The 51,720-nt window shown below is 65.1% G+C and carries 47 protein-coding genes and 1 pseudogene (1 of these 48 running past the window's edge); 19 read left to right on the top strand and 29 right to left on the bottom strand.

Translation table 11 applies throughout. The annotated features are described in order from the left end of the window. The 3 genes from E8M83_RS25775 to E8M83_RS25765 all read right to left on the bottom strand — a co-directional run. The coding region (locus E8M83_RS25775) for a dihydroxy-acid dehydratase (protein WP_170976926.1) at positions 1-973 on the bottom strand (973 nt) is incomplete at its 3' end. Further along, a complete protein-coding gene (locus tag E8M83_RS25770; protein ID WP_137176202.1) occupies positions 970-1,785 on the bottom strand; it encodes an SDR family NAD(P)-dependent oxidoreductase in 816 nt (271 codons plus the stop codon). The genes E8M83_RS25770 and E8M83_RS25775, both read right to left, overlap by 4 nt. A gap of 157 nt (positions 1,786-1,942) precedes the next feature. Continuing rightward, positions 1,943-3,046 (bottom strand): LacI family DNA-binding transcriptional regulator, encoded by a 1,104-nt coding sequence (locus E8M83_RS25765; RefSeq protein ID WP_137176201.1) that lies wholly within the window; start codon positions 3,044-3,046, stop codon positions 1,943-1,945. 287 nt (positions 3,047-3,333) lie between these two features. Between E8M83_RS25765 and E8M83_RS25760 the strand changes: the two genes are divergently transcribed. Further along, positions 3,334-5,322 (top strand): U32 family peptidase, encoded by a 1,989-nt coding sequence (locus E8M83_RS25760; RefSeq protein WP_137176200.1) that lies wholly within the window; start codon positions 3,334-3,336, stop codon positions 5,320-5,322. Between the two features lie 179 nt (positions 5,323-5,501). After that, positions 5,502-6,239 carry an SDR family oxidoreductase gene (locus E8M83_RS25755; protein WP_137176199.1) on the top strand — a complete coding sequence of 246 codons (738 nt, stop codon included), beginning with the start codon at positions 5,502-5,504 and terminating at the stop codon, positions 6,237-6,239. Position 6,240: 1 nt separating this feature from the next. On the opposite strand, the pseudogene E8M83_RS25750 reads toward E8M83_RS25755, so the two are convergent. The 15 genes and pseudogenes from E8M83_RS25750 to mltG all read right to left on the bottom strand — a co-directional run bounded on the left by E8M83_RS25750 (position 6,241) and on the right by mltG (position 19,175). Beyond that, positions 6,241-6,939: pseudogene (locus tag E8M83_RS25750) on the bottom strand (glutathione binding-like protein). Between the two features lie 96 nt (positions 6,940-7,035). Continuing rightward, a complete protein-coding gene (gene wrbA, locus E8M83_RS25745) occupies positions 7,036-7,635 on the bottom strand; it encodes an NAD(P)H:quinone oxidoreductase (protein ID WP_137176198.1) in 600 nt (199 codons plus the stop codon). 140 nt (positions 7,636-7,775) lie between these two features. Continuing rightward, positions 7,776-8,675: a lipid A hydroxylase LpxO gene (gene lpxO / locus E8M83_RS25740; protein WP_137176197.1), complete on the bottom strand. Its 900-nt coding sequence runs from the start codon at positions 8,673-8,675 to the stop codon at positions 7,776-7,778. A gap of 191 nt (positions 8,676-8,866) precedes the next feature. Next, positions 8,867-9,094, bottom strand: coding sequence for a DUF6139 family protein (locus E8M83_RS25735; RefSeq protein WP_137176196.1), 228 nt, complete (start codon positions 9,092-9,094; stop codon positions 8,867-8,869). A 141-nt stretch (positions 9,095-9,235) separates the two neighbouring features. Continuing rightward, entirely contained in the window at positions 9,236-9,436 is a 201-nt protein-coding gene (locus E8M83_RS25730) for a hypothetical protein (protein ID WP_123070334.1), read from the bottom strand. A gap of 149 nt (positions 9,437-9,585) precedes the next feature. Next, positions 9,586-10,521: a methyltransferase domain-containing protein gene (locus E8M83_RS25725; RefSeq protein ID WP_137176195.1), complete on the bottom strand. Its 936-nt coding sequence runs from the start codon at positions 10,519-10,521 to the stop codon at positions 9,586-9,588. A 107-nt stretch (positions 10,522-10,628) separates the two neighbouring features. Then, on the bottom strand, positions 10,629-11,291 hold the full coding sequence (locus E8M83_RS25720; protein WP_137176194.1) for an ankyrin repeat domain-containing protein: 663 nt from the start codon (positions 11,289-11,291) through the stop codon (positions 10,629-10,631). 4 nt (positions 11,292-11,295) lie between these two features. Continuing rightward, the gene (locus tag E8M83_RS25715) at positions 11,296-12,078 is read right to left on the bottom strand and encodes a TatD family hydrolase (protein ID WP_137176193.1); all 783 of its coding nucleotides are present in this window, start codon (positions 12,076-12,078) and stop codon (positions 11,296-11,298) included. 135 nt (positions 12,079-12,213) lie between these two features. Then, positions 12,214-12,804: a DUF2442 domain-containing protein gene (locus tag E8M83_RS25710; RefSeq protein WP_137176192.1), complete on the bottom strand. Its 591-nt coding sequence runs from the start codon at positions 12,802-12,804 to the stop codon at positions 12,214-12,216. Positions 12,805-13,166: 362 nt separating this feature from the next. Then, positions 13,167-13,688, bottom strand: a complete 522-nt coding sequence (locus tag E8M83_RS25705; RefSeq protein WP_137176191.1) for a GNAT family N-acetyltransferase — start codon at positions 13,686-13,688, stop codon at positions 13,167-13,169. A 27-nt stretch (positions 13,689-13,715) separates the two neighbouring features. Further along, the gene (locus E8M83_RS25700; protein ID WP_137176190.1) at positions 13,716-14,093 is read right to left on the bottom strand and encodes a PilZ domain-containing protein; all 378 of its coding nucleotides are present in this window, start codon (positions 14,091-14,093) and stop codon (positions 13,716-13,718) included. 10 nt (positions 14,094-14,103) lie between these two features. Next, a complete protein-coding gene (locus E8M83_RS25695) occupies positions 14,104-15,120 on the bottom strand; it encodes a DNA polymerase III subunit delta' (protein WP_137176209.1) in 1,017 nt (338 codons plus the stop codon). Positions 15,121-15,223: 103 nt separating this feature from the next. Continuing rightward, positions 15,224-17,215: a hypothetical protein gene (locus E8M83_RS25690; RefSeq protein WP_137176189.1), complete on the bottom strand. Its 1,992-nt coding sequence runs from the start codon at positions 17,213-17,215 to the stop codon at positions 15,224-15,226. 313 nt (positions 17,216-17,528) lie between these two features. Next, positions 17,529-18,137 (bottom strand): dTMP kinase, encoded by a 609-nt coding sequence (gene tmk / locus E8M83_RS25685; protein ID WP_137176188.1) that lies wholly within the window; start codon positions 18,135-18,137, stop codon positions 17,529-17,531. A gap of 18 nt (positions 18,138-18,155) precedes the next feature. Then, positions 18,156-19,175, bottom strand: coding sequence for an endolytic transglycosylase MltG (mltG, locus tag E8M83_RS25680; protein WP_170976925.1), 1,020 nt, complete (start codon positions 19,173-19,175; stop codon positions 18,156-18,158). Positions 19,176-19,300: 125 nt separating this feature from the next. Here mltG and E8M83_RS25675 point away from each other — a divergent pair, with 125 nt between their 5' ends. Genes E8M83_RS25675 through E8M83_RS25665 form a run of 3 tightly spaced genes read left to right on the top strand, consistent with a single transcriptional unit; the run spans position 19,301 to position 21,404 of the window. Continuing rightward, complete coding sequence (locus tag E8M83_RS25675) at positions 19,301-20,359, top strand: folate-binding protein YgfZ (RefSeq protein ID WP_137176187.1); 1,059 nt, start codon at positions 19,301-19,303, stop codon at positions 20,357-20,359. Between the two features lie 2 nt (positions 20,360-20,361). Next, positions 20,362-20,652: a DUF4936 family protein gene (locus E8M83_RS25670; protein ID WP_137176186.1), complete on the top strand. Its 291-nt coding sequence runs from the start codon at positions 20,362-20,364 to the stop codon at positions 20,650-20,652. Next, positions 20,643-21,404: an NRDE family protein gene (locus tag E8M83_RS25665; RefSeq protein ID WP_137176185.1), complete on the top strand. Its 762-nt coding sequence runs from the start codon at positions 20,643-20,645 to the stop codon at positions 21,402-21,404. The genes E8M83_RS25670 and E8M83_RS25665 overlap by 10 nt, the downstream gene beginning before the upstream one ends. 125 nt (positions 21,405-21,529) lie before the next feature. On the opposite strand, the gene E8M83_RS25660 is transcribed toward E8M83_RS25665, so the two are convergent. The 3 genes from E8M83_RS25660 to E8M83_RS25650 are packed head-to-tail and all read right to left on the bottom strand — an operon-like array spanning position 21,530 to position 23,568. Then, on the bottom strand, positions 21,530-22,435 hold the full coding sequence (locus E8M83_RS25660; RefSeq protein WP_137176184.1) for an SDR family oxidoreductase: 906 nt from the start codon (positions 22,433-22,435) through the stop codon (positions 21,530-21,532). An 18-nt stretch (positions 22,436-22,453) separates the two neighbouring features. After that, entirely contained in the window at positions 22,454-23,236 is a 783-nt protein-coding gene (locus E8M83_RS25655; protein WP_137176183.1) for an SDR family oxidoreductase, read from the bottom strand. A 14-nt stretch (positions 23,237-23,250) separates the two neighbouring features. Continuing rightward, entirely contained in the window at positions 23,251-23,568 is a 318-nt protein-coding gene (locus E8M83_RS25650; RefSeq protein WP_137176182.1) for a Dabb family protein, read from the bottom strand. A gap of 140 nt (positions 23,569-23,708) precedes the next feature. On the opposite strand from E8M83_RS25650, the gene E8M83_RS25645 reads away from it, so the two are divergent. Continuing rightward, positions 23,709-24,275, top strand: a complete 567-nt coding sequence (locus E8M83_RS25645; RefSeq protein ID WP_137176181.1) for a GNAT family N-acetyltransferase — start codon at positions 23,709-23,711, stop codon at positions 24,273-24,275. Positions 24,276-24,526: 251 nt separating this feature from the next. Beyond that, positions 24,527-26,227 (top strand): MFS transporter, encoded by a 1,701-nt coding sequence (locus E8M83_RS25640; RefSeq protein WP_137176180.1) that lies wholly within the window; start codon positions 24,527-24,529, stop codon positions 26,225-26,227. Between the two features lie 101 nt (positions 26,228-26,328). On the opposite strand, the gene E8M83_RS25635 is transcribed toward E8M83_RS25640, so the two are convergent. The 4 genes from E8M83_RS25635 to E8M83_RS25620 all read right to left on the bottom strand — a co-directional run bounded on the left by E8M83_RS25635 (position 26,329) and on the right by E8M83_RS25620 (position 31,321). Beyond that, positions 26,329-28,419, bottom strand: a complete 2,091-nt coding sequence (locus E8M83_RS25635) for a 3-hydroxyacyl-CoA dehydrogenase NAD-binding domain-containing protein (protein ID WP_137176179.1) — start codon at positions 28,417-28,419, stop codon at positions 26,329-26,331. Between the two features lie 94 nt (positions 28,420-28,513). Continuing rightward, the gene (locus E8M83_RS25630; protein ID WP_137176178.1) at positions 28,514-28,711 is read right to left on the bottom strand and encodes a YqaE/Pmp3 family membrane protein; all 198 of its coding nucleotides are present in this window, start codon (positions 28,709-28,711) and stop codon (positions 28,514-28,516) included. Positions 28,712-28,786: 75 nt separating this feature from the next. Continuing rightward, a complete protein-coding gene (locus tag E8M83_RS25625) occupies positions 28,787-29,602 on the bottom strand; it encodes a DUF817 domain-containing protein (RefSeq protein WP_229491931.1) in 816 nt (271 codons plus the stop codon). Positions 29,603-29,668: 66 nt separating this feature from the next. After that, positions 29,669-31,321, bottom strand: a complete 1,653-nt coding sequence (locus E8M83_RS25620; RefSeq protein WP_137176176.1) for a 3-(methylthio)propionyl-CoA ligase — start codon at positions 31,319-31,321, stop codon at positions 29,669-29,671. Between the two features lie 219 nt (positions 31,322-31,540). Between E8M83_RS25620 and E8M83_RS25615 the strand changes: the two genes are divergently transcribed. The 7 genes from E8M83_RS25615 to E8M83_RS25585 all read left to right on the top strand — a co-directional run bounded on the left by E8M83_RS25615 (position 31,541) and on the right by E8M83_RS25585 (position 36,656). Beyond that, positions 31,541-33,004 (top strand): YdiU family protein, encoded by a 1,464-nt coding sequence (locus tag E8M83_RS25615; RefSeq protein WP_137176175.1) that lies wholly within the window; start codon positions 31,541-31,543, stop codon positions 33,002-33,004. Positions 33,005-33,052: 48 nt separating this feature from the next. Then, positions 33,053-33,448, top strand: coding sequence for a peptide-methionine (R)-S-oxide reductase MsrB (gene msrB, locus E8M83_RS25610; protein ID WP_137176174.1), 396 nt, complete (start codon positions 33,053-33,055; stop codon positions 33,446-33,448). Positions 33,449-33,458: 10 nt separating this feature from the next. After that, positions 33,459-34,094 carry a septation protein A gene (locus E8M83_RS25605; RefSeq protein ID WP_137176173.1) on the top strand — a complete coding sequence of 212 codons (636 nt, stop codon included), beginning with the start codon at positions 33,459-33,461 and terminating at the stop codon, positions 34,092-34,094. After that, positions 34,091-34,396: a BolA family transcriptional regulator gene (locus E8M83_RS25600; RefSeq protein ID WP_137176172.1), complete on the top strand. Its 306-nt coding sequence runs from the start codon at positions 34,091-34,093 to the stop codon at positions 34,394-34,396. The genes E8M83_RS25605 and E8M83_RS25600 overlap by 4 nt, the downstream gene beginning before the upstream one ends. A gap of 79 nt (positions 34,397-34,475) precedes the next feature. Further along, positions 34,476-35,255 carry a peptidyl-prolyl cis-trans isomerase gene (locus E8M83_RS25595; RefSeq protein ID WP_137176171.1) on the top strand — a complete coding sequence of 260 codons (780 nt, stop codon included), beginning with the start codon at positions 34,476-34,478 and terminating at the stop codon, positions 35,253-35,255. An 82-nt stretch (positions 35,256-35,337) separates the two neighbouring features. Then, positions 35,338-36,114: a peptidyl-prolyl cis-trans isomerase gene (locus E8M83_RS25590; RefSeq protein WP_137176170.1), complete on the top strand. Its 777-nt coding sequence runs from the start codon at positions 35,338-35,340 to the stop codon at positions 36,112-36,114. 65 nt (positions 36,115-36,179) lie between these two features. Further along, on the top strand, positions 36,180-36,656 hold the full coding sequence (locus E8M83_RS25585) for a GNAT family N-acetyltransferase (RefSeq protein ID WP_137176169.1): 477 nt from the start codon (positions 36,180-36,182) through the stop codon (positions 36,654-36,656). A 45-nt stretch (positions 36,657-36,701) separates the two neighbouring features. On the opposite strand, the gene purL is transcribed toward E8M83_RS25585, so the two are convergent. Beyond that, a complete protein-coding gene (gene purL / locus E8M83_RS25580; protein ID WP_137176168.1) occupies positions 36,702-40,721 on the bottom strand; it encodes a phosphoribosylformylglycinamidine synthase in 4,020 nt (1,339 codons plus the stop codon). Between the two features lie 213 nt (positions 40,722-40,934). On the opposite strand from purL, the gene E8M83_RS25575 reads away from it, so the two are divergent. After that, positions 40,935-42,566: a tetratricopeptide repeat-containing response regulator gene (locus tag E8M83_RS25575; RefSeq protein WP_137176167.1), complete on the top strand. Its 1,632-nt coding sequence runs from the start codon at positions 40,935-40,937 to the stop codon at positions 42,564-42,566. A gap of 76 nt (positions 42,567-42,642) precedes the next feature. Further along, positions 42,643-42,936, top strand: a complete 294-nt coding sequence (locus tag E8M83_RS25570) for a hypothetical protein (protein WP_229491927.1) — start codon at positions 42,643-42,645, stop codon at positions 42,934-42,936. A gap of 22 nt (positions 42,937-42,958) precedes the next feature. On the opposite strand, the gene E8M83_RS25565 is transcribed toward E8M83_RS25570, so the two are convergent. Continuing rightward, positions 42,959-46,564, bottom strand: coding sequence for a hydantoinase B/oxoprolinase family protein (locus E8M83_RS25565; RefSeq protein WP_137176207.1), 3,606 nt, complete (start codon positions 46,562-46,564; stop codon positions 42,959-42,961). A gap of 112 nt (positions 46,565-46,676) precedes the next feature. Here E8M83_RS25565 and E8M83_RS25560 point away from each other — a divergent pair, with 112 nt between their 5' ends. After that, entirely contained in the window at positions 46,677-48,176 is a 1,500-nt protein-coding gene (locus E8M83_RS25560; protein WP_137176166.1) for an NAD(P)H-hydrate dehydratase, read from the top strand. 4 nt (positions 48,177-48,180) lie between these two features. On the opposite strand, the gene E8M83_RS25555 is transcribed toward E8M83_RS25560, so the two are convergent. Further along, on the bottom strand, positions 48,181-48,909 hold the full coding sequence (locus tag E8M83_RS25555; protein WP_229491926.1) for an ABC transporter ATP-binding protein: 729 nt from the start codon (positions 48,907-48,909) through the stop codon (positions 48,181-48,183). Between E8M83_RS25555 and E8M83_RS25550 the strand changes: the two genes are divergently transcribed. After that, the gene (locus E8M83_RS25550) at positions 48,908-49,537 is read left to right on the top strand and encodes an arylesterase (RefSeq protein ID WP_137176165.1); all 630 of its coding nucleotides are present in this window, start codon (positions 48,908-48,910) and stop codon (positions 49,535-49,537) included. The genes E8M83_RS25555 and E8M83_RS25550 overlap by 2 nt on opposite strands. Positions 49,538-49,555: 18 nt before the next feature. Continuing rightward, positions 49,556-50,611 (top strand): tRNA 2-selenouridine(34) synthase MnmH, encoded by a 1,056-nt coding sequence (gene mnmH / locus E8M83_RS25545; RefSeq protein ID WP_137176164.1) that lies wholly within the window; start codon positions 49,556-49,558, stop codon positions 50,609-50,611. A 66-nt stretch (positions 50,612-50,677) separates the two neighbouring features. Here mnmH and E8M83_RS25540 read toward each other — a convergent pair whose 3' ends face one another. Continuing rightward, positions 50,678-51,720, bottom strand: partial view of a SurA N-terminal domain-containing protein gene (locus E8M83_RS25540; RefSeq protein WP_137176163.1) — the 3' portion only. It continues 877 nt past the right edge of the window; only the last 1,043 of its 1,920 coding nucleotides appear in the window; its start codon lies beyond the right edge, outside the window — the gene reads right to left on this strand; the stop codon is at positions 50,678-50,680.

Genomic DNA, 51,720 nt, shown 5'->3' with positions numbered 1-51,720 from the left:
GGAAGCGCTCGCCCAGGTATTTACCGGCCGGCTGCATGTTCAGCAGCAGCGGCACCTGGTAGCCGTATTCCATCCAGTCCTCGGGCGTGATGTCGACCCCGGCATGGCGCGCCATCGCCACGATGTGCGGCTGGGCGTTGCTCGAGCCGCCGATGGCGGCATTGACCACGATCGCGTCCAGGAAGGCTTCGCGCGTCAGGATGCTCGATGGGCGGATATCCTCTTTGGCCAGCTCCACGATGCGGCGGCCCGTCTCATACGCCATCTGGCCGCGCTCGCGGTATGGTGCGGGAATGGCCGAGCAGCCGGTCAGCGACATGCCCAGCGCTTCGGCCACCGCGTTCATCGTCGACGCGGTGCCCATGGTGTTGCAGTGACCGGCGGACGGCGCCGAGGCGGTGGCGATGTCGACGAACTTCTTTTCGTCGATGCTGCCCGCCGCCAGCTGGCGGCGGGCCTTCCAGATCGCGGCGCCAGAACCGACCAGTTCACCTTCGAACCAGCCGTCGAGCATCGGCCCGCCCGACAGCACGATGGCGGGAATGTCGACCGTCGACACGGCCATCAGCTGGGCCGGCACGGTCTTGTCGCAGCCGGTGGTGAGCACGACGGCGTCGATCGGATAGCCGTGCAGGATCTCGACCAGGCCCAGATAGGCCAGGTTGCGGTCCAGCGCCGCGGTCGGGCGGCGGCAGTTTTCGAAGATCGGGTGCAGCGGGAATTCCATCGGGATGCCACCGGCGTCGCGGATGCCGTCGCGCACGCGCTTGGCCAGCTCCAGGTGGACGCGGTTGCACGGCGCGATATCGCTGCCGCTCTGGGCGATGCCGATGATCGGCTTGCCGCAGCGCAGCTCCTCGGGCGTGATCCCGTAGTTCATGAAGCGCTCGAGGTAGAGCGCGGTCATGTCGATGCGCTCGGGATTGTCGAACCAGTCCTGCGACCGGAACCGGCGTGGAGGATGCCCGCTCATGCGCCGTACCAACCCGCGTCGACGAAGTATTCGCGGCCGCTGCAGCGGCGCGCATTGTTCGAGGCCAGGAACAGCGACAGCGCCGCCACGTCCCACATCCCGACCCGCTCCGGCAGGCACTGGCCGGCCAGGATGCGCGCTTCTTCGGCCGGCGAATGCCACAAGGTGTCCTGGCGCGGCGTGCGCACCGCTCCGGGCACCACGGTGTTGACACGAATATTATCGGGCCCGAGGTCGCGCGCCAGCGCGCGGCTGAGGCCCTCGATCGCAGCCTTCGCCGTCAGGTACAGCGGCATGCCGTTCGACGCCAGGTGCCAGGAAATCGAGCCGAAGTTCAGGATCACGCCGGCCTTCTGGCGCCGCATGCCGCGCACCGCGGCCTGGGCGCAGAAGAACTGATGGCGCAGGTTGACCGCCATGCGCTCGTCCCAGTAGGCCGGCGTTACGCCGTCGATGCCGTGGCGGTCGTCGTTGGCGGCGTTATTCAGGAGGATGTCGATGCCGCCGGCCTCCTGCTCGATGGCGGCGAAGCTTGCCGCCAGCGCATCGAGGTCGGTCAGGTCACAGTGCACGAAACGGGGAACGTGGACAGATCCAGCCTGCGTCGCCACCAGCGCCTGCGCGGCGGCATCGGCGATATCGAGGAACCAGACCCGCGCGCCCTGGCCGGCAAATGCCGCCACCAGTTCGCTACCGATCCCGGAGCCGCCGCCGGTGATGACGACCCGCTTGTCGCGCAGGTCCGGATAGCTTGCATAGACCGGCAACGCGCGCTCGCGCTCGGCCGGCGTAGGGTCGGCATGTGCCGTCATGGTCGTCTCCAGATTATTCTGAATATTATGAAGCCCCAACATTCCCTTAACAGAACTGTTAGCGCAATCATCCCAGTCTAATCGGCCCCTTGGAGCGTTGTCAACGAATTAGTGAAATGGTTTTCATCGGGCTGGCGCCCCCGGCCGTGCCGGCGGTTCAGCGTGCTTTCGCGACCGCCGGCAGGCGCGCCGGAGGACGGGTGCGCGGAGCGGCGTCGGACTGGCGCCGCACCAGTTCGAAGTCCATGCGCGTCTGCTCAGGCTCGGCCGGTTCGTTCTCGCGCTGCGCGCGCACGCGCCGCACCAGGGCCTGTACCGCTTCGCGCGCCATGCCGGCGATCGGCTGGCGCACGGTGGTCAGCTCGGGCCAGATCGTGGTGGCCAGGGCGGTGTCGTCGAAACCGGTGACCGTCAGGTCGCCCGGCACGTCCAGCCCGAGGCGGTGCGCGACCGCCACCGTGGCGGCGGCCATGTCGTCGTTGCTGGCGAAGATCGCCGTCGGCCGGTCGGCCAGCGCCAGCAGCTGTTCCGCCGCATCCAGGCCCGAGCGGTAGGTGAACATGCCCTGCACCACCAGCTCTTCGGAGGCGTCGGCGCCCTTCTCGGCGATCGCCTTGCGGTAGCCGTCAAGACGGCGCGCGCTGGCGGTCTGGTTCGGATGGCCGACCACGAAGCCGATGCGCTGGTGGCCCAGCGCGATCAGGTGACGCGTCATGTAGTGGGCGGCCTGGTAGTCGTCGATGCTGACCGCCCCGACGCCGGGCGCCGGCGAACCGCAGGCCACCACCACCGCCGGAATGCCGGCATTGGCCACGCATTCGAGCACGGCCACGCTATCGCACAGCGGCGGCGGCAGGATCACGCCATCCAGGCCATTATTGATCAGGCGCTGGGTATGCTCGATCTCGTGGTTGCCGGCCTCGCACTTTTCGACGAACAGCTGGACATTGTTCAGGCCCGACTGGTTGAGCAGGCCGACCAGGAATTCACTCAGGTAGGCCGCGCTCGGATTGCTGTACAGGAACCCGACACGGATCGGCTTGGAGCCGGCCAGGTTGCGCGCCTCCTGGTTTGGCGTGTAATTGAGCGCAGCGACCGCCTCGGCCACCTTGCGCCGGGTGCTCTCGCGCACCAGGCTCTTGCCATTCATGACGCGGGACACCGTCATCGCGGACACGCCGGCGAGCTTGGCCACGTCCACCATGGTGGGCTTGCCCTGCTCCATCGATTCTCGGACGGCCTCGATGCTCGCTTTACTCATGTCGAATATTTCTTTTAGAAGTTAGTAATATCGCGGAATGTTAGCACGAATAGCGTTATGTCATCGGCCCTGCCCTCGGGAAAAGGCCAGGTAGCGGCACACCGCCTGAGAACTGGCTACTGCTCAACAGTTTGCGCTAACATCCGCATCCCCCACAAGCTGCATTCAATGAATCGCTCCTGCCTTGGTGCAATATCAGGATGGTCGAGTGCCCTTGGCGCCACATCCGACATGACGGGACCCCGCCATCTCGCTATAATTTCGTCCTTCGCCCCAAAGGAAACACCATGTCACTGCTTGCCCACGAGCTCGAATTGCTCTCGCCCGCCAAGACCGCCGAAATCGGCCGCGAGGCAATCCTCCACGGCGCCGACGCCGTGTACATCGGCGGTCCGGCCTTCGGTGCGCGGCATAACGCCAGCAATCCGCTGGAAGACATCGCCGCCCTGGTGCAATTCGCCCACGGCTACCGCGCGCGCATCTTCGTGACCATGAACACCATCATGCACGACAGCGAACTCGAACTCGCGCGCAAGCAGATCTGGCAGCTGTACGAAGCCGGCGTCGACGCCCTGATCATCCAGGACATGGGCCTGCTCGAGCTCGACCTGCCGCCGATCCAGCTGCATGCCAGCACCCAGTGCGATATCCGCGGCTTTGAAAAGGCGAAATTCCTGGGCGACGTCGGCTTCTCGCAACTGGTGCTGGCGCGTGAACTCACGGTCGAGCAGATCCGCAAGATCCACGCCGCGGTCGATACCCCGCTCGAGTATTTCGTACACGGCGCCCTGTGCGTGGCTTTTTCGGGCCAGTGCTATATCTCGCACGCCGATACCGGCCGCTCGGCCAACCGCGGCGACTGCTCGCAGGCCTGCCGCCTGCCCTATACGCTCAGCGACGGCCAGGGCCGGGTGGTGGCCTTCGACAAGCACCTGCTGTCGATGAAGGACAACGACCAGAGCCGCAACCTGGAAGCGCTGGTCGACGCCGGCATCCGCTCGTTCAAGATCGAGGGCCGCTACAAGGACATGGGCTACGTCAAGAACATCACCGCCCACTACCGCCTGCTGCTGGACGAACTGCTCGAGCGCCGCCCCGAATTCACGCGCGCCGCCAGCGGCCGCACCCGCGTGATGTTTACGCCCGACGTCGACAAGAATTTCCACCGCGGCCACACCGAATACTTCGCCCAGGGTCGCCTGACCGACATCGGCGCCTTCGACTCGCCGAAATACGTGGGCGTGGAACTGGGCATCGTGGCGCGCCTGAACGGCGACAGCTTCGACATCGTCACCACCATGCCGATGGCCAATGGCGATGGCCTGAACTACATGAACAAGCGCACCACCTGCGGCATCCAGGCCAACCGCGCCGAGAAGCTGGGCGATGAGCCCGACGGCCAGCGCTGGCGCGTGTACCCCAACGAGCCGATGCCGACCCTGGCCGGCCTCAAGGTCGGCACCGTCATCCACCGCAACCGCGACCACCAGTGGGAAGCGACGCTGAATAAAAAATCGGCCGAGCGCAAGGTAGCGGTCGACCTGATCCTCAGCGAAGTGGCGGGCGGCCTGCGCCTGGATGTCGTCGACGAGGATGGCATTGCCTCCGGCGCCGAAGCCATGATCGAACTGCAGGCAGCCCAGCAAGCGGCGCAGGCCGAGGCCTCGCTGCGCGCCAGCCTGGCCAAGCTGGGCAACACGATGTTCGAGGCCGGCCACATCGCCCTGTCGCTGAGCCAGCCCTGGTTCGTGCCGAACGGCGTCATCAACGCGCTGCGCCGCGACGCCATCGCCGCCCACGAAGCCGCGCGCCTGGCGGCCTGGGATCGGCCGCAGCGCAAGGCCGCGGTGGAGCCGCCGGCTGTGTACCCTGACGCCCAGCTGAGCTACCTGGCCAACGTCTATAACGAAAAAGCGCGCGCCTTCTATCACAAGCACGGCGTGCAGCTGATCGACGCGGCCTACGAGGCGCACGAAGAAGCCGGCGAAGTGTCGCTGATGATCACCAAGCACTGCCTGCGCTTCTCGTTCAACCTGTGCCCGAAACAGGCCAAGGGTGTGCAGGGCGTGCAGGGCCAGGTGAAGGCCGAGCCGATGACCCTGGTCAGCGGCGACGAGAAATACACGCTGCGCTTCGACTGCAAGCCCTGCGAGATGCACGTGGTCGGCGCCATGAAATCGAATATCCTCAAGTCGCCGCCGCCGTCGAACGTCGAATATACGCCGCTGACCTTCCACCGCCAGCGCCCGCGCGACAAGGCGACGTCGCCGGCGTAACCGGCATCTTTCGAGGCGGCTGTCTGCCGCCTTCGACCAGCACGGCTCCTGCGGGCGCCGCGCTTGCACCTGGCTCATATCCGGACGATTGTGCAATCCACGCCGACTTTTCGGCATGGGCGGCGAAGGAATCCGCGTCCATACTGGCTCCACTGTCCAACCACACAAGGGAGTCCACCATGAAAGACCAACTGTCCAAAGTCGTCCTGATCACCGGCGCCAGCAGCGGCATCGGCGAAGCCACCGCCCGCCATCTGGCTGCGCTCGGCCATCGCGTGGTGCTGGGCGCCCGCCGTACCGAGCGGCTGGTGGCGCTGGCGAGCGAGATCCGCGAAACCGGCGGCGTGGCCGACGTCGCCCAGCTCGATGTGACGAGCCTGGAAAGCATGCAGGAATTCGTCGCCTTCGCCGTCGAGCGTCATGGCCAGGTCGATGTGCTGGTCAATAACGCGGGCGTGATGCCGCTGTCGAAGCTCGAGGCGCTCAAGATCGACGAGTGGAACCGCATGATCGACGTGAACATCCGCGGCGTGCTGCACGGTATTGCCACTGTGCTGCCGGGCATGCAGGCGCGGCGCAGCGGCCAGTTCATCAATATCGCCTCGATCGGCGCCTATGCGGTCAGCCCGACGGCGGCAGTGTACTGCGCGACCAAGTTCGCGGTGGCCGCCATCACCGAAGGCCTGCGCCAGGAAGTGGGCGGCGACATCCGCGTCACCCTGGTCTCGCCGGGCGTGGTGGAATCGGAACTGGCCGAGTCGATCTCGGACGGCCTGGCGCGCGACACGATGCGCGAGTTCCGCAAGGTCGCGATCAAGCCCGAGGCGATCGCGCGCGCCATCGCCTTCGCGACCGAACAGCCGGCCGACGTCGACGTCAGCGAAATGATCGTGCGGCCGACCGCCAGCCCGTATTGATTCAGGCCGGGATCTTCAGGCCTTTTTGCACCGACGGCCGCGCCAGGAATTTTTCCAGCGTGGCCGTGATATGCGTGAAGTCGGTAGCACCAACCAGCTCGCTCGCCTCGTAGAAGGTCAGCAGGTTATTCACCCATGGCAAGATCGCGATGTCGGCAATCGTGAATTCCTCGCCCGCGATCCAGGCATTGCGTCCGAGCTGGGCGTCGATCACGCCGAGCAGGCGCCGCGCCTCGGCCACGTAGCGGTCGCGCGGGCGCTTGTCTTCGTAATCCTTGCCGGCGAATTTGGTGAAGAAACCGACTTGCCCGAACATCGGCCCCACGCCGCCGATCTAGAACATCAGCCACTGGATCGCGTGGTAGCGCGCGGCAGGATCGGCCGGCAGCAGCTTGCCGGTCTTGTCGGCGAGATAGACCAGGATGGCGCCGGACTCGAACAGGGCCAGCGGCTTGCCTCCCGGCCCGTTCGGATCGAGGATGGCGGGAATCTTGTTGTTCGGGTTCAGCGACAGGAAGGCCGGCGAGTTCTGCTCGTCCTTCGAGAAATCGACCTTGTGGACCTCGTAGGGCAAGCCGATCTCTTCGAGCATGATCGGGATCTTGACGCCGTTCGGCGTCGGCAGCGAGTACAGCTGCAGCCGGTCAGGATGCCGGGCAGGCCATTTTTCGGTGATGGGAAATGCGGACAAGTCAGGCATATCGCGGGCACCTCGTCGAATGAACAGGATGCCTACGATATCAAAGAATCACGGCCGGCGCTTGGCGCCGGCCGCCGCGGATTCTCGGCCGAACAATCAGCCGAACAGCTTGTTTGCCGTCTTGGCGATCAGCTCGCCCTGATGGCGAGCGCCGCCCAGGTCTTTCTCGCTCGGCTGGCGCTGGCCCTGGCCGCCGGCGATGGTCGACGCGCCATACGGGCTGCCGCCGACGATTTCGTCCAGGGTCATCTGTTCCTGGTAGCTGTACGGCAGGCCGACGATGGTCATGCCGAAGTGCAGCAGGTTGGTGATGATCGAGAACAGCGTCGCTTCCTGGCCGCCGTGCTGGGTGGCGGTCGAGGTGAAGGCGCCGCCCACCTTGCCGTTGAGCGCGCCACGGGCCCACAGGCCGCCGGTCTGGTCGAGGAAGGCCGCCATCTGGCCCGGCATGCGGCCGTAGCGGGTCGGCGCGCCGACGATGATGGCGTCGTAATGTTCGAGCTCGGCCGGGGTGGCGACCGGCGCGGCCTGGTCCAGCTTGAAGTGGGCGCCCTTGGCGACTTCTTCCGGGACGGTTTCAGGGACGCGCTTGACGTCGACCGTGGCGCCCGCGCTGCGCGCGCCTTCGGCGACGGCGTTCGCCATCGTCTCGATGTGGCCATACGACGAGTAATATAGTACCAATACCTTTGCCATCGACTTTTCTCCAGTGATTACATCAGAACGGCCATTGTAGCCACAATGCCCGAATGCCCGTTGTCGGGAACCACATGGATTGTGCGGGCTCTGCCGCCCGCGCGCATTAGGACTTAGGGCCTATAAGAATAGTCCTTCAGTCAGATCCAGACGATGAAGGCGATCAGGGCAATTACCAGCGCCACGCGGGTGATGTTGTAGGCGGTCTTGTTCCAGGCCTTGAAGCGGCGGCGATACTGGCCGGCGTAGAAGGAAATACGGAACAGCTTGCTCACCAGGCCCACCTGGTCGCCGGTCTCGTTGGGCGAAGCGGCGGCGGTCATGACGGTGCGGCCGAACCAGCGGTTGAAGGCGCCCATCCAGCGGAAGCGCATCGGACGCTCGACGTCGCAGAACAGGATGATACGGTCGCTCTCGCTCCCGTTGATCGCCCAATGGATGAAGGTTTCGTCGAACACGACGCCCTGGCCGTCGCGCCAGCTGTGACGCTCACCATCGACGTCGATGAAGCAGCGGTCGTCGTTCGGCGTGGCCAGGCCCAGGTGGTAGCGCATCGAGCCGGCGAACGGGTCGCGGTGCGGGTTCAGCTTGCCACCTGGCGGCAGCTCGGCGAACATCGCGGCCTTGACCGAGGGGATCGATTGCAGCAGCGCATAGGTTTGCGGGCACAGGCGCTCGGCCGACGGGTGGCTGGCGTCATACCACTTGAGGTAGAAGCGCTTCCAGCCGTTCTTGAAGAAGGAGTTGAAACCGGCATCGTCGTTCTGCTCGGCGGCCTTGATCTTCTTGAGCGCCAGCAAGTTCTCGGCTTCGGCGCGGATGACCGGCCAGTTCTCTTGCAGGCGCGCCAGTTCGGGGAACTCGCTCACCGGAATGAAGGGCGTGTTCGGCACCTTCGAGAACTTGTGCATGAAAATATTGATCGGCGCCATGAACGACGAGTGGTCGAAAATCTGGCGGCGCAGCGGCAGGCGCACGCGCCCGCGAAAATGGATGTGCAGGATAGACAGAATATAGAAACCCACCAGCACCCACTTCATCGCATCCTCCATCGCAGCCATGCAAGCGGCTGACTACCTTGATCAAGGACGCAGGATACCACATCGGCTACCCGGCCGTGGAGGCCTGCCGACTTCTGGAAGAGCAAGGGATACAGTGCGTTTTTCGGCGCCGGCGCCGGGCTGGACTGCCCCCTTGCCGGCCGTGGCGGGCAATGCCCGCCAGGAAAATGTCAGTGCAGGACCGACGTCATCGCATACCCTTTTTCGGCGATCTGGCCGCTGAGGTTATCGATGTCGAAATCCGCGATCTGGTCGGCGTTGTCGTCGACTTCGAAGGCACGGGCCTCGATCTCCCAATCGGTATTGGTGGCTTCTTCGGGAATGTTCTTGGCTTCGGGCACGGCCAGGTACGAGAACTTGCCGTCGTGTTCGGCTCTGCGGTAAATATCCAGGCGCATAGTCATTTTCCTCTATTCAATGCGCGCTTTCCGGATGAAAGCGCGCAGCTCCACAGTAGAAGATCGCGTGGCCATCGTCTGTTATTTGCCGAACATTCTGCTGAATGGCCCGGGCAACCCAGGCAAGCCCAGCCAAGCAACCTAGCGCGCCGGATTATGGCCGAGCACGCGCGCAGGCAACATGACGATCGCGCGCAGCAGGTTGAATACGGCATCGACCCCGATGCCCAGCAGACGAAATGGCAGCAACAGCAGCCACACCACAGGATACAGCACCAGGGCGAGGAGCGCGATTGGCCAGCACAGGAACAGCAGCACCAGCCATACCAGGAAACTCAGCATTGTCTTTCTCCATGAAGAAACATTGGCATCGTCAATGTATGCCGAAAGACATGGCCGGGCCAGCGGCGTGCGATAAACGGGGGAAAAGGCGGTCCGAACGGTCGCCCGAATGGATGAGCGGACCTGGCGGTCCGCCCTTCAATGGAGCATCAGGCGAAGGTCGCCGCTTCCTGGATGGCAGGGGCGTGGGCCGCTTCGTCCTGTTGCGCGACCACCTCGCACTGGATCGAGGCTTGCAGCGACGGGATCGAACCGCCGGCCCGGTAGGCGAAGGAAATGCGCAGCAGGTCGCCGGCTTTCACGTCGATCGGACGGTACAGCGGCAGGGTCATGTAGTGGTTGAGCCAGTCGATCGTGGTCGCCTGCTCCTGCACGATGGCCAGCACGTTCTTGGTCACGAAGCGCATCGCATTCAGGGTGCCGCCCTGCTCGACCAGCACCGAACCCTCCCAGGCGATCAGGCTGTCGACCGGCTGGCTGAAATCGAGGATGCTGTACACGGCGGGCTGGGCCAGCTCGACCGTGCCCGGCTGGACCACGCCGGTTTCCTGGAACTGCACGATCGGGGCATGAAAGCCGTCGAAATCGTACTCTTGCTGCAGCGGCTGGGCCGCCATGATCACGGCTTCGGGCATGAACAGCGGCAGCGGGCCGCCGAACCTGGCCAGGTAGCGGCGCTTGAACGATTCGATCACCTCGACCTGTTTTTCGCGCAGCATGCCGACGTGGATCATCTCGCAGATCACGACGTCCACCGGCTCCGGCGGCAGGTAGTCGAAGGCGTCGGCATGAACCACCTCGACCTTCTCGCCGTTCGGATTCATCGCCAGGAAGCGGCGCGCCTCGGTCACCATGTCCGGGTTGAACTCGACGCAATACACTTTCGAGGCGTTCTGGGCCGCAAAGAAGGACAACACACCGGTGCCGCCACCCAATTCAAGGACTTTCGCGCCGGGGAACACCGAATAATGGATGGCGTTCTTGAAGCTGTGCATCCGGTTCTGGTCCATCAGCATATTGTGATGGTAATGGACTGGAATGAACTGCCCCAGATAGCAGCTTTCAATTTCGCGTTCGTTGAGCATGGATATCCTTGTTTATTCGGTGGTCGTTTGACCGTGAAAGCATTATGGATACACTTGCCCGTGCGCAATTGGTCGAGCTGAGAGCGTTTTACCGCCCAATTCGCCGTTCATTGGGTCAATTCACCGGCCAGCTTGTCGCGCCCCGCCTGCTTGGCGATCTGGGCCGCCGTCAATCCCTCGGCATTCTTGAGTCCGGTCTTGGCGCCGCGCGCGAGCAGCAGGCGCGCCGTGCCGTCCTTTCCTTCGCGCGCCGCCAGCATCAGCGGGGTGTAGGCGCCGCTCTGGCGCGGCGACAGCGTATCGAGCATGGCGCCGCGCTCGACCAGCAGTTGCGCGATCTTGTCGTGGCCACCGGCTGCGGCGTAATGCAGCGCGGTCCAGCCGGGCTGGTTCACCTTGGCGCCCTTGTCCAGCAGCGCCCGCACGACCTCTTCATCGCCCTTGAAGGCGGCCATCATCAGGGCGGTATTGCCATTGACGGCCTGGCGCTCGAGGTCGGTGCCCGGGTGGCGCAGCAGTTCACGCACCACGTCGCGCGCGCCTTCGCGGATGGCCAGCACCAGGGCCGGCTCGCCGCCCAGCGGGTTCAGTTCGTTGGCATTGACGACCGCACCGACCATCTTGCGCACGGTGTTGGCGTCGTCCATCTGCACTGCGCGGAAGAAGGAACTCACCTGCTGCTCGGTCGGCGGCGGCGGGGCGGCATGGGCGCCGGCGCTGGATATTGCGGCAAACAACAGGCTGGTGGCAAGCAGGCGGCGAATCGGCACGGGGTCAGCTCCTGGCGGTCTGGAACAGGTTGAAGAAATTCTCGCTCGTTTGCGCCGCGACGTCGCGCAGCGACACGCCCTTGAGCGTGGCGATATATTCGGCCACATGGGCCACATAGCCCGGCTCGTTCATCCTGCCGCGGAACGGCACCGGCGCCAGGTAGGGCGAATCGGTCTCGATCAGCATGCGCTCGAGCGGCACGGCTTGCGCCACTGCCTGCAATTCCTTGGCGCTCTTGAAGGTGACGATGCCCGAGAACGAAATATAGAAGCCCTGGGCCATGGCGGCCTCGGCCACTGCCAGCGATTCGGTGAAGCAGTGCATGACGCCGGCGACGCCGCCCGCATCGGTACCGGCGCCCTCTTCCTTCATGAGGCGGATCGTGTCTTCGCTGGCGGCGCGGGTATGGATGATCAGCGGCTTGCGGGTCTCGCGCGAGGCGCGGATATGGACGCGGAAGCGCTCGCGCTGCCATTCGAGGTCGCCTTCCAGGCGGTAGTAATCCAGGCCGGTCTCGCCGATGGCGACGATCTTCGGGTGATCGGCCAGCTCGACCAGTTGCTGCACGGTCGGCTCCGGCGTGTCTTCATAGTCGGGATGGACGCCGACCGAGGCAAAGATATGGGGATGCTGCTCGGCCAGGGCGAGCACTTGCGGAAAATCGGGCAGGTCGACCGAGACGCACAGCGCGTGCGTCACCTTGTTCTCGGCCATCTTGGCCAGGATCTCGGGCATGCGGGCTGCCAGCTCCGGGAAATTGATATGGCAATGGGAATCGATAAACATCTTGCCATTGTAAGGCCAGGGGGCGGGGAGCGCCACGCCGGGCGCCATGCCCGAGCGTTGTCATCACCCACAGCAATGACGTGCAAGCAAAAACACACGACCTCGGCGAACCCACCGATTCAGCCCGAGACCGCGTTAAACACGGAAATAGGTGATCGCCGAATCACCGCCATTCTCGTCGATGTGTTCCTTTCGAATGTCCTTCACGCCTAACGCGGCATGCCTCAACGCCTCCTCGCTGACACCTAGCGCCTTGGTCCAATATTGTATCTCCCACGTCTCATGCAAATTAACGTAGACTCGGTCGACAGATGACCGGCTCGCGCCAAGGCGCCGAATTCCTTTAAGGTAGGTGACTTTCGGCGGCGCTGCTGCGACTACAGCGTTTGCAAGACTCTTGGGAAGTGCACTCGCCGCCACCAATCCAGCGATCGCGATATCGAGATCGCTCTCCTCAAGGCAAAGCGCAGTTCCGCCAAATCCAAGAGTCAATCGGGCAAGCTCACTGCCTGAGAGCGGGGCGAGCTCGGGATAGTTAGCAATTGGAAGCAGGACAGCAGTCGAGTCGCTAAACTCCAGCGCAATAGACCTACTGTCAGGAATATATCGCACGTTTGTCGCATGTGGTTCGCACTGCGCCCTTAAATTCCCTTTTTCGATCGCACGCTCTCTGACGGCGTCTGTCACTGCGGAACCTTCTCGCTTGCGGGAACGTATCGTCTTCATAACTCGATCTCCAGTGGGTCCTGATCATCCGAGAGCTTTAAGATCGTCGAATAACTACTTTCGTCGAAAGTTGCCGACTCTATCGTAGGCATCTTGCCTGTGCTGAATCTACCATCGACCACTTCAATCTTGTCGTGATCCCAGTACTTGTTAGTAACACAGATGTCTTTGATGACGCGCCACCATAAAACACGTGCCTTGCGTAAATTTTCCGGATCCTCAACTACCTGACGAAACGCTCTAGCACACTCGTCTTAACATTGCCATGGACTTCATCAAGCGTGACGCTGTCGTGCTAAAAGCTGAATTCAAAGGTGCACTTCCATTCCGGGCCGTCTACGTGCGCCGCATTCAGTTTACTGTCAATCCACAACGCGCTTGCCAAGAATGATCAGATCGCGCTCAATCCCATCCAGGTTGGCCACCCGCGGGAAATTCGCCCAGGTCTCGAAGCCATACTTACCGAACAGCGCCAAGCTCGGCTGGTTATGCCCGAAGATAAACCCCAGCAAGGTATGCACCTTGACCTCGGGCGCAAACGCGATCGCCAGCTCCAGGCAGTAGCGCCCCAGCCCCTTGCCGCGCGCACTTTCGGCGATATAGATCGACACCTCGGCCGTGCCCGAATAAGCCGGGCGGCCATAGAAATTCGAGTACGACAGCCAGCCCAGCACCTCGGGAGCGTCGCTCTTGTCGTCGGAGTCGTGGATCACCCACAGCGGCCGGCGTTCCGGCGCGTGGTCGTTGAACCAGCCCACCCGCGATTCGACCGTCACCGGTTCGGTATCGGCGGTCACTTCGCGCGAAGCGATGGTGGAGTTGTAGATGTCGACGATGACCGGCAGGTCGTCGCGTCGGGCCAGGCGATGGATGTAGGATGGCATGCAGCTTGATGAAATGAGGCAGGTGATTTACAAGGTGTGGGTCGCGCGCGACGAGCGCAGCGCCGCGCCGAGGATTTCTTCGATGCGGGCCTTGGCGCGCTGGCCGGCCTCGTCGGCCGGGAAATGCACGCCGATACCTTGCGCCTTGTTATTATTGGCGCCGCTCGGGGTGATCCAGGCCACGGTGCCGGCGATCGGGTATTTATTGGGGTCTTCCATCAGTGCCAGGATCAGGTAGATCTCGTCGCCGATCTTGTAGGGCTTGTTGGTGGGCACGAACATGCCGCCGTTCTTCAGGAACGGCATATAGGCCGCATACAGCGCCGCCTTTTCCTTGATCGCCAGCGACAGCACCGAAGGCCGCGGGGCCTGGGCTGCGTTCGTCTCTGGCTGGCTGGCGCTCATCGGCTTCCTTTCATGTGCAGCACGCAGTGTACTCAAGCAGCATATCTTCGACAAACAATTTTGCCGACAAAGGATGATCCGCCACAGCGCGTCGCTCGTTCACCGCCTTGATGGCGCGCAGCAGGCTGGCTGCGGGAGCACGGCCGGCGAGCGCCGCGAGCTCCTTCTGGTAACGCGGATAGTAGCGGATACTGCCCGACAACTTGTACGAAAAGACATCGTACAGCCAGCGCTGGGTCCAGGACACCACGGCCGGCAGCTCGGCCTTGGCCAGCTTCTCGGCGGTGCGCAGCGCGCCATCCGGCGCCGGCCGCGACAGGAACTGCAGCAGCGCATCCATCTCGTCGCGGCTGCCGTTGCCCGACTCGGCCAGGGCCGCCAGCGGCGCCCCGCCCTGCTCGCGCAACCAGCTGTCGGCGTCCGGCACACCCTGTTCCTTGAGCCAGGCCAGGGCCGCGTCGTGCGACGGCGTCGGCAGCGCGAACTTGCGGCAGCGCGACAGGATCGTCGGCAACAGGCGATCGAGACTATTGGAAGACAGCAGGAATACGGTGCCGGGCGGCGGTTCCTCGAGCGTCTTGAGCAGCGCGTTCGAGGCCGGCATGTTCAGCGCCTCGGCCGGATACAGCACCACCACCCGCAAGCCCTGGCGGTGGGTCGAGATGTTCATGAAGTCCGACAGATTGCGGATCTGCTCGATCTTGATCTCTTTCGATGGCGCCCTGGTCGACTTCGACTTGCGCTCGCCATCGCCCTCTTCGCCGTCGGCCGGCGGCTCGTCTTCCAGCGCTTCGGGCCGTACGCGGCGGTAATCGGGATGGTTGTGCTGGACGAACCAGCCGCACGACGCGCAGGCCGCGCAGGCGTGGCCGTCGGGACGCGGGCTCTCGCACAGCAAGGCCTGGGCAAAGGCTTCGATAAAGTCGGCCTTGCCGGTACCTGCCGGGCCATGGAACAGGATCGCGTGCGGCATGCGCTCGCGCATCTGCTGAAGCTGCGTCCATGCGGCTTGCTGCCACGGGTACATCGTCACCAACCAATCCTCCAGAACTTCGCGCGCGCGCGCCGATGCGCTCGCCAGGCTCGGCGAGATGGGGATTGTAAACCAAATCGCGGCGCCGTCGGCACGGCTAGACCGAGACGGTCTCCTTGCGCGCCGGCTGGCCCAGCCCCCAGTAGGGATCGCCCTGCGCATCGCGGTGCCGCTGCCAGTCGCGCAAGGTGCGCACGGTCACCGAATAACGGATGTAGCGATGCCAGACGAAAGCGAGGTCGAACAGGATGATGCCGAGCCACCACAGGCCGATGAACATGCCGAAGGCGGCCAGCACCTGCATCGTGTGACCGCCGGCGATCGGCGCGGCCGGCCCGCTGGCGGCCAGGACGATGCACGCCGCAAGCGCGGCGGCGACCAGCCAGCTGCGGCTGGCCCCGAAACGGCATAGCGGGGCGAACCACGCCAGCAGCGACAGCAGCGCGCCCAGTCCCAGCGGCAACCACCTCAGGTAATCGGGGTCGCGCCACGCCGCCGGCATCCAGTAGCCGATCCGCTGGCTCAGGTCCTGCACCAGCCGCGCCTCCATCCACCACGACGCCAGCCCGGCCGCGATGCCGCACGCCAGCAGCGCCACCATCCAGCGCCGGTCGTGGCGTACCAGTTGCGGCATCCGCACGGCGAAGGTGAGCACGAACAGGCCGCATGCGGGCGCCAGCGCCTCTATAAAGCGCGCCAGGCCCGGCCAGGCGCCGGGCGCGAGGGCCCAGGCCAGCATCATCAAGGCCATATAGTGCAGCGCGAAGGCGAACAGGTAGGGGATGAACTTGGCGGCACCCTCGTGGAAGCGCCGGCTGGCCGGCGGCGGCACCATGTCGGTGCGCTCGGCCGGTTCCATCACGGCGTCGATGAAGTGGGTGAACACGGCGTCGTCGTTCCAGTAGTCGACGTGCGCCTTGCCGGGCAGCCAGGAGCGGCTATAGCCGTGATCGTCGTTCACCGAGTGGAACTCGAAGGCGCGGCAGCCGGTGCGCTCGAGCAGGCGGCGCGTTTCGTCGAGCCGGAAGCCCACCGGGTCGCCGTAGTCGTAATAATTCTTCCATTTGATCTGGCGCGCCAGTTGCGTTATGCGCTGGCGATCGGCGCACGGCGCGATCGCGACGCGGCCGCACTCGATCTCGGTAAAGAAACTGAAATCCCACAGCTCGGGCCAGAGCGCGATGTGCTTGTCGATCGGGGCGCCGATCGTCATCAAGCCCCGCACATGTTCCACCCATCCGCCATGCTGGGCCGGCCCCTTGCCATCCGGGTCGGCCAGCTGCGTGGCCGACAGGGCCTGCAGCAGCGCCAGCAGGGTGACGACCGAACCTTCGCTGTGCGCCACCAGGTAGATCTCGGGCTTGCTGCCAGGCTGGCCCGGGAACGCGGCGACGATCTCGTTGAGGATCGCATGGAAGCGGTACAGGATCAGGTTGCGGTACTGCGGAAACTCGGTCACCGTCTGCACGTCGCCCAGGTGGTCGCGCAGGATCCCCGCAACCGAGTGACGCAGCGGCAAGACCTTGCCGGCGCGGGCCACGACCCACTCGAGCACCCCGATGCCCTCGATAATCGTATCGATCGCGTCCGCGCCCTGCACGAAATGCCCATCGCTCAGCTCCCCCTCGGGCACCAGGTCGCGGTAAGTGGCGCGCGCGCGGCTGACGACGCTGCGGCCCCATTTCCTGGTTTCCTCGAGCGTATCGGCCTTCTGGACCAGCTGGCGCGGAATATCGGCCCAATACACCTCGGCGAAGCCGGTCTGGCGCAGGCGGGGATTCCTGGTGCGCAGCACGCTCCAGCGCGTCGCGCTGCCATGGGCGATGCTGAAATGCCCGAGCGGCATCACCGGCGCATCGACATCGTAGCTGCGCGCGAAACGCGCGGCGACGGCCTGGCTGGTGTCGCTGCGCAGCTGGTCGCCCATGCCATGGATCGACACCACGATCCGGGTGATGGCCGACGCCTGGGCGATGGCCGGGCGCTTGCCGGCGCTGCTATCGGGTGAGGTCGGCGGCGCGGCGGCGGCACCGCCCGGTGGGGCGACGCACGTGGGATCTCCGGTGTCCGCCGGGGCGCGATCGTTCATGGCGAACTCCCGTTGAGGCTGCATAGGATCACGCTCGTCCATGCGCGACGGCGCCCGAACGGCGAGTCATCGCATGAACTTAACGCATTGCGCGATCGATTGGCAATAGGACCTTGGCACTAGGGAAGCGCTGATTTATTCTGGCGGATGGGATTGGCGACGGAAAAAGGCGCCCGGCAAGGCGTAAACCGCAGCCATACCGCGTGGTATGGCGAGGATTTACAACGCTGCAGGGCGCTTTTTTCCGTGCCAAGACCGCCGCCATGAATAAATCAGCGCTTCCCTAGGGGTCCGGCGCCACGGCGGCCTGCCGCTACAGCAGTCGCGACAGGATGTCGGCCAGCTCAGCCTGGATCTCGTCGATGCCGCGGGTCGAGTCGACCACCACGATGCGGCCTGGGTCCTGCCCGGCCCGGCGCAGGTATTCGGCGCGGCACCTGGCGAAGAAATCGGCCTGTTCACGCTCGAACTTGTCCAGCGTGCGGGTCGCGTCCAGGCGCTGGCGCGCCACCTCGAGCGGGACGTCGAACAGCAGGGTCAGGTCGGGCTGCAGGTCATGGTGCACCCAGGCTTCGAGTGCCTCCATCTTGTCGCGCGCCAGGCCGCGGCCGCCGCTCTGGTAGGCGAAGCTGGCGTCGGTAAAGCGGTCGGACAGCACCCATTTGCCGTCGGCCAGGTTGGGGGCGATGACCTGGGCGATATGCTCGCGCCGGCTGGCGAACATCAGGAGCGCCTCGGTCTCCAGGTGCATCTTTTCGTGCAGCAGCAGGTCGCGCAGCTTTTCGCCCAGCGGCGTGCCGCCCGGCTCGCGCGACGAGACGACTTGCTTGCCGCGCGTGGTGAGGTAGTCGGTGACGAAGCCGATGTGGGTCGATTTTCCGGCCCCGTCGATGCCCTCGAATGTGATGAACTTGCCCTGCATGTGCTACCCTGCTTCGTGTTAATGGGATTCGGTGAGTGGCTGGTTGGTGATGCCGCGCTGGAAACGGTTGACCGCCCGGTTATGGTCCAGCAGGTTGTTCGAGAAATGGCTGGTGCCATCGCCGCGCGCCACGAAATACAGCGCCGGGGTCTCGGCCGGCGCAAGCGCCGCGTTCAGCGACTGCAAACCAGGCAGTGCGATCGGTGTCGGCGGCAGCCCGCCCCGCGTATAGGTATTGTAAGGGGTATCCGTCAGCAGGTCCTTCTTGCGGATCTGGCCCGCATAGGCTTCGCCCATGCCGTAGATCACGGTTGGATCGGTCTGCAGCAGCATGCCGGTGCGCAGGCGATTGACGAACACGCCGGCGATCATATTGCGCTCGCTCTTCTGGCCGGTCTCTTTCTCGACGATCGAGGCCATGATCAGCGCCTCGTACGGCGTTTTATAAGGCAGCTCCTTGTTGCGCTTGTCCCAGGCCGCGTTCAAGTGATCCAGCATGGCCTGGTGCGCGCGCCGGTAGATCTCGATTTCCGACGAGCCCTTGGCGAACAAATAGGTGTCCGGGAAGAACAGGCCTTCCGGTTCCTTGAACTCGGTCGATATCTTGCCCATCAATTCCTGGTCGGACAGCTTGACGGTGTCGTGCCTGAGGCGGTCATGGCTGCTGATCGCCTGGCGCATCTGGCGGAAGCTCCAGCCTTCGATGATGGTGATCGCTTCTTGCGCGAACTCACCGCGCACCAGCTGGGTCAGCAGGCGACGCGGACTGGTATCGGGTTTCAGTTCATAGCTGCCGGCCTTGATGCGGCCGGCGTCGCCCGTCAGGCGTGCCAGCAGCACGAACATGGTCGGGTTGATCGGGACGCCGGCCGCCACCATCTGCTGGGCGCTCGATGCGACGCCGCTGCCGGGATTGATCGTGAATTCGATCGGTTCACCGCCGGTGGTGAGGGAGTGCTTGGTCCACCAGGAGAATCCGCCTGCGGCTGCCAGCGCGACCACGACACCGGTAACGAGTAATTTTTTCAAGAATGCCATGTGGTGTGTGCGGGTTCAAACACGGATGCCAATGCCGATTGCGGCGCTCCCGGCGCGATTTTCCCGACAACTCTATAATGAGGCCGTAATGATAAAGCCTAATTGCCAAAATACCTCGGAATTTCATGAGTAACTGGACTGATCACCTCGCCACGCATGGCGCACGCTTCCATCCCGACGACGCAACCAGGGTCGAGGACTTCGACCAGCCCCTGGATACCGACGCGCTCGCGGCCGGCTTCGTCGCCACCGTCACCGACCAGGGCCTGATCGCCGTGGCCGGCGAACAAGCCGCGACATTCCTGCATGCGCAGCTCACCAACGATGTCGAGCACCTGCAACAGGGCGACGCACGCTTCGCCGGTTTCTGCACGCCGAAAGGCCGCCTGCAAGCCAGCTTCCTGATGTGGCGCGACGCAGATGCCGTGTATTTGCAGCTGCCGCGCGCGATCCAGGCGCCGCTGCAAAAACGCCTGTCGATGTTTGTGCTGCGCAGCAAAGCCAAGCTGCGCGACGCGACCGACGAAGCGCCGTTCGAGGCCGTCCTCGGTTTCGGCGGCGCCAGGGCGACGGCGGCCCTCGGCCGCTTCGTCGATACCTTGCCCGCCACGCCGATGAGCAAGACCGATGGCCAGTTCGGCACGGTGCTGCGCCTGAACGACGCCTTCGGCGCGCCGCGCTACCTGTGGATCGCATCGGGCCAGGCCGCCAGCGCCGCCCTCGCCGCGCTCGGGGGCGAGCTGGCCCTGGGCGGCAACCAGGCCTGGCGCCTGGCCGCGATCCACGCCGGCGAGCCGCAGGTGGATGCGGCGACCCAAGAACAATTCGTGCCGCAGATGGTCAACCTCGAGCTGCTGGGCGGGGTCAATTTCAAGAAGGGCTGCTATCCGGGCCAGGAAATCGTCGCGCGCACCAAATACCTGGGCAAGATCAAGCGCCGCACCACGCTGGCCAGCATCGACGATGCCGCCGCCCGCGCTGGCGACGAAGTGTTTTCGAAGGCCGACCCCGACCAGCCCTGCGGCATGGTGGTCAATGCCGCGCCGAATGGCCGCGGCGGCGCCGATGCGCTGGTCGAGATCAAGCTGGCCGCGCTGGGCGAGCAGATCTCGCTCGGCTCGAGCGCCGGCGCGCCGCTGCACTTCCTGCCCATGCCCTACAGCCTCGACGCGGTCGACGACTAGCGATGCGCGACTTCTACGTCTACTACAAGGTCCGCAACGAGGACGCCGCCGCGCTGGCGCCGCTGGTGCACGCCATGCAGCACCGGCTGGCGCAAGATGCGGGCGTGCTGGTCCAGCTCAAGCGCCGGCCTGAAGACAAGGACGGCCTGCAGACCTGGATGGAAGTCTATCCGGGCGTGCCCGGCGGCTTCGAGGCGATGCTGGCGCAGGCGGCCGGCGCGGCCGGCATCGACCACCATCTCGCCGGCCCGCGCCGCCTCGAGATCTTTACGGACTTGCCGCCATGTGCCTGATCGTGTTCGCCTGGCATGTCGTCCCCGGCGTGCCCGTCATCGCCTGCGCCAACCGCGATGAATTCTATGACCGACCGGCCGCCCCGGCCGGCCCCTGGCCGCAGGCGCCGCACGTGATCGCGGGCCGCGACCTGCAGGGCGGCGGCAGCTGGATGGGCGTATCGGTGACCGGCCCGACCGGTCCGCGCTTCGCGGCGCTGACCAATATCCGCGCCCCCGGCGAACGCCGCAGCGACGCACCGTCGCGCGGCGCGCTGGTGGCCGACTACCTGCGCGGCGAGCTCGATGCGGCGGCCTACGTGGCCGAGCTGGCGGCGCGGCCCGACCTGTACAACGGCTACAACCTGGTGCTGGGCGACCGCGAGAACCTGTATTGGTACTCGAACCGCGGCGCGCAAGACCCGCGCAACGGCCAGCCGCTCGACCGCGGCCGCATCTACGGCATCTCGAACGGCCTGCTGGACACGCCCTGGCCCAAGGTGCTGCGCACCAAGGCGCAATTCGCAAGCCTGCTGTGCCAGGGTGCGCCCGAAGATGCCTATTTCGAGATGCTGGCCGATACCACGCGCGCGCCCGACGTGCGGCTGCCCGAGACCGGCATGCCGATCGAGATGGAGCGCATGCTGTCACCGGTGTGCATCGAGTCGCCCGGGTATGGCACGCGCACCTCGACCGTGGTCAAGCTGTATCGCGATGCGGCGCCGGAATTGCAGGAGCGGGTGGTGCAGCCGGGGGTTGTCGCCGCGACCTGAAAACGCAGGGTTGGCCTCGGCGGCCCCGCGGTTTGCCGCCGACGCGTCGATTGTTATCGGTGCCGATTCCGTTCCAGATGATCTCGCTGCCAACCATCACCGCGTCGGCGGCGTAGCCGCCAACCCTATCGTCGGCCTTTCATGCCTGCCTTCAGGATCTCCTTCAAATGCGGCGTCGCCGCATACGGGTCGGCCGGCTGGCGTGCGTGAACGAGCGCATCCATCCGCTCGGCTACCGCCCCCAGCGCCTGCGGGTGCGAGAACACATAAAAGCGCTCTTCGCGGATCGCGTCGAAAGTGAGCCGGGCCACGTCGGCCGCCGACACCTTGCCCGAACCGACCGCCTTCTCGGTCAGGGCCTGCGCCGCCATCTGGCTGGCGGTCATGATCTCGTCGGTGCGCAGTTCGTCCGGCCGGTGGCGGTGCGATTGCGCGATCGCCGTCGGGATGAAATACGGGCACAGCACCGACACGCCGATCGGCGCGTCGACCAGCTTGAGGTCGTGGTACAGCGTCTCGGTGAGCGACACCACGGCGTGCTTCGAGACGTTGTAGACGCCCAGCGCCGGCGAATTGAGCAGCCCCGCCATCGAGGCCGTGTTGACGATCCAGCCGCGGTAGCCGGGATCCTGCGCCGCGCATTCGAGCATCACGCGCGTAAACACGCGCACGCCGTGGATCGCGCCCCACAGGTTCACGCCCAGCACCCACTCCCAGTCTTCTTCGGAGTTCTCCCAGACCAGGCCACCCGCGCCGACACCGGCATTGTTGAACACCAGGTGCACCGCGCCGAAGCGCGCCATCGCCGAATCCGCCAGTTCCTGCACGTGCGCACCCTTGCGCACGTCGCACACCATGGCCAGCACTTCGGCGTGCCTGGCCAGTTCGTCGGCGGCCTTCTCGAGCGCCTTGGGCTGGACGTCGGCCAGCACCAGCTTCATGCCCAGGCTGCCGGCCAGGTTGGCGAACTCGCGCCCCATGCCGCTGGCGGCGCCCGTGATGACCGCGACCTTTCCGTGAAACTCGTCCATCTGCCCCTCCTTGCTTGCTTATACCGCCGTGACTCCTCCGTCGACCGCCAGTATCTGGCCCGTGATGTGCTTGCCGGCGTCGGAGGCGAACAGCACCACGGCGCCCTTCAGGTCCTCGTCGTCGCCCAGCCGCCCCAGGGGCGCATGGGCCGCGAGCCCGTCGGCGCCGTAGGTGGCCAGCACGCCCTTGGTCATCTTTGACGGGAAGAAGCCGGGCGCGATCGAATTGACCGTGATGCCGTAGCGCCCCCACTCACCGGCAAGCGTACGGGTGAAATTTACCACCGCGCCCTTGGACGTGTTGTACGCCAGCGTCTGCATCGCATCGGGCGGGTTGCCGGCCAGGCCGGCGATCGACGAGATATTGATGATGCGCCCGTAGCGGCGCGGGATCATGGACAGCTTGCCGACCGCCTGCGACACCAGGAAGATCGAGCGCACGTTCAGGTTCATCACCTTGTCCCAGGCGTCGAGCGGGTAATCCTCGGCCGGCGCGCCCCAGGTGGCGCCGGCGTTATTGAGCAGGATGTCGACCTGGCCCAGGCGATCGATCGCCTCTTCGACCAGGCGTTGCGCCTGGCCCGGATCGGACAGGTCGCCGGCAAAGCAGCTGGCTTCGATGCCGAGCGCGTGCAAGCGGGCCACGCTGGCGTCGAGCTCGTCCTGCTTGCGCGAGGCGATCACCAGGCGCGCGCCCTGCTCGCCGAGCGCCTGCGCCATCTGCAGGCCGAGCCCGCGCGAGCCGCCAGTCACGATGGCAGTCTTGCCCTTGAGCGAGAACAGTTCCTGGGTAGTGCGCATACGGTCTCCTTTTTCTATCGGAATGCCGCTAAGACCTCGTAGTCCATGCACTGGCGCGCTTCGCGGATCGCCCCGATAAACGGCACGACGGCCTGGTGGGTCGGATGCTTGATATAGGCTTCGAGCGCGGCGCGATCGGCGAATTCCGAATACAGCACCACGTCATAGGTCGCTTCGAGGTCGGGCTGGGCGAGGGTCACTTCGAAGGTGACGATGCCCGGCACGATCTGCGCGCACTCATCGAGCCGGCGCTTCATCTCGCGCGCATTGGCGGCGCGGTCGGCGCCCTCGGCCTGTTCCTTCAACTTCCACATTACGATATGCTTGATCATTCATTTATCCCGGAATTTTGCTGGTTGACCGGCCTTCCCCAAGTGGGCCGGGCCTGGTGGCCGAGAATACCATATGGCATTTCGCTTGCGCGGGGCCGCCACCGCCAACGTCGATAACCGATCCACTACGCATACCGCCCATGACCGTTCGCGACCTGCAACTTCCCATCCGCACCGCCCGCCTGACCTTGCGCCCGTTCGCCGCCGGCGACTTCGCAGCCTATGCCGACTACCAGGGCCGCGACGACGTCTACCGCTACCTGTATGCCCACGCGCCGGCCGGCGAGGCGCTTGCACAGCAGTTCAGGCGGGTGCTGGACGCGCCACTCGCGCACGATGGCGACATCCTCAAGCTCGCCGTCGTGCGCGACGAGGACGGCGCCGTGCTCGGGGAGGTACTGCTCAAGCTGGCCAGCCAGGCCGCCCTGCAGGGCGAGGTCGGCTACGTCTTCCATCCCGCCTACGCCGGCAAGGGGTATGCGACCGAAGCCGTCAAGGCGATGATCGATTTCGGTTTCGCCCGGCTCGGCTTTCACCGCATTTTCGCCCGCCTCGACGCCGCCAATGCCGGCTCGGTCGGCGTGGTCGAGCGCCTGGGCATGCGGCGCGAGGCGCACCTGGTCCAGAACGATCGCTTCAACGGCGTCTGGGGCGACGAGTACGTCTACGCGGTGCTGGCCACCGAGTGGGCAGCGCGCGGGCAATGACGCGGCGCGCCGCCTGCGGCGCCGCGATCCGTAATATTTGCTTTTTATAAAACACTACGCCTTGCAATGCTAGGACTATGCCTCGCCTTGGACGAGCCATTCTCCCACAGGCAAAAGAGGAGAAAGAAGCCATAGCTGTAAGCTCCGCGTAAGATAAGTGCAAGATTCGCGTAAGGTTTCGGGCGCACAGTGGTGTTGGCTGACCAACAATCAGCATTTCCGGTTACACAAAATTAATTACGGAGACACCCATGGCTATCACACCCGGCAATACTGTCGGAGGACAAGCTGCACCGACCTCCGCCGGACTCACCAAGGAAGAACGCAAGGTCATTGCCGCTTCTTCCCTCGGCACCGTTTTCGAATGGTACGACTTCTATCTCTACGGTTCGCTCGCTTCCATCATCGCCAAGCAGTTCTTCATCGGCGACCCGAATACCACGTTCATCTTCGCCCTGCTTGCCTTCGCGGCCGGCTTCATCGTACGTCCGTTCGGCGCGCTGGTGTTCGGCCGTCTTGGCGACATGATCGGGCGTAAGTACACCTTCCTGGTGACCATCCTGCTGATGGGCGCCTCGACCTTCCTGGTCGGCATCTTGCCGAGCTATTCCCAGATCGGCATCGCGGCCCCGATCATCCTGGTCACCCTGCGCATCCTGCAAGGCCTGGCGCTGGGTGGAGAATACGGTGGCGCCGCCACCTACGTGGCCGAACACGCGCCACATGGCAAGCGCGGCCTGTTCACGTCCTTCATCCAGACCACGGCCACGATCGGCCTGTTCCTGTCGATCCTGGTCATCCTGGGCACCCGCACCCTGACTGGCGAAGAGGAATTCCAGGCCTGGGGCTGGCGGATTCCCTTCCTGATCTCGGTCGTCCTGCTCGGCATCTCGGTGTGGATCCGCCTGTCGATGAACGAGTCGCCGGCCTTTGCCAAGATGAAGGCCGAGGGCAAGACCTCGAAGGCGCCGCTTTCGGAAGCCTTCCTCAAGCCGAAGAATGCCAAGGTCGCGCTGCTGGCCCTGCTCGGCTTGACGATGGGCCAGGCAGTGGTGTGGTACACCGGCCAGTTCTACGCCCTGTTCTTCCTGACCAAGACGCTCAAGATCGCCGAGCCGACCGCCAACGTGCTGATCGCGATTGCCCTGCTACTGGCTACCCCGTTCTTCATCGTGTTCGGCGCACTGTCGGACAAGATCGGCCGCAAGTGGATCATCCTCGGCGGCTGCGTGATCGCCGCCGCCACCTACTTCCCGATCTTCAAGGCCATCACCCACTACGGCAACCCGGCGCTCGAAGCCGCAATCCGCAGCGCGCCGGTGGTCGTCGTGGCCGACCCTGCAACCTGCAGCTTCCAGGTTGACGCGACCGGCACCAAGAAATTCCCGAACTCGTGCGACATCGCCACGCGCATGCTGACCGCCGCTTCGGTGAGCTACAACCGCATCGATGCGCCGCCTGGCACCGTTGCCACCATCAAGATCGGCGAGACCGAGTTCCGCTCGTTCAACGCGGTCATGACGCCGGATAACCTGAACTTCGACAAGGCTTCGCTGGCCAGCGAGACCGCGCTCAAGGCCGAGGTGAATGGCGCGCTGAAAGCGGCCGGCTATCCTGACAAGGCCGACCCGACGCAGATCAACAAGCCGATGCTGGTGTTGTTCCTGTTCATCCTGGTGCTGTATGTGACCATGGTGTACGGCCCGATCGCGGCGATGCTGGTCGAGATGTTCCCGACCCGGATCCGGTATACCTCGATGTCGCTGCCGTATCACATCGGTAACGGCTGGTTCGGCGGCCTGCTGCCGACGACTGCTTTCGCGCTGGTGGCGTTCAAGGGCGATATCTATTATGGCCTGTGGTATCCGATCGTCATCGCCCTGATCACCTTCGTGATCGGCGCCTTGTTCGTGCGGGAGACCAAGGACAATAATATTTACGCCAACGACTAAGGCGTGGCTTTGGAATGAAAAATGCCGCTGGGAGACCAGCGGCATTTTTACATCGGCGACGCGGCCGGAAGTGCGGACGGGACGACCGCTCGATACTGCTGCTAACCGTTGAATCCCTGCCCGAGCGACGCCAGGCGCACCAGCAGCGGCGCCGGCTGCCATGCCTCGCCCTGGCGAGCACCCGCGAATCCCTCGATCGCCGCCCTCACCTTCTGCAAACCGACGCTATCGGCATGGAACATCGGTCCGCCCCGGTGCAGCGGGAAGCCATAGCCGCTCAGGTACACCATGTCGATGTCGGAAGCACGCAGTGCGATGCCTTCTTCCAGGATCTTCGCGCCTTCGTTCACCAGCGCATACACCAGGCGCGCGACGATCTCCTCGTCGCCCACCGCGCGCCGCTGCACGCCGATCTCGCCGGAATGCGCCACGATCATCTCGTTCACCGCAGCCGACGGCATCGCCTTGCGCTCGCCCGCCTGGTAGTCATACCAGCCGGCTCCCGTTTTCTGGCCGAAGCGCCCCTGTTCGCACAACAGGTCGGGCAGCTTCGAATAGGTGAAGCCCGGCGTGTCGATGGCGCGCCGCTTGCGGATATGCCAGCCGATATCGTTACCGGCCAGGTCGCTCATGCGGAACGGCCCCATGGCGAAACCGAAGGCCTCGATCGCGCGATCGACCTGCTCCGGCAGCGCGCCTTCTTCCAGCAAGAAGTAAGCCTGGCGCAGATACTGCTCCAGCATGCGGTTGCCGATGAAGCCATCGCACACGCCCGCGACCACCCCGGTCTTCTTGAGCTTTTTCGACAGCGCCAGCGCGGTCGCCAGCACGTCCTTGCCGGTGCGCGCGCCGCGCACGATCTCCAGCAGTTTCATCACGTGCGCGGGGCTGAAGAAATGCAGGCCGATCACGTCTTGCGGACGTCCCGTGAAAGCGGCGATCCGGTTCACGTCGAGCGTCGAGGTATTGGTGGCGAGGATCGCGCCTGGTTTCATGACCTGGTCCAGCTCGCGGAACACGAGCTCCTTGACGTCGATATCCTCGAATACCGCCTCGACCACGATGTCGGCCTGGGCGATGGCGTCGTAGGACAAGGTGCCCTTGACCAGCGCCAGGCGCTGATCGCGCTGCGCCTCGGTCAGCTTGCCCTTCGCAACGCTGCTCTCGTATACCTTGCGGATCGACGCCAGGCCCTTGTCGAGCGCGTCCTGTTTCATCTCGAGGATCGTCACCGGAATACCGGCGTTGGCGAAGTTCATCGCAATCCCCGCGCCCATGGTGCCGGCGCCGACCACCGCCGCCGACGCGATGGTGCGCAGCGGCGTATCGGCCGGCACGTCCGGCACCTTGCCGGCCGAGCGCTCGGCAAAGAAGGCGTGGCGCAGCGCCTTCGACTCGCCCGTCGTGGTCAGGTGGATGAAGCGCTCGCGCTCGAAGCGCAGGCCGTCCTCGAACGAGTCGGCCGTGACCGAGGCCGCCACCGCCTCGACGCAGGCGCGCGGCGCCGGGAACGGGCCGGCCGCGGCATCCACCTGGGCCCGCGCTTTTGCCAGGAAGCCCGCGGCGTCCGGGTGCCCGACCGCACGATCGCGCACCTTCGGCAGCGGACGCGCATCGGCGACCCTGGCGGCGAAGGCGATGGCGGCCGGCAGCAGCTCGGCGCCCGCCTCGAACACCTCGTCGAACAGCGGCGTGCCGGCGAGCTTCTCGGACAGCACCGGGATGCCACCCAGGATCATGCCGAGCGCCTGCTCCAGGCCCAATAAGCGCGGCAGGCGCTGGGTGCCGCCGGCGCCCGGGATCAGGCCCAGTTTTACCTCCGGCAGTGCGATCTGCGCGCCCGGCAGCGCCACGCGATAGTGGCAGCCCAGCGCCAGCTCCAGGCCGCCGCCCATGGCGACGCCGTGGATCGCCGCGACGACCGGCTTGGACGAACCTTCGACGGCGCGGATCAGGGAATGCAGGGTCGGTTCGGTGAGCGCCTTCGGCGAATTGAATTCGCGGATGTCGGCGCCGCCCGAGAAGGCCTTGCCGGCGCCAATGAGCACGATCGCCTCGACCGCCGGATCGCGCTCGGCATCCTGCACGCCCTGCACGGCCGCGGTGCGGGTCGCGAGTCCCAGGCCGTTGACCGGCGGGTTGTTCAGGGTGATGACGGCAACGCTGCCGTGGACCTGGTAGTCGGCGCTCATGTGGCTTGTTCTCCTTGTGGGTGGCACTGGCTGAGCTGCCCACTATACCGTAGAAAATGCACGAACGTACTATTCAGTCAACGGCCGCTGGAGGTCAGAATTCGCGTTGCTGGCGGGCGCGGTCGATCTTCTGGTCGGTCTTGTACTGGCTCAGGGCGTAGACCGCCCAGATAGCCGCCGGCAGCCAGCCGATCAGGGTAATTTGCAGGATCAGGCAGATGATGCCGGCGATCGGGCGGCCGATGGTGAAGAAAGTCAGCCAGGGAAGGATGAGGGCGATAAGCAGGCGCATGGAGATTCCTGTGAGCGATATTGTCAAAAGTGTTAGTAGTCTACCCGGGCCAGCCTTGTGGCCGCGCCCTGTTGGTCAGCGCTCGGCCACGTGCACCGTGGCCTTCACGTGCTTCAGGCTGGCCACGATCGTGAAGGTCATGATCACCAGCAGCGACCACGAACTCCATTTGCTCAGGTGGACGACCGACCAGGCGCCCATCTGGTTCGGATAGCGCCACACCCCCCAGAAGGTGCCGATGTTCTCGGCCAGCCAGATGAAGAAGCCGGTCAGCACGAAACCGAGCAGCAGCGGCATGCGGCGGTCGCGGTCCAGCGGCCGGAACACGACCTCGGTGCGCGCATACAGGCCCAGCGCGCAGGCCGCCAGGTACCAGCGGTAGTCGCCGATATAATGATGGGTGAAGAAATTCAGGTAGATCAGGATGGCGATCCCCGCCGCCAGCGGGTATGGGGGATGATGGCGCACGCGCAGGTCGAGCAGGCGCCAGGCCTGGATGATGTAGCTGCCGATCGCCGCGTACATGAAGCCGGCGAACAGCGGCACGCCCCACAGCTTGGTGTAGGCAAAATCCGGATAGCTCCACGACTGGATGCTGCCAGACACCTTGAATACTTCGAGCGCGAAGCCGATCGCGTGGAACAGCGAGACCGCCTTCAATTCGTCCCAGGTCTCGAGGCGCGACCACACCATGCCGGCCTGGATCGCCAGCGCCACCACCAGCAGCACGTCGTAGCGCGGGATACCGAACAGGCCGGCGCGCGGGATCGCCAGGATCGCCAGGAAGAAGCCGGCCACGAACAGGCAGGCGCGCGCTTCCTTGATCCCGAAGTACAGGAACTCGGCCAGCGCGCGCCGCACGCCGCCCAGCGCCCGCGGCCGGGCGTCCATCAGGTGGCGGTCGAAGGCCGCCAGCAGCGTGCCCATCATCGCACGACGGTGCCGCGGCGCCGCGCCTCAGGCGGTCGGCAGGCGGTGGCCAGCATACGCTTCGCGCAGCTTGTTCTTCTGGATCTTGCCGGTGCCGCCCACCGGCAGGCTGTCGGCGAACACGACGTCATCCGGCGTCCACCACTTGGCCACCTTGCCGGCAAACCAGCCCAGCAACTCGTCGCGCGAAACCTCCATGCCGGGCCGGCGCACCACCACCAGCAAGGGCCGCTCGGCCCACTTCGGATGCTGCACCCCAATGCACGCCGCCTGCAGCACCGCCGGGTGCGACATCGCCACGTTCTCCAGGTCGATCGTGCCGATCCACTCGCCACCCGACTTGATCACATCCTTGCTGCGGTCGGTGATCGCCAGGTAGCCGTCGGCGTCGATCGTCGCCACGTCGCCGGTCGGGAACCAGCCATCCTGCAGCACGTCGCCGCCCTCGTCGCGGAAGTAGCCCGACACCACCCACGGCCCCTTGACCAGCAGGTGGCCATAGGTCGCACCGTCCCACGGCAGCTCGGTCCCGTCGTCGTCGACGATCTTCAGGTCGACGCCAAAGATCGCATGACCCTGCTTTCTCAGCACCGCGCGCTGGTCCTCGAGCGGCAGGTGCGTGTGCCTGGCCAGCAAGGTGCAGGCGGTGCCGAGCGGCGACATCTCGGTCATGCCCCAGGCGTGCACCACCTGCACCCCGAGGCGGTCGATCAGGGTGTCCATCATCGCCGGCGGGCAGGCCGAGCCGCCGATCACGGTGCGGCGGAAGGTGGAAAAGCGCAGGTCATTTGACAGCACGTGGTTGATCAGGCCCAGCCAGACCGTCGGCACGCCGGCCGAGAAGGTCACGCCTTCGGCCTCGAACAGCTCGTACAGCGACTTGCCGTCCAGCGCCGGCCCCGGAAACACCAGCTTGGCGCCCGACAGCGGCACCGAGTACGGCAGGCCCCAGGCATTCACATGGAACATCGGCACCACTGGCAGCACCACGTCGGCGCTCGAGACATTGAGCGCATTCGGCATCGCCGAGGCATAGGCGTGCAGCACGGTCGAGCGGTGCGAATACAGGGCGCCCTTCGGGTTGCCGGTCGTGCCCGAGGTGTAGCACAGCGCGGCCGCCGAGCGCTCGTCGAACTGCGGCCAGTCGTACTCGCTGGCAGCAGATCCGATCAGTTCTTCGTAGCACAGCAGGCCGGGAATGGCGCCCGCCGGCGGCATGTGCTCACGGCCGCACAGGGCGACGAAGGCCTTGACGGTCTTGCACTGGCGCGCCATGGCTTCGATCGCCGGCAGGAAGGTCAGGTCGAAGAACAGGACCTGGTCGTCGGCGTGGTTGACGATATAGGCGACCTGCTCCGGATGCAGGCGCGGATTGATCGTGTGCAGCACCGCGCCCGAACCCGAGACGCCGTAATAGAGCTCCATATGGCGATAGCCGTTCCAGGCCAGGGTGGCGACCCGCTCGCCCATCCCGATGCCCAGCGATCCGAGCGCATTGGCCAGCTGGCGCGCCCGGCGCGTGCAGTCGCGGTAGGTATAGCGGTGCAAGTCTCCCTCGACCCGGCGCGACACGATCTCGTTGTCGCCATAGTGGCGCGCCGCGAACTCGATGATGTTCGACACCAGCAGCGGCTGATCCATCATCTGGCCTTGCAAGGGACTCATCGGATAGGATTGCATCGGGTCTCCGTGAACATATTGGCAACGAGCAAAGTGTCGTCTTCGCATCGTGCGGTCGTCAACCGGATTCGATGATGCGCTGCAGCAAGCGTCGGACCGGCACCGGCAACAGCTGGTTACCGGATGTAACGCCGATCCACAGCACACGGGTGCGCGAATAGAATCGGCCTGGTGCGGTAAAATCCCGCCAATCCTGATCACTTAGCCACGGACACTGCCATCACTGCCGACGAACTCCCCTTCAACAATTCGTTTGCCGAATTGCCACCGGCGTTCTTTACGCGCCTCATGCCGACGCCGTTGCCCTCGCCGCACTTCATTGCGGCGAGCAGCCCTGCCGCGGCCCTCATCGGGCTCTCCGTGGCCGATCTCGCGCGTCCCGATTTCGTCGACGTGTTTAGCGGCAATAAGGTTGCAGCGCGCTCGCAGCCGCTGTCGGCCGTGTACTCCGGCCACCAGTTCGGCGTCTGGGCTGGCCAACTGGGCGATGGCCGCGCGATCACGCTGGGCGAGATCGCCACGCCGACCGGCCCGATGGAATTGCAGCTGAAGGGCGCCGGCCGCACGCCGTATTCGCGCATGGGCGATGGCCGCGCGGTGCTGCGCTCGTCGATCCGCGAGTTCCTGTGCTCCGAGGCCATGGCCGCCCTCGGTATCCCGACCACGCGCGCACTGGCGATGACTGGTTCGCCGCAGCCGATCGCCCGCGAAACCATGGAAAGTGCCGCTGTCGTAACGCGCATGGCGCCTACTTTCGTGCGCTTCGGTTCCTTCGAGCATTGGGCCTCGCGCAACCGCGAGACCGAGTTGCGCACCTTGGCCGACTACGTCATCGGCCAGTTCTATCCGGAGCTGCAGGGTGCCGCCAATCCGTACAAGGAATTGCTGGCCGAGGTCACGCGCCGCACCGCGCGCATGATCGCCCACTGGCAGACGGTCGGCTTCATGCATGGCGTGATGAACACCGACAATATGTCGATCCTGGGCTTGACCCTGGATTACGGCCCCTTCGGCTTCATGGAAGCCTTCGACGCCAAGCACATCTGCAACCACACCGACCAGGGCGGCCGCTATTCGTATGCCAACCAGGTGCCGGTCGGCCACTGGAATTGCTATGCGCTGGCCAATGCCCTGCTGCCGCTGATCGGCGAGCCCGAAGCGGCCGAGGAAGCGCTGGACGTCTACCGTCCCGAGTTCGGCCGCCAGCTCGACACCCTGCTGCACGCCAAGTTGGGCCTGAAGGAAAGCCGCGACGAAGACGCCGGCCTGTTCGACCGCACCTTTGGCCTGCTGCAAGATAACCACGCCGACTTCACGCTATTCTTCCGCCGCCTGGGCGAACTCAAGGTCGACGAGCCGGCAGCGGATGAACCGCTGCGCGACCTGTTCATCGACCGCGCCGGCTTCGATGCCTGGGCCGTGGAGTACCGCGCGCGCCTGCGCCAGGAGGGCAGCATCGACGCACCGCGCCGCGAGGGGATGCACCGGGCTAACCCGAAATACATCCTGCGCAATTACCTGGCGCAGACGGCGATCGAACAGGCACAGAACGGCGACTTCAGCGGCGTGCACAAGCTGCTGGCGGTGCTGGAGCGTCCTTTCGACGAGCAAGCCGAGAACGATTCGTATGCGGCCCTGCCGCCAGACTGGGCATCCCACCTCGAGGTGAGCTGCTCGTCCTGAGCCGCACGGCCCTGCCCTTTTTTCTCAAGCGCATCAAGAAAGAACATCATGACCGACAAAGTGACCAAGACCGACGCCGAATGGCGCGCCCAGCTCGACCCGACCGAATACCAGGTGACCCGCCACGCCGCCACCGAGCGCGCCTTCACCGGCAAGTTCTGGGACCACCACGAGCGCGGCATCTACCATTGCGTGTGCTGCGACACCCCGCTGTTCGAATCGGATACCAAGTTCGATTCCGGCTGCGGCTGGCCCAGCTACTTCCAGGCCCTCGACCCGAACAATGTGATCGAGAAGGTCGACCGCACCCACGGCATGGTGCGCACCGAGGTCATCTGCGGCGTATGCGACGCCCACCTGGGCCATGTATTCCCGGACGGCCCGCCGCCGACCCGCCTGCGCTATTGCATCAACTCCGCCTCGATGCGGTTCGAACCGATTTGAAGGCGGCGCTGTGAAAAAATTCTTGTTCGACCTGTTCCCGGTCCTCTTGTTCTTTGGCGTATACAAGTACGGCGACAGCAACCAGGAGTGGGCGCACCGCATGACCGTCGACTACCTTGCCCCGCTGATCGCGGGCGGCGCGGTGCCGGCGACGCAGTCGGCAATCCTGCTGGCCACCGCCGTGGCGATCGTCGCCACCGCGCTGCAGGTCGGCTACCTGCTGGTGCGCGGCCACAAGGTCGACAATATGCTGTGGCTGTCGCTGGGCGTGATCCTGGTCGCCGGCGGCGCCACGATCTATTTCCATGACGACCTGTTTATCAAGTGGAAGCCGACCATCCTTTACTGGGCCTTCGCCCTTGCCCTGCTGGTTGCGCAGGTGTTCTATAAAAAGAACCTGATGCGCTCGGTGATGGAAGCCAATATCAAGCTGCCCGATCCGGTCTGGAACCGGATCGGCTACAGCTGGATCCTGTTCTTCGTGGGCATGGGCCTGCTGAACTTGTTGATGGCCTTCGTGGTCTTCCGTAGCGATACCAGCGCCTGGGTCAGTTTCAAGCTGTTCGGCTTTACCGGCATTTTCTTTGCCTTCATCGTGGTCCAGACCATGATGCTGTCCAAATACATCAAGGAGGAAGACGCATGACCACCATTGACCGCGAAGCACGCCTGCGCGCCATCCTCGAGGCCGAGCTGGCGCCCGCCTCGCTCGAGATCATCGACGACTCGCACCTGCACGCCGGCCATGCCGGCAACACCGGGGGCAGCCACTACACCGTCAAAATCGTGTCATCGCGCTTCGAGGGCCTCAAGCTGGTCATGCGCCATCGTCTTGTGTATGATGCCGTTCACGATATGATCAACAAGGCGGAAATCCACGCGCTCGCCATCAATGCGGTCGCGCCTTCCGAGCTGCCCTCTACGTCGGTTTCAGGCAGTTTTAAGTAATTTGCCCGACAATTTGAACTGCTAGTCAAAACAATTAATCCAATCTCGTCCAGCAACTCTCCCCGCTACAGGAACACACATGACCTTTAAGCCAGCTCGCCTGCTGTTAGCCCTTGTCGCCGTCGCATCGGCTCCCGCCTTCGCCCAGAACCTCGCAGTGGTGAATGGCAAGGCGATCCCGTCGTCGCGCGCCGACGCCGTCGTCAAGCAGGTCGTGGCCCAGGGCCAGGGCCAGGACTCGCCAGAACTGCGCGAAGCCGTCAAGAACGACCTGATCGCCCGCGAAGTGCTGATGCAAGAGGCCGTCAAGCAAGGCTACGACAAGAAGCCCGACGTGCGCGAAGCGCTGGACAATGCGCGCCAGTCGATCGTCGTCAATGCCCTGGCCCGCGAATACATCACCAAGAACCCGGTGAGCGACGCCCAGATCAAGGCCGAGTACGACAAGTTCAAGACCCAGACCGGCGACAAGGAATACCATGTGCGTCACATCCTGTTTTCGACCGAAGACGAAGCCAAGGCAGGCATCGCCAAGCTGAAGGGCGGCACCAAGTTCGAAGAGCTGGCCAAGACCTCGAAAGACACCGGCACCGCCGGCAATGGCGGCGACCTGGACTGGGTGACCCCGAACGCCCTGCCGCCAGAATTCTCGGCCGGCTTCACCAAGCTGCAGAAAGGCGCGATCACCGACGTGCCGGTCAAGACCAACGCCGGTTTTCACGTGATCAAGCTGGACGACACCCGTCCGGTCAAGCTGCCGTCGTTCGATGAAGTCAAGCCGCAGATCTCCGAGTCGCTGTCGCAAGAGAAGCTGCGTGACTATCAGGAGCAAATGGTCAAGAAGGCAAAGGTGCAGTAATATGTACTGTCGCCGGCGCTGAGTTTGCGCCGGCTTTCGTCGCCTGCGGCGATACTTTTCGTGTTTATATAGGATCTCAACAATGATTTTGAAGCCAGCCCGCCTGTTGTTAGCCATGACCGCATTGGTTGCCCTGCCTGCACTCGCGCAAAACGCTGCAACCGTCAATGGCAAGGCGATCCCGCAAGCGAGGGTCGACCAGCTGGTCAAGCAAGTCGTCGCCCAGGGCCGCGCCACCGACTCCGCAGAGTTGCGCGACGCGATCAAGAAAGACCTGATCAGCCGTGAAGTCCTGATCCAAGAGGCCGACAAGCAGAACATCGGCGCCCGCGCCGACGTCAAGTCCGCCATCGACAATGCCCGCCAGAGCATCATCATCAATGCGATGCTGGCCGACTACGTCAAGAAGAACCCGGTCAAGGATGCCGAGATCAAGGCCGAGTACGACAAGCAGAAAGCCATGATCGGCGACAAGGAATACCACGCCCGCCACATCCTGGTCGATTCCGAAGCCACCGCCAAGGACATCATCGGCAAGCTGAAAGGCGGCGCCAAGTTTGAAGAGCTGGCCAAGCAGTCGAAAGACGGTAGCGCCCAGAACGGCGGCGACCTGGGCTGGGCCAGCCCGGCAACCTACGTGCCAGAGTTCTCGAAAGCCATGGTCGCCCTGCAAAAAGGCGCCATCACCGAGACCCCGGTCAAGTCGCAGTTCGGCTTCCACGTCATCAAGCTCGAAGACGTGCGCGCGACCAAGGTCCCGCCGCTGGAAGAAGTCAAGCAGCAAGTGGCAGAAGGCCTGCAGCAGCGCCAGCTGGCTACCTACCGCGAAAGCCTGGTCAAGAAGGCCAAGGTGCAGTAATCGCTGCATCCCAGTCTTCAAGAGCGCTCCCACGGGGGCGCTTTTTTCTTTTATGACGTGAAAAAATGCATTCATCAGCCCCCGTGTTCCGACGCGCAGCCAGCGCCGATATTGCGCAGATGTCGCGCATCCGGCTGTCGGTGCACGAGAACCGCTTGCGTGACCCGGCGCGCGTCACGCAGCAAATGTACGAGGACTTCCTGGAGCGCGATGGCCGCGGCTGGGTGGCGCAGATCGATGGCGTGACCGTCGCGTTCAGCTATGCGAACAGGCTCGATGGGTCGATCTGGGCGCTATTCGTGGATCCCGAACATGAAGGCATGGGGCTTGCCAAGCATCTGCTGGAGCTGGCGACTGCATGGTTGTTCGAGCTCGGGTTTGCGCAAGTCACGCTGTCCACTGGCGCCGGGACGCGGGCCGAGGCGTTCTATGTACGGCAGGGGTGGACTCGGCAGGCTTCGCCTGCTGACGAGGTCGCCTTTACCCTGGACCGGGGTGGGGTCGACGGGTTTCCCGTCAACGCAACGCAGCATCCCCGCTAACTAAAAACGCCTCCGAAGAGGCGTTTTTCACATTGCGTCGGCCGATCAGCCAACCCACTTGCGCGCATTGCGGAACATGCGCATCCACGGCGACTCGTCGCCCCACGATTCCGGCGCCCACGAGTGCACGACGCCACGGAACACGCGCTCGGCGTGCGGCATCAGCACCGTGAAGCGGCCATCGTCGGTGGTGACCGACGTCAGGCCACCTGGCGAGCCATTCGGGTTGAACGGATAGGTCTCGGTCGCTTCGCCGCGGTTGTTCACGAAGCGCATCGCCTTGTGCGCAGCGTCGTAATCGCCGGTCAGCGAGAAGTCGGCGAAACCTTCGCCGTGGGCGATGGCGATCGGCGCCTGGGTGCCGGCCATGCCGTCGAAGAAGATCGACGGCGAATCGAGCACCTCGACCATGCCGAAGCGGGCCTCGAACTGTTCCGACTTGTTGCGGGTGAACTTCGGCCACGCCTGCGCGCCAGGGATGATCGATTTCAGGTTGCTCATCATCTGGCAGCCGTTGCACACGCCCAGGCCGAAGGTATCAAGGCGCGCGAAGAACTTCGCGAACTGATCCGACAGCTGCGGGTTGAACAGGATGGTCTTGGCCCAGCCCTCGCCCGCGCCCAGCACGTCGCCATACGAGAAGCCGCCGACGGCAATGATGCCGTGGAAGTCGTCCAGCCTGGCGCGACCGGCGATCAGGTCGCTCATGTGCACGTCGACCGCCGTGAAGCCGGCCTGGTGCATCACCCACGCGGTCTCGATATGCGAGTTGACGCCCTGCTCGCGCAGGATCGCCACGCGTGGACGCTTGCCGGTCGCGATGAACGGCGCGGCGACATTTTCATCCAGGTTGAAACTGATTTTCGGCGTCATGCCGATATCGGTTTCGTCCAGCAGGCGGTCGTATTCCGCATCCGCGCAGGCCGGGTTGTCGCGCAGGCGCGCGATGCGCCAGCTGGTCTCGCTCCACAGGCGGTGCAGGCTGCTGCGGGTCTCGTTGTAGATCACCTTGGCGTCGCGCGTAAACTCGATCGCGCCGCGCTCGTTGAGCTTGCCGATGATGTGGCTGCAGGCGCCCAGGCCCTGGTCGCGCAGCACGTTCATGACGGCGCTCTTGTCTTCGGCACGTACCTGGATCACGCCGCCCAGCTCTTCGCTGAACAAGGCGCGCAGGGTCATCTCGTTGCGGCGCTCGGCCACCTGGCCGGTCCAGTTCTTGGCGTCGCCCCAGTCGGATGCGTGCTCGCCCTCCATGGTCAGGATGTCGAGATTGACCGACACGCCGGTGCGGCCGGCAAAGGCCATCTCGGTCAGCGTTGCGAACAGGCCGCCGTCCGAACGATCGTGGTAGGCCAGCAGCTTGCCGTCGGCGTTCAGTTGCTGGATCGCGACGAAGAAGGCTTTCAGGTCTTGCGGCGAATCGACGTCCGGCGCCGCGTCGCCCAGCTGCTGGGTGACCTGCGCCAGGATCGAGGCGCCCAGGCGGTTCTTGCCGCGGCCCAGGTCGATCAGGATCAGGGCGGTGTCGCCCTGATCGGTGCGCAGTTGCGGGGTCAGCGAACGGCGCACGTCCATCACTGGCGCGAACGAGGACACGATCAGCGACACCGGCGAGATCACGGCCTTGTTCTGGCCCTCGTCGTTCCAGGTGGTGCGCATCGACAGCGAATCCTTGCCGACCGGGATCGACACGCCCAGCGCCGGGCACAACTCCATGCCCACTGCCTTGACGGTGTCGAACAGCGCGGCGTCCTGGCCCGGCTGGCCGCAGGCCGCCATCCAGTTGGCCGACAGCTTGATGTCCGAGATGTCGTTGATCGCGGCGGCGGCGATATTGGTGATCGCCTCGCCCACGGCCATGCGGCCCGAGGCGGCGGCGTCGATCACGGCCAGCGGGGTGCGCTCGCCCATCGCCATCGCCTCGCCCACGAAGCCCTCGAAGGACATCGCGGTGACGGCGCAGTCGGCCACCGGCACCTGCCATGGGCCGACCATCTGGTCGCGCACGGTCACACCGCCGACGGTGCGGTCGCCGATCGTGATCAGGAACGATTTGTCGGCCACGGCCGGATTGAGCAGCACGCGGCGCGCGGCTTCCGGCAGCTCGATGCCGGTCAGGTCGACCGGTGGGAAGGTGTTCTTGACGTGCTCGACGTCGCGCAGCATCTTCGGCGGTTTTCCGAGCAGGACGTCCATCGGCATGTCGACCGGCGCATTACCTTCTTGCTGGTCTATCAGCTTCAACTGGCGCTCTTCGGTGGCAGTGCCGACCACCGCAAACGGGCAACGCTCGCGCTCGCACAGCGATGCAAATTTTGCAAGGCTTTCTGGCGAAATTGCCAACACATATCGCTCTTGTGACTCGTTTGACCAAATTTCCTTTGGCGCCAAACCGCTCTCTTCCAGCGGCACCTTGCGCAGGTCGAAAATCGCGCCGCGCTTGGCGTCGTTGACGATTTCAGGGAAGGCGTTCGACAGGCCGCCGGCGCCGACGTCGTGGATCGAGATGATCGGATTGTTGTCGCCGAGCTGCCAGCAGCCGTTGATGACCTCTTGGGCGCGGCGCTCCATTTCCGGATTGCCGCGCTGGACCGAGTCGAAGTCCAGGTCGGCGGTATTGGTGCCGGTCGCCATCGACGATGCCGCGCTGCCGCCCATGCCGATGCGCATGCCCGGGCCGCCCAGCTGGATCAGCAGGCTGCCAACCGGGATCTCGTCTTTATGCGTGTGCTTGGCCGAGATATTGCCGATGCCGCCGGCGATCATGATCGGCTTGTGATAGCCATAGACCGCGCCCGCGGCGCCGACGTTCTGTTCGTAGGCACGGAAGTAGCCGCCCAGGACCGGACGGCCGAATTCATTGCTGAAGGCGGCGCCGCCGATCGGGCCGTCGATCATGATCTGCAACGGCGAAGCGATGCGTTCCGGCTTGCCGTAGACGGCGTCCACACGCTCGGCACCGGTGACGTCCGATGCGTTCTCCCACGGACGCTGGGCATCCGGCAGCAGCAGGTTCGATACCGTAAAGCCCGTCAGGCCAGCCTTCGGCTTGGCGCCGCGGCCGGTCGCGCCCTCGTCGCGGATCTCGCCGCCGGCGCCGGTCGAGGCGCCCGGGAATGGAGAAATGGCGGTCGGGTGGTTGTGGGTCTCGACCTTCATCAAGGTGTGCGTCAGCTCGGTGGACGCGCCGTATTCCTGGCCGTCGCGCGGGAAGAAGCGGGTCACGGTGGCGCCTTCGATGATCGACGAGTTGTCGCTGTAGGCGACCACGGTGCCGCGCGGGTTCAGCTGGTGCGTGTTCTTGATCATGCCGAACAAGGATTTATCTTGCTTGACGCCGTCGATGATCCAGTCGGCGTTGAAGATCTTGTGGCGGCAATGCTCGCTGTTCGCCTGCGCGAACATCATCAGTTCGACGTCGGTCGGGTTGCGCTGGGCCTTGGTAAAAGCGTCGTGCAGGTAGTCGACTTCGTCTTCCGACATCGCCAGGCCGAGTTCCGTGTTGGCGCGCACCAGCGCGCCGCGCCCAAGCGCCAGCACGTCGATGCTCTCGAGCTGCTTGCCTTCGAGTTCGTTGAACAAGTGCTGGGCGTCGTCGGCATTGCGCAGCACCGACTCGGTCATGCGGTCGTGCAGTAGCGCGCCCACGGCTTCCAGCTCTTGCGCGGAAAGCTTCTTGGCGGCGCCAATGCTGCTGCCCAGGATGCCGCTCTTGAGCACCACGGTGTAGCCGACGCCGCGCTCGATGCGGTGCACATGGGCCATGCCGCAGTTGTGGGCGATGTCGGTCGCTTTCGACGCCCAGGGCGAGATCGTGCCCAGGCGCGGGATGACGAAGAACTCCTCGGTCACGCCCTCGTACAGCGTTTCGGCCGCCGGCTCGCCGTAGGTGAGCATCGCCGATAGGCGTTGCGTATCCCCGGCGGAGAGCGGTGCGCTGGTGTCGATGAAGTGGTAGAAGCGTCCCTGGACGGCGGCAATCGACGGGGCGACGGCTTGCAGTTGGCTCAGGAGGCGTTGGCTACGGAAGGCGGACAGGGCATTGGAACCCGGCAGAATCAACATGGCTTGGACAGTCGTTGATGCAGCGTGGCTGCTAGGGTGGAAGATAGCCCGCTATTATACAGTGTTGCACTATGGTCTGGCCGGCGGCCGACTGACAATATGACACTGCAGTTTCCTTGATCGAATTGAAACTTGCCGGTATCTTTACGGTAGACAATATTTGAATGCGCACGCTACCGGCGGCGCACCACCTGGCACGAGACGAGAGCGACGATGCAAGAGAATGGAAACCTGGCGGTGCTGGTGGTCGATCCCAACCAGGGAATGCGCACCAGCCTGCAGAACATGCTGAACCTGGCCGGCATCGGCAAGGTCGAGTACGCAATCAACGCCAACACCGCGATCCGGCAGCTGCAGCGGCGCTCCTACGACGTCATCCTGTGCGAATACGACCTGGCCGGCGGCAGCGGCGAGGGCCAGGACGGCCAGCAGCTGCTGGAAGATTTACGCCACCATCGCCTGATCTCGGCCTCGACGATCTTCATCATGCTCACCTCCGAGGGCGTGTACGACAAGGTGGTCAGCGCGGCCGAACTGACGCCGACCGACTACGTTTTAAAACCGTTCACGGTCGACATGCTCAGCGGCCGCATCAAGCGTGCGCTGGAGCGCCGCAGCGCCCTGCTCCAGGCCTGGCAATTGGCTGCCCAGGGCAAGCTGCGCGAGGCGATCGCCGCCTGCCGCGACGGCGCCGCTGCCCAGCCGCGCTTCGCGGCCGATTTCGCGCGCATCCGCGCCGAGCTGCACACGACGCTGAACGAACATATCGAGGCAGCCGCGGTGTACCGCGAGGTGCTGGCCGAACGTGCGCTGGGCTGGGCCGCGCTGGGGCTCGCGCGCACCCTGTTCGCCCTCGACCAGGTCGACGATGCCCGCGCCATCCTCGACGAACTGCTGGTCGCCAATCCGCGCCTGATGGCAGGCTACGACCTGCTGGCGCGCTGTCTGGAGGCGAGCGGCGAGCCTGAAGCCGCGAAGAAGGTGCTCGAAGATGCGGTCGAGATCTCGCCGCACGTGGTGCGCCGCCTGCGCAAGCTCGGTGAAGTGTCGCTCGCGACCGGCGACCTTGAAGCCGCCGAGAAATCGTTTCGCCAGGTGGTCAGCAAGGCGCGCTACTCCGAGTTTCGCAATCCCGAAGACCACGTCAACCTGGTCAAGGCGCTGGTCGTGCGCGACGACGTGCTGGGCGCGACCGGCGTGATCCGCGACCTCGAACGTTCGCTGCGCGGCAATCCGGCGCTCGATACCTGCCGCGCGTACGCCAACTCGCTCCTGCACGACAAGACCGGCAATGCCGGCGCGGCGGTGGCCGAACTTCAGGCGGCGGTGACGTCGGTGCGCGCCGGCGGCGCGACCTCGCCCGGCCTGCGCATGGAACTGGCCAAGGCCTGTCTCGATCACCGGCTGGACGAGCAGGCGTCGGATGTCATGCTGACCGTGATGAACGACACCCACAGCGGCGTCTCGGTCGACCAGGCGATGCACGTGTTCGTGAACGCCGGCCGCACCGATATGGTGGAAGGCATGGGCCAGCAACTGCGGGCGCAGGCGCAGATCCTGCTGGGCGTGGCCGACGAAAAGCGCAATATGGGCGATGTGCGCGGGGCGGTGCAGACCCTGCTCGAGGCGCTGCATATCGCGCCGCACAACCTGCAGGTGATGGTGGCGACGGCCGGCGGCATCCTGCGCCAGGTGAACGAGCTGGGTTGGGATCACCCGCTGGGCGATACCGCGGCCAGGCTGCTCGACGGAATACAGGCGCAGGATGCGCAGCATCCGCGGCTGGCGGCGCTGCAGGACGAGTACCAGGCCACGCGGCGCAAGTACGGTATCGCCGCCACGTAGCAATTCCTTACAACCCCGCCATCGCACAGCGCCTATCGGGACTAGAATGAATCATCGTCCCGATAGGAGGTCCGCCATGACATTGCAGACCCTGGGCGCGGCGAAACGCCTGGCTCTTTCGCTCGCGCTGGCAGTCAGCGCCACCGGCTGTGCGGTGTACGCACCGCCCTACGCCACCTACCCCGCTACTTCCTACGATGGCTATGGCGGCTATTCGTATGCCGAGCCGGCCTATGCCTATCCACCGGCCACGATTGGACTGGGCTTCTCGTACTACGACCGCGGTCCGCGCCACCACGGCAGGCACGGCTTGGACCACCGCCATCGCGGTGGCCACCACTACCCTGGCCGCGGCCGCCCCCGCCGCTAGGACGTGACCGCCAGACGTTGGCTCAGGCGGACGGCTCGCCATAGCCACCGCCACCCGGCGTCTCGACGATGAACACGTCGCCCGCAGCCATGTCGGTCTTGCCAATATGACCCAACTCTTCGACACGACCATCTGCGCGCTCGACACGATTGCGTCCGCGCTCTGCGTCCTGTCCACCGGCCATCCCGAACGGCGCATGGATCCGGTTATTCGACAGGATTGCCGCCGTCATCGGCTCCAGGAAGCGCACCTTGCGCACACCACCGTTACCGCCGCGCCAGCGCCCGGCGCCACCCGATCCCGGCCGGATCTCGTAGCTCTCGAGCCGCACCGGGAAGCGGAATTCCAGGATCTCGGGATCGGTCAGCCGCGAGTTGGTCATATTCGTCTGCACCACGTCGGTGCCGTCAAAGCCCTCGCCCGCGCCCGAGCCGCCCGAGATGGTCTCGTAGTACTGGTAGCGTTCGTTCCCGAAGGTGAAGTTGTTCATCGTGCCCTGGGCCGCCGCCATCACGCCCAGTGCGCCGTACAGCGCATTGGTGATGCAGGTCGAGGTCTCGACATTGCCCGACACCACCGAGGCCGGATAGTGCGGATTGAGCATCGAACCCGGCGGGATGACGACCTCCAGCGGCTTCAGGCAACCGGCATTGAGCGGAATCTCATCGTCGACCAGCGTGCGGAACACGTACAGCACCGCCGCCATGCATACCGCCGACGGCGCATTGAAGTTGTTCGGCAGCTGGCCCGAGGTGCCCGTAAAATCGATCTGCGCGCTGCGCGCAACCTGGTCGACGCGGATCGCCACATCGATATGCGCGCCGTTATCGAGCTCGTAGTGGAAGCTGCCGTCCTTGAGCGCCGAAATCACGCGCCGCACCGCCTCTTCGGCATTGTCCTGCACGTGGCCCATATAGGCGCGCACGACATCCAGGCCGAAATGCGCGACCATTTTTCCCAGCTCCTCGACGCCCTTCTGGTTCGCCGCTACCTGGGCGCGCAGGTCGGCCATGTTCTGGTCGGGATTTCTCGCCGGGTAGCGCGCGCCCTGCAGCATGGCGCGCGCCGCCTCTTCGCGCAGGATGCCATCTGAGCCATCGATCAGCTTGAAGTTGTTGATCAACACGCCTTCCTGCTCGATGTGGTCCGAATCCGGCGGCATCGAGCCTGGCGTGGTACCGCCGATATCGGCGTGGTGGCCACGCGAGCCGACATAAAACAGGATGTCCTGGCCGGCCTCGTCGAACACCGGCGAGATCACGGTCACGTCGGGCAAGTGGGTGCCGCCGTTGTATGGGTCATTCAGCACATAGACGTCGCCCGAGCGCATGCGGCCGGCGTTCTCGCGCATCACGGTCTTGATGCTCTCGCCCATCGACCCCAGGTGCACCGGCATGTGCGGCGCATTGGCCACCAGGTTGCCGTCATGGTCGAAGATCGCGCAGCTAAAGTCGAGGCGTTCCTTGATGTTGACGGAATATGCGGTATTCTGCAGCCGCAGCCCCATCTGCTCGGCGATCGACATGAACAGGTTGTTGAAGATCTCGAGCATCACAGGGTCGGCCGTGGTGCCGATCGCGCGCCGCTCGGGCAGCGCTTCCACGCGCTGCAGCACCAGGTGGTTGTAGCTCGTGACCTGCGCCTGCCAGCCCGGCTCCACGATCGTGGTCGCATTGTCTTCGGCGATGATGGCCGGACCGCGTACTACATGCCCCGGCTGCAGCGTGCGGCGAGCGTAAATTCCGGTGTCGTGCCACTGCGCGCCACTGTACATGCGCACATTCTCCTGCGGCGCCGGCGTTGCGTCGTCTGACCTTGTACCGACTGGCTGCTCGGTCGGCGCATCCGACTGCCCGATCGCTTCCACCGACACCGCCTCGACCACCAACGCGCGCGACGGCATCAGGAAGGAATAGCGGCGCTTATAGGCCTGCTCGAACTGCGCCTGCATGCTTGCTGCGTCGTCGAACTGCACGACCAGCGCCGAATCGGTGCCCTCGTAACGCAAGTGCACCCGCTCGACCAGGGCGATCCGCGCCGCCTCGACGCCCTGCTTCAACAACTGCCCGCGCGCAGCTTGGGCCAGCGATGACAGGCGCGTTGCCAGCGATTCGAGGGCGGCATCGGACAGCTTTTCTTCCACCGCCTGCTCGCGCATCGCGGTCTGGTCGGCCAGGCCCATGCCGTAGGCCGACAGCACGCCGGCCAGCGAGTGGATGAATACCGTCTTCATGCCCAGCGCATCGGCCACCAGGCAGGCATGCTGGCCGCCGGCGCCGCCGAAGCTGGTCAGCGCGTATTCGGTGACGTCGTGGCCGCGCTGCACCGAGATCTGCTTGATCGCGTTGGCCATATTGCCGACCGCGATCTGGATGAAGCCTTCGGCCACGGCCTCCGGCGCCGGCCGTTCGCCGGTTGCAGCGCCGATCCGGTCGGCCATCTCGTTGAAGCGCGCACGCACCGCCCCGGCGTCGAGCGCCTCGTCGCCTTGCGTCCCGAACAGGCGCGGGAAGTAGTTCGGCTGCACTTTGCCGAGCATGACGTTGCAGTCGGTGACCGCCAGCGGCCCGCCGCGGCGGTAGCTGGCCGGGCCGGGATTGGCGCCGGCGCTGTCGGGCCCGACGCGATAGCGGCTACCGTCGAAATGCAGGATCGAGCCGCCGCCGGCCGCCACGGTATGGATGCTCATCATCGGCGCGCGCATGCGCACGCCCGCGACCTGGGTCTCGAACACGCGCTCAAACTCGCCCGAGAAGTGCGAGACGTCGGTGGACGTGCCGCCCATGTCGAAACCGATCACCTTCTCGAAGCCGGCCAGCCGGCTGGCGCGCACCATGCCGACGATGCCGCCGGCCGGGCCGGACAGGATGCTGTCCTTGCCCTGGAAGGCGCGCGCATCGGTCAGGCCGCCGTTCGATTGCATGAACTGCAGGTTCACGCCGGGCAGCTCGCCCGCCACCTGGTCGACATAGCGGCGCAGGATCGGCGACAGGTAGGCGTCGACCACGGTGGTGTCGCCGCGCGCGACCAGCTTCATCATCGGGCTCACCTCGTGCGAGACCGACACTTGCGCAAAGCCGATCTCGCGCGCGATGCGGGCCACCGCGGCTTCGTGCGCCGTGTGGCGGTAACCGTGCATGAACACGATCGCCAGCGACCGCAGGCCGGCGTCGAACGCCTGCTGCAGGCCGGCGCGCGCGGACGCTTCGTCCAGCGGCAGCACGACGTCGCCATGCGCGCCCATGCGCTCGTCGATCTCGATCACCTGTGCATACAGCAGCTCGGGCAGCACGATGTGGCGGTCGAACAGGCGCGGCCGGTTCTGATAGGCAATGCGCAGGGCGTCGCTGAAACCGCGCGTGATCGCAAGCGCCGTCGGCTCGCCCTTGCGCTCGAGCAGCGCATTGGTCGCGACGGTGGTGCCCATTTTCACGGCCTCGATGCCGGCCGCCGGCAGCGGCTCGCCCGCCGCCACGCCGAGCAGGTGGCGGATGCCGGCCACCGCCGCGTCGCGGTACTGCTCGGGATTCTCCGACAGCAGCTTGTGCGTGACGAGTTGCCCATCCGGGCGCCGCGCCACGATGTCGGTGAAGGTGCCGCCTCGGTCGATCCAGAACTGCCAATCCATCATTCCTTGCTCCTGCTGTATCGGGTCAAGCGCCTATTGTAGATCGGACGGCGCGACAACGTTGGCGGAAATGCACGACAATGGTCCCAATCTCCCAACGACATCAACGAGCATGGAACGACATCTCTATACCGTCGCGCAGCTGCGCGCGATCGAACAAGCGGCCTATGCCGACCTGGCGCCGGGCACATTGATGCAGCGCGCCGGCAAGGCCGCCGCCGACTACGCCCTCGAACTGCTGGGCGACCGGCGCGACCGGCCGGTGTTGGTACTGGCCGGCCCCGGCAACAATGGCGGCGATGCACTCGAAGCCGCGGCCAACCTGGCAGACAGCGGCGTCGACGCCACCGTCCTGCACCTGCCCGGCCGGCGCGATGCATCGACCGAGACGGCAGCCGCCTATGAGCGCGCCAGGTCCGGCTCGGTCGGCTGGATCGACATGCTGCCACCGGACGCCGAATGGGGCCTGGTGATCGATGGCCTGTTCGGCATCGGCCTCGAACGGCCCATCGACGGCGACTATCGCGAAGTGGTAACAGGCCTGGACGCGATACGCTGCCCGATCCTGGCGCTCGACGTGCCGTCCGGCCTGGATGCCGACACCGGCACCGTGATCGGCCCGGACGGCATCGCGGTGCGCGCGACCCACACCATCACGTACCTGGCAGACAAGGCCGGCCTGCACACCGCCGATGGACGCGACCATGCCGGCCTGGTGCGGGTCGACACGCTCGGCGCCGGCATCGGCACGCTGCCGCGCGCCTCGGCACAATTGAGCGGCCTGCCACTGTTCGCCGGCCGCTTCACGGCGCGCCGCCACAACACGCACAAGGGCAGCTTCGGCGACGTCGCCATCGTCGGCGGCGCCCACGGCATGGCCGGGGCGCCGGTGCTGGCCGCGCGCGGCGCGCTGTACGCGGGCGCGGGCCGGGTCTACGTCGCTGCCTTGAACACGCCGCCCGGCTACGACAGCAGCCAGCCCGAGATCATGTTCCGCGCGGCCGACGACTTCGATTTCTTTGGGCGTACCCTGGTGATCGGCCCCGGCATGGGCGACTCGGCCAATGCGATCCGCCTGCTGGCCAAGGCGCTCGATGGCGACAGCCCGCTGGTGATCGACGCCGACGCCCTGAACCTGATCGGCGCCAGCCCCGACCTGCAATCGCGCCTCGCGCAGCGCGCGGCGCCGGCAGTATTGACGCCGCACCCGCTCGAGGGCGCGCGCCTGCTTGGCATGACGGCGGCGGTCGTGCAATCGGACCGCCTCGAGGCCGCGCGTGAAATGGCGCTGCGCACCAATGCGACGGTGATCCTGAAGGGTTCCGGCACGGTGATCGCGCGCCCCGACGGTGAAGTGCTGGTCAACCCGACCGGCAATGCGGGTCTGGCCACGCCGGGCAGCGGCGACGTGCTGGCAGGGATCTGCGGCGCCTTGCTGGCGCAGGGATGGCCGGCCTGGGAGGCGGCAGCCGCGGCCACCTGGATCCATGGCGCTGCGGCCGACGCCCTGGTCGACGAAGGCGTCGGCCCGATCGGACTGACTGCCGGCGAATTGCCGGCGGCCGTGCGCAAGGTGTTGAACCGGCTGGTAAAGGATGCCGCCGGTCGTTGACGGTTTATTTGGCCAGGCGGCCGGCCGCGATCGTGATGGTGCGGCCGCAGCGCGCTGCGATGCCCGGATCGTGGGTCACCAGCACCAGGGTCGAGCCGCGTTCGCGATTCAGTTCGAACATCAGCTGGATCACGGATTCGCCGGTGGCGGCGTCCAGGCTGCCGGTTGGTTCGTCGGCGAATAGCAGCGGCGGTTGGGTGACGAAAGCGCGCGCCAGTGCGACGCGCTGCTGCTCGCCGCCAGAGAGGAACTTGGGGTAGTGCTTCAGGCGGCTCGACAGCCCGACCCGGCCCAGCATCTCGGTCGCCTTCTCGCGCGCGCCGGCATCGCCGCGCAGTTCGAGCGGCAGCATCACGTTCTCGAGCGCGGTCAGATGCGCGAGCAGCTGGAACGACTGGAACACGAAGCCAAGCTTGGCCTTGCGGAAAGCCGCACGGCCGTCTTCATCGAGGGCGAAGATGTCGGTGCCATCGAGCAGCACGGTGCCGGACGATGGCGTATCGAGGCCGGCCAGCAGGCCAAGCAAGGTCGACTTGCCGGAGCCGGATGCACCCACCAGCGCGAGCGTCTCGGCCGCTTGCACGGTAAAATCGATGTTTTGCAGGATGGTGAGCTCGCCGCTGGCGTCGGCCACCTTCTTCGACAAGCCGCTTACCTGGATCGCGGGCGGACGGCCTGCATGAACGCCAGCGTCGCTGACGCTGTTTTTGAATGCCTCGGGATGATCACGCATGCTAGCTTTTCTTAAAAATTTGACTGTCGTCGCATTTCTTACCTTGGCCGCGACGGCGAGCGCCTATTCTGCACCAAAAAACGTGCTCGTGGTGGGCGACAGCCTGTCGGCCGAGTACGGCATCGCGCGCGGCGCGGGCTGGGTGGCCCTGCTGGAACAGAAACTCAAGACTGAAAAAATCGCTGCCAAGGTGGTCAATGCCAGCATCAGCGGCGAGACCACCAGCGGCGGCCGCGCGCGCCTGCCGGCCCTGATCAAGCAGCACCGTCCCGATATCGTGGTGATCGAACTGGGGGCCAACGACGGCCTGCGCGGCCTGCCGGTGCCGTCCGCCGAAGCCAATCTGCGCGCCATGATCGCCATGGCGCAAGAGAACAAGGCGCGCGTGCTGCTGGTCGGCATGCGCATGCCGCCGAACTACGGGCGTGCATACACCGAACGCTTCTTCACCATGTTCGAGACCGTGGCCAAGTCCACCAGGTCGCCGCTGGTGCCGTTCATGCTCGACGGCGTGGCCGACAAGCCCGCCCTGTTCCAGCAGGATCGCCTGCACCCCACGGCCCAGGCGCATCCGATCATCCTCGACAACATCTGGCCGCAGTTCGCGGCCCTCGTCAAAAGCAAGTAAGAAAGCAAGCAAGCCACCATGAAGTATCCAGAAGTCCTGGGGTTCGACGCCCTGCTGCCGCAACTCGATGCATTCGATGTCATCATCGATGTGCGCAGCCAGGCCGAGTACGCCCTCGACCACATCCCCGGCGCGATCAACTGCCCGGTCCTCGATGACGAGGAACGCATCCGCGTCGGCACGCTGTACAAGCAGACCGGCGCCTTCGAGGCCAAGAAGGTCGGCGCGCCGATCATCGCGCACAATATCGCGCGCCATATCGACACCCTGTGGGCCGACAAGCCGCGCGAATGGCGTCCGCTGGTGTATTGCTGGCGCGGCGGCAACCGCAGCGGCGCGATGGCGCACATCCTGGCGCGCATCGGCTGGCCGGTGGTGCAGCTCGAAGGCGGCTACAAGACCTACCGCGCCCACGTCAGCGCGGCGCTCGAGAGTCCGCCGCCGCTCGATTTCCGCGTCATCTGCGGCACCACCGGCAGCGGCAAGAGCCGGCTGCTGGAAACGCTGGATGGCATCGGCGCGCAAGTGCTGGACCTCGAAAAGCTCGCGGCCCATCGCGGCTCGGTGCTGGGCCACCTGCCGAACGAGCCGCAACCAAGCCAGAAGATGTTCGAGAGCCTGGTGTGGGACAAGCTGCACCGCTTCGATCCGGGTCGGCCCGTGTTCGTCGAATCCGAGAGCAAGAAGGTCGGCAACCTGCGCGTGCCGGGCCTCGTCATGGAACGCATGCGCGCCGCGCCCTGCATCGCCGTCAACTTGTCGCGCCCGAACCGCGTGCGGCTCCTGATGGAAGACTACCAGCACTTCTGCGCCGATCCGTCGGCGCTCAATGGCCAGCTGGATCACCTGGTGCAGCTGCATGGCCGCGCGCAGATCGAATCGTGGCACGCGATGGCCAATGGCGGCGCGATGGCGGAACTGGTCGACCAGCTGCTGGTGCAGCACTACGACCCGGCTTACCTGCGCTCGATCGATCGCAACTTCGTGCGCTATCCGCAGGCGGATGTGCTGGAGCTCCATGACATCGCGCCCGAGGACTTCCTGGCCGCTGCACGCACATTGAATACGCCGTAACGGCGCCTTGCATACAAAAAGCCCGGCTACTCACGCAGCCGGGCTTTTTTTCATCCAACGACCTGATTACTCGCCGTCGGTGTTCGCGCCGAGTCCAGTCGGCTGGACGTTGATCTTCACCTTCGCCTTGGCCTTGAGCGCCTCGACGTAATCGACCATCTGCTGCTGGCCGACGAGCCGGCCGATCTGGTCGGATTCCTGCTTGCGGCGCGCTGCGTCAGGCTGGGCCGGCTGCGAGACCCTGGCGATGCGGTAAACGCCATAGCCCTGGCCCGGCACCTCGACACCGACATAGGCCGGCAACTTGGTCACATCGGCCTTGAGCACCGCGATCGCGGCGGTCTGGTTGATGGCCGGCTCTTTGGTGCGAGACACGCTGACAGCCGGACCGAAACCGGTGGCGTCGCCCGATGCCTTGGCGGCATTCAGCTTCGCTTCGCCGGCGGCGCGCGCCAGACGGCCTGCTTCTTCCAAGGTCACGCGCTGGCGGATCTGCGCATCGACTTCAGCCAGCGGACGCTTGGAGGCCGGACGGAACTCGACCACGCGGCCCGACACCAGCACGCTCGGCGCCACTTCGACCGCTTCGGTATTGCGCTTGTTCTTGACCGCATCGGTGCTGAACAGCGCGGCCAGGAACTTGGCATTGTTGATCGGCGATTCGCCCAGCGCCGGGTTCGGCGTGCGAGTCAGGTTGTCGGCGGTCTGGATCTGCAGCTTGAGCTTGTCGGCAACCGGCTTCAGGCTCTCGGACTGGTCATACGCGGTCTCGCTGAACACGCCAGCCAGTTCGGTATACTTGGCCGCCATCTTCTGCTTCTTGAGGTCGGCGGCGATATCGCCCTTCGCATCGTCCAGCGAGCGCTGCGACGACGGCTTGATGCCGGTGACCTTGATGACGTGCCAGCCGAATTCCGACTGCACCAGGCCGCTCGTCTCGCCTTCTTTCAGCGCGTAGATCGAATCCTCGACCGATTTGACGAACAGGCCCTTTTCGACCACGCCCAGGTCGCCGCCCGACTGGGCCGAGCCCGGGTCTTGCGAGTTGGCCCTGGCGATCGCGGCGAAGTTGTCCGGGTTGGCGCGCACCTCGGCCAGTACCGATTCAG

It is taken from the genome of Massilia sp. HP4 (assembly GCF_005222695.1).
Classification (GTDB): Bacteria; Pseudomonadota; Gammaproteobacteria; order Burkholderiales; family Burkholderiaceae_D; genus Telluria.
Note: the sequence above shows the minus strand (reverse complement) of the source record. Positions and strands in the feature narration are given on the sequence as shown.

What these genes read in the sequence shown, in the direction of transcription:
- E8M83_RS25590 (WP_137176170.1), top strand. Translation starts at nt 35,338, where the DNA reads ATGATTTTGAAGCCAGCCCGCCTGTTGTTAGCCATGACCGCATTGGTT.
- E8M83_RS25730 (WP_123070334.1), bottom strand. Translation starts at nt 9,436, where the DNA reads ATGCTGAGTTTCCTGGTATGGCTGGTGCTGCTGTTCCTGTGCTGGCCA.
- E8M83_RS25555 (WP_229491926.1), bottom strand. Translation starts at nt 48,909, where the DNA reads ATGCGTGATCATCCCGAGGCATTCAAAAACAGCGTCAGCGACGCTGGC.
- purL (WP_137176168.1), bottom strand. Translation starts at nt 40,721, where the DNA reads ATGTTGATTCTGCCGGGTTCCAATGCCCTGTCCGCCTTCCGTAGCCAA.
- E8M83_RS25755 (WP_137176199.1), top strand. Translation starts at nt 5,502, where the DNA reads ATGAAAGACCAACTGTCCAAAGTCGTCCTGATCACCGGCGCCAGCAGC.
- E8M83_RS25710 (WP_137176192.1), bottom strand. Translation starts at nt 12,804, where the DNA reads ATGAAGACGATACGTTCCCGCAAGCGAGAAGGTTCCGCAGTGACAGAC.
- E8M83_RS25735 (WP_137176196.1), bottom strand. Translation starts at nt 9,094, where the DNA reads ATGCGCCTGGATATTTACCGCAGAGCCGAACACGACGGCAAGTTCTCG.
- E8M83_RS25565 (WP_137176207.1), bottom strand. Translation starts at nt 46,564, where the DNA reads ATGGATTGGCAGTTCTGGATCGACCGAGGCGGCACCTTCACCGACATC.
- tmk (WP_137176188.1), bottom strand. Translation starts at nt 18,137, where the DNA reads ATGCAGGGCAAGTTCATCACATTCGAGGGCATCGACGGGGCCGGAAAA.
- E8M83_RS25705 (WP_137176191.1), bottom strand. Translation starts at nt 13,688, where the DNA reads ATGCCATCCTACATCCATCGCCTGGCCCGACGCGACGACCTGCCGGTC.
- E8M83_RS25700 (WP_137176190.1), bottom strand. Translation starts at nt 14,093, where the DNA reads ATGAGCGCCAGCCAGCCAGAGACGAACGCAGCCCAGGCCCCGCGGCCT.
- E8M83_RS25665 (WP_137176185.1), top strand. Translation starts at nt 20,643, where the DNA reads ATGTGCCTGATCGTGTTCGCCTGGCATGTCGTCCCCGGCGTGCCCGTC.
- msrB (WP_137176174.1), top strand. Translation starts at nt 33,053, where the DNA reads ATGACCGACAAAGTGACCAAGACCGACGCCGAATGGCGCGCCCAGCTC.
- E8M83_RS25600 (WP_137176172.1), top strand. Translation starts at nt 34,091, where the DNA reads ATGACCACCATTGACCGCGAAGCACGCCTGCGCGCCATCCTCGAGGCC.
- E8M83_RS25550 (WP_137176165.1), top strand. Translation starts at nt 48,908, where the DNA reads ATGCTAGCTTTTCTTAAAAATTTGACTGTCGTCGCATTTCTTACCTTG.
- E8M83_RS25620 (WP_137176176.1), bottom strand. Translation starts at nt 31,321, where the DNA reads ATGCAATCCTATCCGATGAGTCCCTTGCAAGGCCAGATGATGGATCAG.
- E8M83_RS25630 (WP_137176178.1), bottom strand. Translation starts at nt 28,711, where the DNA reads ATGCGCCTGCTTATCGCCCTCATCCTTCCCTGGCTGACTTTCTTCACC.
- mnmH (WP_137176164.1), top strand. Translation starts at nt 49,556, where the DNA reads ATGAAGTATCCAGAAGTCCTGGGGTTCGACGCCCTGCTGCCGCAACTC.
- E8M83_RS25695 (WP_137176209.1), bottom strand. Translation starts at nt 15,120, where the DNA reads ATGTACCCGTGGCAGCAAGCCGCATGGACGCAGCTTCAGCAGATGCGC.
- E8M83_RS25640 (WP_137176180.1), top strand. Translation starts at nt 24,527, where the DNA reads ATGGCTATCACACCCGGCAATACTGTCGGAGGACAAGCTGCACCGACC.
- wrbA (WP_137176198.1), bottom strand. Translation starts at nt 7,635, where the DNA reads ATGGCAAAGGTATTGGTACTATATTACTCGTCGTATGGCCACATCGAG.
- E8M83_RS25715 (WP_137176193.1), bottom strand. Translation starts at nt 12,078, where the DNA reads ATGTTTATCGATTCCCATTGCCATATCAATTTCCCGGAGCTGGCAGCC.
- E8M83_RS25675 (WP_137176187.1), top strand. Translation starts at nt 19,301, where the DNA reads ATGAGTAACTGGACTGATCACCTCGCCACGCATGGCGCACGCTTCCAT.
- E8M83_RS25765 (WP_137176201.1), bottom strand. Translation starts at nt 3,046, where the DNA reads ATGAGTAAAGCGAGCATCGAGGCCGTCCGAGAATCGATGGAGCAGGGC.
- E8M83_RS25585 (WP_137176169.1), top strand. Translation starts at nt 36,180, where the DNA reads ATGCATTCATCAGCCCCCGTGTTCCGACGCGCAGCCAGCGCCGATATT.
- lpxO (WP_137176197.1), bottom strand. Translation starts at nt 8,675, where the DNA reads ATGAAGTGGGTGCTGGTGGGTTTCTATATTCTGTCTATCCTGCACATC.
- E8M83_RS25645 (WP_137176181.1), top strand. Translation starts at nt 23,709, where the DNA reads ATGACCGTTCGCGACCTGCAACTTCCCATCCGCACCGCCCGCCTGACC.
- E8M83_RS25650 (WP_137176182.1), bottom strand. Translation starts at nt 23,568, where the DNA reads ATGATCAAGCATATCGTAATGTGGAAGTTGAAGGAACAGGCCGAGGGC.
- E8M83_RS25560 (WP_137176166.1), top strand. Translation starts at nt 46,677, where the DNA reads ATGGAACGACATCTCTATACCGTCGCGCAGCTGCGCGCGATCGAACAA.
- E8M83_RS25760 (WP_137176200.1), top strand. Translation starts at nt 3,334, where the DNA reads ATGTCACTGCTTGCCCACGAGCTCGAATTGCTCTCGCCCGCCAAGACC.
- E8M83_RS25770 (WP_137176202.1), bottom strand. Translation starts at nt 1,785, where the DNA reads ATGACGGCACATGCCGACCCTACGCCGGCCGAGCGCGAGCGCGCGTTG.
- E8M83_RS25670 (WP_137176186.1), top strand. Translation starts at nt 20,362, where the DNA reads ATGCGCGACTTCTACGTCTACTACAAGGTCCGCAACGAGGACGCCGCC.
- E8M83_RS25595 (WP_137176171.1), top strand. Translation starts at nt 34,476, where the DNA reads ATGACCTTTAAGCCAGCTCGCCTGCTGTTAGCCCTTGTCGCCGTCGCA.
- E8M83_RS25655 (WP_137176183.1), bottom strand. Translation starts at nt 23,236, where the DNA reads ATGCGCACTACCCAGGAACTGTTCTCGCTCAAGGGCAAGACTGCCATC.
- E8M83_RS25570 (WP_229491927.1), top strand. Translation starts at nt 42,643, where the DNA reads ATGACATTGCAGACCCTGGGCGCGGCGAAACGCCTGGCTCTTTCGCTC.
- E8M83_RS25725 (WP_137176195.1), bottom strand. Translation starts at nt 10,521, where the DNA reads ATGCTCAACGAACGCGAAATTGAAAGCTGCTATCTGGGGCAGTTCATT.
- E8M83_RS25625 (WP_229491931.1), bottom strand. Translation starts at nt 29,602, where the DNA reads ATGGACGCCCGGCCGCGGGCGCTGGGCGGCGTGCGGCGCGCGCTGGCC.
- E8M83_RS25690 (WP_137176189.1), bottom strand. Translation starts at nt 17,215, where the DNA reads ATGAACGATCGCGCCCCGGCGGACACCGGAGATCCCACGTGCGTCGCC.
- E8M83_RS25635 (WP_137176179.1), bottom strand. Translation starts at nt 28,419, where the DNA reads ATGAGCGCCGACTACCAGGTCCACGGCAGCGTTGCCGTCATCACCCTG.
- E8M83_RS25660 (WP_137176184.1), bottom strand. Translation starts at nt 22,435, where the DNA reads ATGGACGAGTTTCACGGAAAGGTCGCGGTCATCACGGGCGCCGCCAGC.
- mltG (WP_170976925.1), bottom strand. Translation starts at nt 19,175, where the DNA reads ATGGCATTCTTGAAAAAATTACTCGTTACCGGTGTCGTGGTCGCGCTG.
- E8M83_RS25575 (WP_137176167.1), top strand. Translation starts at nt 40,935, where the DNA reads ATGCAAGAGAATGGAAACCTGGCGGTGCTGGTGGTCGATCCCAACCAG.